The 57,362-nt window shown below is 71.2% G+C and carries 49 protein-coding genes and 1 pseudogene (2 of these 50 running past the window's edge); 16 read left to right on the top strand and 34 right to left on the bottom strand.

The annotated features are described in order from the left end of the window. The 5 genes from AC0VYL_RS11640 to AC0VYL_RS11620 form a co-directional block, all read right to left on the bottom strand. Positions 1–1,089: the 5' portion of a rhodanese-like domain-containing protein gene (locus tag AC0VYL_RS11640; protein ID WP_475483123.1), read on the bottom strand. It extends 306 nt beyond the left edge of the window; the window shows 1,089 of its 1,395 coding nt (coding positions 1–1,089); its start codon is at positions 1,087–1,089; its stop codon lies beyond the left edge, outside the window. Positions 1,090–1,161: 72 nt separating this feature from the next. Continuing rightward, entirely contained in the window at positions 1,162–1,734 is a 573-nt protein-coding gene (locus AC0VYL_RS11635) for a rhodanese-like domain-containing protein (protein WP_475483122.1), read from the bottom strand. A 156-nt stretch (positions 1,735–1,890) separates the two neighbouring features. After that, on the bottom strand, positions 1,891–2,142 hold the full coding sequence (locus tag AC0VYL_RS11630) for a metal-sensitive transcriptional regulator (RefSeq protein ID WP_475463038.1): 252 nt from the start codon (positions 2,140–2,142) through the stop codon (positions 1,891–1,893). 90 nt (positions 2,143–2,232) lie between these two features. Beyond that, a complete protein-coding gene (locus tag AC0VYL_RS11625) occupies positions 2,233–3,009 on the bottom strand; it encodes a hypothetical protein (RefSeq protein WP_475483121.1) in 777 nt (258 codons plus the stop codon). Between the two features lie 168 nt (positions 3,010–3,177). Next, entirely contained in the window at positions 3,178–3,891 is a 714-nt protein-coding gene (locus AC0VYL_RS11620) for an NUDIX hydrolase (RefSeq protein WP_475483120.1), read from the bottom strand. An 86-nt stretch (positions 3,892–3,977) separates the two neighbouring features. On the opposite strand from AC0VYL_RS11620, the gene AC0VYL_RS11615 reads away from it, so the two are divergent. From AC0VYL_RS11615 to AC0VYL_RS11605, 3 genes are read left to right on the top strand one after another with little or no spacing between them, the layout of a single operon-like run. Then, the gene (locus tag AC0VYL_RS11615) at positions 3,978–5,720 is read left to right on the top strand and encodes a hypothetical protein (protein WP_475483119.1); all 1,743 of its coding nucleotides are present in this window, start codon (positions 3,978–3,980) and stop codon (positions 5,718–5,720) included. Beyond that, positions 5,717–6,646 (top strand): 5'-methylthioadenosine/S-adenosylhomocysteine nucleosidase family protein, encoded by a 930-nt coding sequence (locus AC0VYL_RS11610; protein ID WP_475483118.1) that lies wholly within the window; start codon positions 5,717–5,719, stop codon positions 6,644–6,646. Before AC0VYL_RS11615 ends, AC0VYL_RS11610 begins: the two co-directional genes overlap by 4 nt. 48 nt (positions 6,647–6,694) lie before the next feature. Continuing rightward, the gene (locus tag AC0VYL_RS11605; protein ID WP_475483117.1) at positions 6,695–7,357 is read left to right on the top strand and encodes a hypothetical protein; all 663 of its coding nucleotides are present in this window, start codon (positions 6,695–6,697) and stop codon (positions 7,355–7,357) included. Positions 7,358–7,780: 423 nt separating this feature from the next. On the opposite strand, the gene AC0VYL_RS11600 is transcribed toward AC0VYL_RS11605, so the two are convergent. The 7 genes from AC0VYL_RS11600 to AC0VYL_RS11570 form a co-directional block, all read right to left on the bottom strand. Next, a complete protein-coding gene (locus AC0VYL_RS11600; RefSeq protein ID WP_475462738.1) occupies positions 7,781–7,969 on the bottom strand; it encodes a hypothetical protein in 189 nt (62 codons plus the stop codon). 172 nt (positions 7,970–8,141) lie between these two features. Beyond that, on the bottom strand, positions 8,142–8,306 hold the full coding sequence (locus tag AC0VYL_RS11595) for a hypothetical protein (protein ID WP_475462737.1): 165 nt from the start codon (positions 8,304–8,306) through the stop codon (positions 8,142–8,144). 76 nt (positions 8,307–8,382) lie between these two features. Next, on the bottom strand, positions 8,383–9,336 hold the full coding sequence (locus AC0VYL_RS11590) for a bile acid:sodium symporter family protein (RefSeq protein ID WP_475462736.1): 954 nt from the start codon (positions 9,334–9,336) through the stop codon (positions 8,383–8,385). Positions 9,337–9,423: 87 nt separating this feature from the next. After that, positions 9,424–10,683: a TIGR02679 family protein gene (locus AC0VYL_RS11585; protein ID WP_475483116.1), complete on the bottom strand. Its 1,260-nt coding sequence runs from the start codon at positions 10,681–10,683 to the stop codon at positions 9,424–9,426. Further along, a complete protein-coding gene (locus tag AC0VYL_RS11580) occupies positions 10,680–14,858 on the bottom strand; it encodes a TIGR02680 family protein (protein ID WP_475483115.1) in 4,179 nt (1,392 codons plus the stop codon). The genes AC0VYL_RS11585 and AC0VYL_RS11580 overlap by 4 nt, the downstream gene beginning before the upstream one ends. Next, positions 14,855–16,294: a DUF2398 family protein gene (locus AC0VYL_RS11575; protein ID WP_475462733.1), complete on the bottom strand. Its 1,440-nt coding sequence runs from the start codon at positions 16,292–16,294 to the stop codon at positions 14,855–14,857. Before AC0VYL_RS11575 ends, AC0VYL_RS11580 begins: the two co-directional genes overlap by 4 nt. After that, positions 16,291–17,865 (bottom strand): TIGR02677 family protein, encoded by a 1,575-nt coding sequence (locus AC0VYL_RS11570; RefSeq protein ID WP_475462732.1) that lies wholly within the window; start codon positions 17,863–17,865, stop codon positions 16,291–16,293. Before AC0VYL_RS11570 ends, AC0VYL_RS11575 begins: the two co-directional genes overlap by 4 nt. Positions 17,866–18,068: 203 nt before the next feature. Between AC0VYL_RS11570 and AC0VYL_RS11565 the strand changes: the two genes are divergently transcribed. Next, the gene (locus AC0VYL_RS11565; RefSeq protein ID WP_475483501.1) at positions 18,069–18,680 is read left to right on the top strand and encodes a restriction endonuclease; all 612 of its coding nucleotides are present in this window, start codon (positions 18,069–18,071) and stop codon (positions 18,678–18,680) included. Between the two features lie 162 nt (positions 18,681–18,842). Here the strand turns inward: AC0VYL_RS11565 and AC0VYL_RS11560 are convergent, their stop codons facing one another. The 4 genes from AC0VYL_RS11560 to AC0VYL_RS11545 are packed head-to-tail and all read right to left on the bottom strand — an operon-like array spanning position 18,843 to position 23,683. Further along, positions 18,843–19,754: a carbohydrate ABC transporter permease gene (locus AC0VYL_RS11560; protein ID WP_475462731.1), complete on the bottom strand. Its 912-nt coding sequence runs from the start codon at positions 19,752–19,754 to the stop codon at positions 18,843–18,845. Continuing rightward, entirely contained in the window at positions 19,751–21,127 is a 1,377-nt protein-coding gene (locus tag AC0VYL_RS11555; RefSeq protein WP_475462730.1) for an ABC transporter permease, read from the bottom strand. The genes AC0VYL_RS11560 and AC0VYL_RS11555 overlap by 4 nt, the downstream gene beginning before the upstream one ends. A 15-nt stretch (positions 21,128–21,142) precedes the next feature. Next, a complete protein-coding gene (locus tag AC0VYL_RS11550) occupies positions 21,143–22,474 on the bottom strand; it encodes an ABC transporter substrate-binding protein (protein WP_475483114.1) in 1,332 nt (443 codons plus the stop codon). Between the two features lie 12 nt (positions 22,475–22,486). Beyond that, a complete protein-coding gene (locus AC0VYL_RS11545; RefSeq protein WP_475483113.1) occupies positions 22,487–23,683 on the bottom strand; it encodes an ABC transporter ATP-binding protein in 1,197 nt (398 codons plus the stop codon). Positions 23,684–23,940: 257 nt separating this feature from the next. Here AC0VYL_RS11545 and AC0VYL_RS11540 point away from each other — a divergent pair, with 257 nt between their 5' ends. Beyond that, entirely contained in the window at positions 23,941–24,636 is a 696-nt protein-coding gene (locus tag AC0VYL_RS11540) for a response regulator transcription factor (RefSeq protein ID WP_475483112.1), read from the top strand. Next, on the top strand, positions 24,633–25,982 hold the full coding sequence (locus tag AC0VYL_RS11535) for a sensor histidine kinase (protein ID WP_475483111.1): 1,350 nt from the start codon (positions 24,633–24,635) through the stop codon (positions 25,980–25,982). Before AC0VYL_RS11540 ends, AC0VYL_RS11535 begins: the two co-directional genes overlap by 4 nt. A gap of 168 nt (positions 25,983–26,150) precedes the next feature. Here the strand turns inward: AC0VYL_RS11535 and AC0VYL_RS11530 are convergent. Next, positions 26,151–26,941 (bottom strand): annotated as a pseudogene (locus AC0VYL_RS11530) (transposase family protein). A gap of 452 nt (positions 26,942–27,393) precedes the next feature. Here AC0VYL_RS11530 and AC0VYL_RS11525 point away from each other — a divergent pair. Beyond that, entirely contained in the window at positions 27,394–27,918 is a 525-nt protein-coding gene (locus AC0VYL_RS11525) for a hypothetical protein (RefSeq protein ID WP_475483110.1), read from the top strand. 403 nt (positions 27,919–28,321) lie between these two features. Here AC0VYL_RS11525 and AC0VYL_RS11520 read toward each other — a convergent pair whose 3' ends face one another. Together AC0VYL_RS11520 and AC0VYL_RS11515 are read right to left on the bottom strand one after the other, a co-directional pair. Next, positions 28,322–28,951 carry an NYN domain-containing protein gene (locus AC0VYL_RS11520; RefSeq protein ID WP_475483500.1) on the bottom strand — a complete coding sequence of 210 codons (630 nt, stop codon included), beginning with the start codon at positions 28,949–28,951 and terminating at the stop codon, positions 28,322–28,324. Positions 28,952–29,132: 181 nt separating this feature from the next. After that, entirely contained in the window at positions 29,133–30,968 is a 1,836-nt protein-coding gene (locus tag AC0VYL_RS11515; RefSeq protein ID WP_475483109.1) for a glycoside hydrolase family 15 protein, read from the bottom strand. A 261-nt stretch (positions 30,969–31,229) separates the two neighbouring features. Between AC0VYL_RS11515 and AC0VYL_RS11510 the strand changes: the two genes are divergently transcribed. The 5 genes from AC0VYL_RS11510 to AC0VYL_RS11490 all read left to right on the top strand — a co-directional run bounded on the left by AC0VYL_RS11510 (position 31,230) and on the right by AC0VYL_RS11490 (position 37,828). Next, positions 31,230–32,915: an ABC-F family ATP-binding cassette domain-containing protein gene (locus AC0VYL_RS11510; protein ID WP_475483108.1), complete on the top strand. Its 1,686-nt coding sequence runs from the start codon at positions 31,230–31,232 to the stop codon at positions 32,913–32,915. 83 nt (positions 32,916–32,998) lie between these two features. Next, positions 32,999–33,697 (top strand): hypothetical protein, encoded by a 699-nt coding sequence (locus AC0VYL_RS11505; RefSeq protein WP_475483107.1) that lies wholly within the window; start codon positions 32,999–33,001, stop codon positions 33,695–33,697. Further along, positions 33,694–34,917: a hypothetical protein gene (locus AC0VYL_RS11500; RefSeq protein ID WP_475483106.1), complete on the top strand. Its 1,224-nt coding sequence runs from the start codon at positions 33,694–33,696 to the stop codon at positions 34,915–34,917. Before AC0VYL_RS11505 ends, AC0VYL_RS11500 begins: the two co-directional genes overlap by 4 nt. Then, positions 34,914–36,119 carry a hypothetical protein gene (locus tag AC0VYL_RS11495; protein WP_475483105.1) on the top strand — a complete coding sequence of 402 codons (1,206 nt, stop codon included), beginning with the start codon at positions 34,914–34,916 and terminating at the stop codon, positions 36,117–36,119. Before AC0VYL_RS11500 ends, AC0VYL_RS11495 begins: the two co-directional genes overlap by 4 nt. A 332-nt stretch (positions 36,120–36,451) precedes the next feature. After that, positions 36,452–37,828 carry a nucleobase:cation symporter-2 family protein gene (locus AC0VYL_RS11490; protein WP_475483104.1) on the top strand — a complete coding sequence of 459 codons (1,377 nt, stop codon included), beginning with the start codon at positions 36,452–36,454 and terminating at the stop codon, positions 37,826–37,828. A gap of 176 nt (positions 37,829–38,004) precedes the next feature. Here the strand turns inward: AC0VYL_RS11490 and AC0VYL_RS11485 are convergent, their stop codons facing one another. From AC0VYL_RS11485 to AC0VYL_RS11450, 8 genes are all read right to left on the bottom strand, one after another. Next, the gene (locus AC0VYL_RS11485; RefSeq protein WP_475483103.1) at positions 38,005–38,832 is read right to left on the bottom strand and encodes an alpha/beta hydrolase family protein; all 828 of its coding nucleotides are present in this window, start codon (positions 38,830–38,832) and stop codon (positions 38,005–38,007) included. Positions 38,833–39,720: 888 nt separating this feature from the next. Further along, positions 39,721–40,539, bottom strand: a complete 819-nt coding sequence (locus tag AC0VYL_RS11480) for an SAM-dependent methyltransferase (RefSeq protein ID WP_475462624.1) — start codon at positions 40,537–40,539, stop codon at positions 39,721–39,723. Between the two features lie 117 nt (positions 40,540–40,656). After that, positions 40,657–41,907, bottom strand: coding sequence for a cytochrome P450 family protein (locus AC0VYL_RS11475; RefSeq protein WP_475483102.1), 1,251 nt, complete (start codon positions 41,905–41,907; stop codon positions 40,657–40,659). Positions 41,908–41,982: 75 nt separating this feature from the next. After that, positions 41,983–43,200, bottom strand: a complete 1,218-nt coding sequence (locus AC0VYL_RS11470; protein ID WP_475483101.1) for a cytochrome P450 — start codon at positions 43,198–43,200, stop codon at positions 41,983–41,985. Further along, positions 43,200–43,811 carry a GTP-binding protein gene (locus AC0VYL_RS11465; protein WP_475483100.1) on the bottom strand — a complete coding sequence of 204 codons (612 nt, stop codon included), beginning with the start codon at positions 43,809–43,811 and terminating at the stop codon, positions 43,200–43,202. The genes AC0VYL_RS11470 and AC0VYL_RS11465 overlap by 1 nt, the downstream gene beginning before the upstream one ends. Next, a complete protein-coding gene (locus AC0VYL_RS11460; protein ID WP_475483099.1) occupies positions 43,792–44,148 on the bottom strand; it encodes a DUF742 domain-containing protein in 357 nt (118 codons plus the stop codon). The genes AC0VYL_RS11465 and AC0VYL_RS11460 overlap by 20 nt, the downstream gene beginning before the upstream one ends. Continuing rightward, positions 44,145–44,549, bottom strand: a complete 405-nt coding sequence (locus AC0VYL_RS11455; RefSeq protein WP_475462619.1) for a roadblock/LC7 domain-containing protein — start codon at positions 44,547–44,549, stop codon at positions 44,145–44,147. Before AC0VYL_RS11455 ends, AC0VYL_RS11460 begins: the two co-directional genes overlap by 4 nt. After that, on the bottom strand, positions 44,549–45,901 hold the full coding sequence (locus AC0VYL_RS11450; RefSeq protein WP_475483098.1) for an ATP-binding protein: 1,353 nt from the start codon (positions 45,899–45,901) through the stop codon (positions 44,549–44,551). Before AC0VYL_RS11450 ends, AC0VYL_RS11455 begins: the two co-directional genes overlap by 1 nt. A 657-nt stretch (positions 45,902–46,558) precedes the next feature. Here AC0VYL_RS11450 and AC0VYL_RS11445 point away from each other — a divergent pair. Beyond that, positions 46,559–46,942, top strand: coding sequence for an RNA polymerase-binding protein RbpA (locus AC0VYL_RS11445; RefSeq protein ID WP_017535724.1), 384 nt, complete (start codon positions 46,559–46,561; stop codon positions 46,940–46,942). 88 nt (positions 46,943–47,030) lie between these two features. Here the strand turns inward: AC0VYL_RS11445 and AC0VYL_RS11440 are convergent, their stop codons facing one another. The 5 genes from AC0VYL_RS11440 to AC0VYL_RS11420 all read right to left on the bottom strand — a co-directional run bounded on the left by AC0VYL_RS11440 (position 47,031) and on the right by AC0VYL_RS11420 (position 51,066). After that, a complete protein-coding gene (locus AC0VYL_RS11440) occupies positions 47,031–47,834 on the bottom strand; it encodes an HAD-IIA family hydrolase (protein ID WP_475462617.1) in 804 nt (267 codons plus the stop codon). Positions 47,835–47,913: 79 nt separating this feature from the next. After that, a complete protein-coding gene (locus tag AC0VYL_RS11435; RefSeq protein ID WP_475483097.1) occupies positions 47,914–48,708 on the bottom strand; it encodes an SCO1664 family protein in 795 nt (264 codons plus the stop codon). Positions 48,709–48,716: 8 nt separating this feature from the next. Beyond that, the gene (locus AC0VYL_RS11430) at positions 48,717–49,301 is read right to left on the bottom strand and encodes a DUF3090 domain-containing protein (protein ID WP_475462615.1); all 585 of its coding nucleotides are present in this window, start codon (positions 49,299–49,301) and stop codon (positions 48,717–48,719) included. A gap of 48 nt (positions 49,302–49,349) precedes the next feature. Further along, positions 49,350–50,117 (bottom strand): MSMEG_4193 family putative phosphomutase, encoded by a 768-nt coding sequence (locus tag AC0VYL_RS11425; RefSeq protein ID WP_475483096.1) that lies wholly within the window; start codon positions 50,115–50,117, stop codon positions 49,350–49,352. Positions 50,118–50,226: 109 nt separating this feature from the next. Continuing rightward, the gene (locus tag AC0VYL_RS11420; RefSeq protein WP_475462613.1) at positions 50,227–51,066 is read right to left on the bottom strand and encodes an undecaprenyl-diphosphate phosphatase; all 840 of its coding nucleotides are present in this window, start codon (positions 51,064–51,066) and stop codon (positions 50,227–50,229) included. A 181-nt stretch (positions 51,067–51,247) separates the two neighbouring features. Here AC0VYL_RS11420 and AC0VYL_RS11415 point away from each other — a divergent pair, with 181 nt between their 5' ends. Then, a complete protein-coding gene (locus AC0VYL_RS11415; RefSeq protein ID WP_475462612.1) occupies positions 51,248–52,201 on the top strand; it encodes an aldo/keto reductase in 954 nt (317 codons plus the stop codon). Positions 52,202–52,226: 25 nt separating this feature from the next. Here the strand turns inward: AC0VYL_RS11415 and AC0VYL_RS11410 are convergent, their stop codons facing one another. After that, positions 52,227–54,491, bottom strand: a complete 2,265-nt coding sequence (locus AC0VYL_RS11410; protein WP_475483095.1) for an LLM class flavin-dependent oxidoreductase — start codon at positions 54,489–54,491, stop codon at positions 52,227–52,229. Positions 54,492–54,579: 88 nt separating this feature from the next. Here AC0VYL_RS11410 and AC0VYL_RS11405 point away from each other — a divergent pair, with 88 nt between their 5' ends. Both AC0VYL_RS11405 and AC0VYL_RS11400 read left to right on the top strand, forming a co-directional pair. Continuing rightward, on the top strand, positions 54,580–55,086 hold the full coding sequence (locus AC0VYL_RS11405) for a MarR family winged helix-turn-helix transcriptional regulator (RefSeq protein ID WP_475462610.1): 507 nt from the start codon (positions 54,580–54,582) through the stop codon (positions 55,084–55,086). A gap of 82 nt (positions 55,087–55,168) precedes the next feature. Then, a complete protein-coding gene (locus AC0VYL_RS11400) occupies positions 55,169–56,914 on the top strand; it encodes a helix-hairpin-helix domain-containing protein (RefSeq protein ID WP_475483094.1) in 1,746 nt (581 codons plus the stop codon). Between the two features lie 44 nt (positions 56,915–56,958). On the opposite strand, the gene AC0VYL_RS11395 is transcribed toward AC0VYL_RS11400, so the two are convergent. Next, positions 56,959–57,362: the final stretch of a phosphodiester glycosidase family protein gene (locus AC0VYL_RS11395; protein ID WP_475483093.1), read on the bottom strand. 3,022 nt of this gene lie beyond the right edge of the window; the window shows 404 of its 3,426 coding nt (coding positions 3,023–3,426); its start codon lies beyond the right edge, outside the window; its stop codon occupies positions 56,959–56,961.

The raw sequence follows: 57,362 nt of genomic DNA, 5'->3' as shown, positions 1-57,362 counted from the left end.
CAGCCCCTCCCTGGTGGTGGTGTAGCCGTGGACCCCGTCCACGCCCACGCGCAGCAGGTGGTCACGCACCTCTCGGGCGGTGTCCGCGTCGGGAGCGAGGAGGACCAGCGGCCGGGTCTCGGTCTCGGGGTCCAGCGCCCAGGCGCCGAAGGTCGCCGCCTTGGCCGGGCCGGGGATGTTGAGGGCCCCGGTGACGGTGCCCCGGTGCACGTCGGAGTGGGAACGGGTGTCCACGAACACGACCGAGTCCGCCGCCAGGGATCGCGCGATCTCCTCGTTGGGGAGGGCGGGCAGAGGGCTCCGCGCCCCCAGGACCCGCGGCCCCTCCCTGTTCTGGCGCTTCATCCGCGCGAAGTACGCGTGGGCGTCGGGCTGGCCGTCGAGCAGTTCCTCGACGAACCCCGCCATGTCGTCGTCGCGCAGGTACGCGGACCACCAGGCGTTCAGGCGTTCGTAGCCGACGGTGGTCCCCGGGAGCGCGCCGAGGGCCTTGCCGCAGGCGCTGCCCGCGCCGTGTCCGGGCAGGACCTGGACGTGGTCCGGCAGGGTCAGGAAGACGTCCCGCAGGCTGGCGAACAGTTGGCGGGCTCCCTCGAACCGGGTGTCGCTGCCGCCCGCCGCCTCGTCGAGCAGGTCGGGGCGGCCCACGTCTCCGGCGAAGACGAAGTCGCCGGTGATCATGTATCCCGGGTCCCGGCTGAAGGCTCCGTCGGTGATGAGGAACGCCAGGTGTTCGGGGGTGTGCCCCGGGGTGTGGCGGGCCCGGACGGTGATGTTGCCGATGGTGACGGCGTCACCGTCCCGGAGGCGTTCGGCGTCGAAGCCGTACTGCCAGTCCTGGCCGCCCTCGCCGGAGACGTAGACCGTGGCCCCGGTGGCGGCGGCGAGTTCGCGGGTGCCGGAGAGGTAGTCGGCGTGGATGTGGGTCTCGGTGACGGCCACGATCCGCATGCCGTGGTCGCGGGCGAGGTCGAGGTAGTCGTCGATGTCCCGTCGGGCGTCGACGACGATCGCCTCTCCCCTGGCCTGGCAGCCGACGAAGTAGCTGGCCTGGGCGAGGTCGTGGTCGTAGAGGCGTTCCAGCAACATGTTCTGCTCCTTGGGTTGCATACTCCGGGGAGTATCCGTGTTCGAGAGGGCGGCCACGTGGAAGGTCCGGTGTCAGCCGCGAACGGTGATCCGGGCGAGGGAGTCCTCGATGTCGACGTCGTTGCGCGGCTGGTTGTAGGGCAGGCGGGTCAGGGCCATGCCCATGGCACAGGTGTCGGTGACGGCCGCGAACACCAGCCCCGCGCCCACGAGGCCCGCGACCGCCACGGCGGGCGGCCAGACCAGGGAGGCGAGCACGGAGGTCAGGACGATGCCTCCGGCCACCAGTCGGACCTGGCGCTCCAGTGCCCAGCGGCGGGGACCGCGTTCGAGGGGCGCCTCCTGCGCCTCCCAGGCGTTCATGCCGCCGTCCATGACGACCGTGTCCGTGAGCCCCGCGGCGGCCAGCTTGTCCTGGCACCGGGCGGCCCGGCCACCCGACTGACAGATCAGGACGAGGCGTCCCCCGGCGTCGGTGACGATGCGTTCCAGGTGGGCGTCGACCCGACCCAGGGGCAGGTTGACGGACCCGGGGACGTGCGCGCTCTCGTACTCGGCGGGGGTGCGCACGTCGACCAACAGGGTGTGCGGGTCACGCTCGGTCAGGTCGCGTAGGGCGCGTACGTCGATACTGCGGTCGTTCATGTGTCTCCTCCGTGGTGTTCGATACTCCGGGGGGTATTCGTGGAACAGAAGGGCCTCCGGATCCCCGATACTGGGGGGAGTATCCGATTGGCGTGGGTCGGCGCAGGACGGACAACCGAGGCGGGGCGCCGGGTTCACACCAGCGCCCGCGAACCCTCAGGCCAGGGCCAGGAAGAGCTTCTCCAGCTCCTCCTCGGTGAGCTCGGGCTCCTCGCCCTGCTCACGAGCGGTGTTGCAGTGCCGCATCCCGCTCGCGACGATCTTGAACCCCGCCCGGTCCAGGGCGCGGGAGACCGCGGCCAGCTGCTGGAGCACGGCGGCGCAGTCCTCTCCCTCCTCCATCATGGAGATGACCCCGGAGAGCTGCCCCTGGGCGCGCTTCAGACGTGTGATGGCGTCGCCCACCATTTCAGGCTTCATCTGGTCTCCTTTCGACCCACAGGCCCCAACATACCCCCGGGTGTATCCACTTCGCTCGTCAGATACGTCACAACCGTCCTACGGGTGCCGCAGGCTCTGGTGGAGCAGCATCGTGGTCGTGTCCTGGAGGACGCCCCGCCCCAGGGGCAGCAGGCACAGACGCACGACCTCCGGGTGACTCCCCGGATCAGGGCAGACGAAGACCGCCAGGACACGCATGACCACGAGGAGTTCCTCAGGGCGCCTCAGGCCCAGAAGCCCCAGGGCACACTCCCACACCACCTCCAGGGCGGTGTCGACGACCAGTTCCCGCGCTGGCCCCCAGTCCGGTGGAGGTGACTCCTGGATGAGTTCGCGTGCCTGCTGCGGGATCTTCTCCACGGCCCGGTCGAGCCGGTCCGCGGCACCGGCCAACGCGGCCAGCAGGGAGCACCAGAAGTGCCCCGGCAGGGACGCGGCGACACCGCCCAGCGGAGGCCGCGCGGTGTCACGCCCCCGCGCCTCGGCCTCGAGCCGCCGCAGGGCCTCCGTGTGGAGGAGGTTCCCGAGCTGCCCGATCCTGCGTGCTCTGGCCGGTCGCGCCGCGAGGTGGTCGGTGACGTCGACCCTGGCCATCGTGGCCGCCAGACGGAGCATCCGTTCGGTGGGCGCGGACAGACGCCGGTACCTGATCCGGTCGTCGGTCCCCACCTCCGCGCACCAGTCATCGTGCGCGCGGGCCCGGCGGTCCGCCCTCACCTCGGGAGGGTCGTTGGCCTGGCCCAGGAGTCCGGGCCAACCGTGCATGCTCCCGCCGCAGCCGGAGCACGAGCAGCCGGGGTTGCTGGCGTTGGCACAGGCCTGGTTGTGCGCCACGGGGCCTCCATGGGATGGGACGCCCGCCGGAAGGTGACGGACCGTGTCCACGATGACCGCTCCTCCCGGCACGGGGTATCACCCGACAGGTGACTTGCCACCCTCCGTCACGTGAGGTGAATGTGGCCGACCGGTCGAAGCACTCCTCCCCTGCTCCCCCTGCCCGGTTCAGCTGGCGGAGCGGAGAAACGGTGGGCTGAGCAGGCTCGCCTCTCCCTTGCGGTAGAGGGCGGCCGGTCGGCCGGTGACCTGGGGGCGCTGGTCGCCCGTGGCTTCCAGGAACCCCTCGGCTCTGGTGGCCCTGCGTCTGAAGTTGCTGGGGTCCAGGACCCGGCCCCACACGACCTCGTAGACGTTGCGCAGCTCGGGCAGGGTGAACGGCTCACGGCAGAAGGTCGTGGCCACGGTGGTGTACTCCAGCGTTCTCCTCGTGCGCTCCAGTGCGTCGGCGACGATGCGCGCGTGGTCGAAGGCCAGCGCGTCGGGCGCGTCGAGGAGGTCGGGCACCGGCGCCCAGTAGGCATGGGCGGCGTCGGTTCCACCCTCGGGAGTCGGGAGGTTCGGCCCCAGGGCGAGGTAGGCGACCGTGACGACCCTGCCGCGTGGATCCCTGCCAGGGTCGCCGTAGGCGCCGAGCTGTTCCAGGTGGAGCAGTCCGCCGTCGATGGCGGTCTCCTCCAGGAGTTCCCGGTGAGCGCCCTCGTCCAGGGTCTCGTCCGCCCGGACCCTCCCTCCAGGCAGGGCCGCGCGCCCCCGGAAGGGTTCCGTTCCTCGTTCCACGAGCAGCACCATGAGTCGGTCCTCCCTGATGGTGAAGATGGTCAGGTCCACCGTCACCAGCGACAGCTCGACCCCCGTGGAACCCTTCAGCCGGCCATCCACCGCGTCCTCATTAAAAGTCATCTTGACTTTAACTCGCTTCCTACTTAAGGTCACTGTGACCATTATCCCCAGAGGCAGGGATCCGCATGACCGCTGTCCACGCAGAACCCGACAGGGACGTGCCGACACAGGCACCCACCGGAGCCACCCGTCACCTGTGCACCGGTGTCTACGTCGACGAGAAGTTCCGCGATCTCGTCATCAACGAGATCTGCACGACCCCCTACCGTCGCGTGGCCCCCTCGTACGGTTTCGACCACGTCCCCGTCATGCGCCACGCCTGGTGGGCCACCCACCTGCACGCGCTCCTTCGGCTGACCATGCTGGCATCGGTCGTCGCCCCCTTCCTCCTGGGCCACACCGTGGCGTCCGCGCTGACGGCGGGCGGGATCACGCTCCTGATGCTCCTGGACCTGGCGATCGCCCTGTCCACCACGATCGCCCGGACCGAGGACCCGCTGGCGCCCCGCCGCAGGAACAAGAAGCGGAAACCCACCCTGCGGATTCCCCCGGCGCGTGACCTCAGGATCATGCGCGAGGTCCGCACTCTCAAGAGGGCCGGGCTCGCGGCCCTGGCCGTCGGGGGCACCATGACTGCCCTGGCCCTCACTTTCCCCGCGCAGGCCGTGATCGCGGGGTACGCGGGAGCCGCCGTCCTGGGTGTCGCGGTGTTCGTGGGCGTCGTCAGTCAGCTACGCGTCAACCGCGTCCACAGGCCCGGGGTCGGCCTGCGACCGAGGCGTCTCACGAAGCGGGAGACGGTCGTCGCCGAGCAGCAGAAGCATCCCTGCGTCGTCTACCGCCGTCCGGCGCACCAGGGGAAGGAGGAGAAGGAGGACAGCCCCCTCTTCACGCTCTTCGGTGACGAGTCACCCTTCGTCGGCGCGGGCGAGCTCATCCACCAGTGGAACCCACCGATGGGCATCCAGCTCCTGCGCCCGGGAGGTGACAGCCAACCACTCCATGAGCGGGAACACCGCCATCCGCCCTTCCGGACCGACGAACTCGTCGATCACCTGCGCGAGGCGGTCCTCCAGCTCCGCGACGACGAGGAGGACGTCCGACTCCCCGTGGACGTGCGGGACCGGGTCTTCGTCGCGTCGTCGGACGTCTCCACCGACCGCTCCCTGATCGGCAGGGTCGACCCGCTGAAGATGCGGCGCCTCATCAACGAGCAGAGCCCCACCCACCATCACTTCCTCGAAGTGAGCGTCCCGGACGCTGGTTCCGAGCTGGTGGCCACGGTCCTCCTGCATGCCACCCTGCGGGGGCGCACCCTCAATCTCTTCTTCGCCGCCTGCGCCCTGACCCGGACCCCGGACAGTTTCCGGAAGGCCGAGGAGTTCGGCCAGCACGGCAAGCGGGCAGTGGCGTGGGCCGCGTTCAGGGCCCTGCGCGGGCTCCCGCGTGAGACCACCGACCTCTGGCGCGTGGTGCGCTACCCCGCCCTCCTGACCAAGGCCCTCTTCATGTACCGGCGAGAACTCACCCTCTCCCCCATCCGCAACGTCTGTATCGGCAGCCGTCTCAGCATCCGTCAGGAGCGCGCTCAGGAGTGGAGCAAGGTCCAGCTGGACAAGACCCAGGTCCTCAGCCACGTAAAGAACGTCGAGCTGCGACTGCTCAAGGCCACCAGCGACTTCCTCCACTCGCGAGGTGTCGACATCTCCGAGTTCGACGACCGTGCGATGCAGATCATCAACAGCGGCATCGTCAATCTCGGCGGCACCAACGACATCAGCAACAACAACCTCGGTGACGGAACACAGGTCAACAACCACGGACCCCAGCAGGGGCCGGGCACTTCGCAGAACGGAGACCAGGCGTGAGCAACCTCCCGAACAACAGCGGTATCGTCAACTTCGGTGGCACCAACGACATCAGCGGTAACAACCTGGGTGGCGGAACACAGGTCAACAACCACGGGGTGTCGCCCGCCTCTCTCCTCTCCACCGTGGGCGCCGAGTCCGTTGAGGAGAATCAGCAGAGCTGTGACGTCGGGGTCGTCACCTTTCTGGCCAAGGAGATGCGGGCGGTCACCGAGCAGCTCGACCTGAGGACCAGGAAGAAGATCGACGGGCTGTTCTTCTCCACCGGGGAGGTCGCCACCGACGGCGGCACCGTCTCCGTGGTCGCCACGATGACCCACAGCCCCGGCCAGCGATCCGTGATGTCCGCCCTGGACCACCTGCGGCGACACTTCTCCCCTCGCCTGTGGATTCTCGTCGGTATCGGAGGCGGGCTGCACCCCGAGTACGCCCGCATCGGCAACGTGATCGTCTCCACCCGGATCGTCTACTACGACTCACGCAAGATCAGGGCCGGGGGCGATGTCCAGCCGAGGGGCGAGGAACGCCAGGCTCCGGCGCGGATCGGGCACGCGGTGAACGTCTACTTCACGGACCGGGGCGAACCGGCGATGATCCGCGGCCAGGCGGACGGCCACAGGAAGCGGACCTTCGAGGTGCACCCGGGACTCATCGGTTCCGGAGAGGCGGTCATCGCGAACGGTGACAGCGACATCCACCGCTTCCTGGAGGGCTACAACGACAAGATCCTGGCGGTGGACATGGAGTCCGGCGGGCTCAGCCAGTACTGGCAGGAGAACTCCGTGGGCGAGGCACCCAACCCCGACTGGGTGGTGGTCCGGGGCATCTCGGACAACGCCGACCAGGAGAAGAACGACGACGCCCATGACCTGGCCGCCCGCAACGCGGCGCACGTGGTGAAGGAGCTGCTCCCCTACCTGTGCTGAACCGCGCGGCCCAGCCCACCGGCCCGCCCCGCGACGAAGGGATTCCCTATGACCGCCTTCCTTCTCGGAGTGCTCAGTTCACTGCTGGCCACCGCGCTCGTGTTCGTCGCGGGGTGGTTCCGCACGGGTCGTCCCCGCTGGTGGCTGGTGGGGGTGCTCTCGCGGCTCACCGGAACCGGCATCACCCGGCTGTACCGCCAGCAGAGGTCCTCCGAGGTGGATCTGGCCCGGGACCTGGCCCGGGCCAGATGGGTGAAGGTCATGGTGGGGCGGGGGAACGTGCTCACCCGGGACGCCTTCGCCCCTCTGTGGTCGGGAGCCCCCAGGCCCGTTCAGGTGCTGCTGCCCGACCCGGATTCGGAATCGGCCACCTGGTTGTCCCGTCGGGGTACGGACCTGGCCCGCACCGACCCCGGTTTCGGTCCGGAACTGTTACAGGCACAGGTCAGAGCCAACACCGACTACATGGAGCGGGTGAGGGACCGGAGTCCCGCCGTCGATCTGCGTCGGTTCGATCTGCCCAACACGTTCCGGATCATCGCCACGGACGCGGGGGCCTACCTCACCTTCTACGGTCGGCACGAACACGGTCGCCACTCCCCCTGCTTCCGTCTGGCCGCTTCGGGAGCGCTGTACCACGCGGCCCTCGGACTGTTCGAGTTCGCCTGGGCCAACAGCTCGATCCAGCGTGGCCGGAGGGGCAGCGGGTGAGATGACGTTGGGCCCGCGCCGCAGAACCCTGAGCGGTGGGGACGGCTGGTCAGGGTCGTTTCCAGGGGTTGAAACCCTGGAAACGACCCTTTTCTAATGGATTGCGTCCGAGTTCGTTGTTCTGTGATCTTGGTTCAGCAGGGTTCGGAAATGGTTCTGGAAATTTTCAGGATCATGGTCCGAAACCCTTGGGGTACTCCAACCACGGGAGTCCTTGCGATTCTCGGGGAAGTCCCAGCCTCCCACTCGCTTCTCGCGACACGGGGGTTGGAACGCACGGGGCGCCTGTTGGCTCGGGTTCCCCGTGGGGTCCCGATCCAGGCGGGACCCGTCCGGTCCTTGAGCCCCGAGTTTCTCCCGCAGATTCCCGAGTTGGTACCCCCGTCGCCCCGCGACGGGGGTCAGCGGTTTTCAGGGGCCTGTTCACTTGTAGCCGCAGCGCGGAGGCGTGCGCGGGCGCGGCACCCTCAGGCGGCCCGAGCACTTGAAGGGCACACCGACGCTCGGTGGGTTCGGAGGTGGCGAGGAGGCGACGAGGCGTTCGGTGAACTGGTCGGGGGTCGAGAGCAGGGCGAGCACGAGCAGGCCGGAACAGGGGGCGAAGTGTCGCATGGGACCAGCTTCACAGCCGAGACGTGCTCGCGCGACTACTTCCCGTGACCACGGGTGGCCGGATCAGGTCAGGAACCACAGGTGTGGAATCGGATATCCGTGGAACCAACCATCGCTCTGACGTGCGATTTTACGAATGATCCGGCTGCTATCGGGAGGAAACGCCGCCGCTCTAGCCGAGCAGCTCCAGCACCAGGACGACCAGGCCGATGGCCAGCATCGCGATCAGCATGAAGTAACAGCCCACGTTTCCCGTGGGGCCGGGGTCGCGCGTGGGCCCCCGGCGGATGTCGTTCCTGCCGCGTCCGGGCCTGCGCTTCTTCTTTCGGGCGGCCACGTGTTCCGTCCTCGGTCTGGGGGATACCGGAGGCAGAGCCTGTCACGCGGACCCGGGACGGGGCAAGCCTCGCCGGTCAGGCCGGTTCGCGTTCCTCGGCGTCCTTGGGAGCCCGCCGGGCCCAGAAGGTGGCCACCGCGGCTCCGGACAGGTTGTGCCAGACCGAGAAGAGGGCGCCGGGCAGCGCGGCGAGGGGTTCGAAGTGCGTGGTGGCCAGGCTGGCGGCCAGGCCCGAGTTCTGCATGCCGACCTCCACGCTGACCGCGCGGCGGGCGGAGTCCGGCAGACGTCCGAAGTACCCGACGAGATAGCCGAGGAGCAGGCCCAGGGTGTTGTGCAGGATGACGGCCAGCGCCAGGAGCAGGCCGGTGGTCAGCACCGCGTCGGAGTTGGCCCCGACCACACCCGAGACGACCAGGACGATGCCGGTCACCGACACCAACGGCATCAGCGGCAGGAGCGGGACCACGAAGCGGTCGGCGAACAGGCGCAGCAGCAGACCGCCGACGACGGGGAGCAGCACGACCTGGAGGATGGACAGGAAGAGGTCGCCGGCGGAGATCGGCAGGGTCGAACCGGCCAGCCCCAGGACGATCAGGGGCGTGATGAACGGCGCCAACATCGTGGAGATCGACGTCATCGCGACGGACAGTGCCACGTCGCCCCGGGCGAGGTAGACGATCACGTTCGACGCGGTGCCGCCGGGCGAGGCCCCGACCAGGATCATGCCGACCACGAGCAGCGGCGGCAGCCCGAACGCGTGGGCGATACCCCAGCCCAGCAGTGGCATGACGGTGTACTGGGCGGCGACGCCGAGGAGGACCGCCTTGGGGTGCCTGGCGACGACGGCGAAGTCCTGGGGTCTCATGGTGAGGCCCATGCAGAACATGATCACACCGAGCAGCAGGGACACGTGCGGGGTGATGAGGGTGGTCTGCTCCGGGACGAGCAACCCCACGACGGCCCCGGCGAGCACCAGGACCGCGAACCACCTGCCGACGAAGTCAGCGACCTTCTTGACGACCGTCATCGTGTACTTCTCCCCCACGTTCGCCCACGTCGCGGGCGCGATGACGGAACACTACTCCCCCGTGCCGCCCGTTTTGTCCACCGGGGGTCACCGCACCCTCAGGTCCCCCAGCAGGGCGGAGTCCACCGACTCCTCGAAGACCACCCGGCCGCGCTCGCACATGGCCACGGCGAGGGCGGGGTCCCAGGGGGTGGCGCGTTCCCTCCCCCTGAGCTCGGGGGACTCGGTACGGACGTGGCCGAGGTAGTCGGCGGCGGACATGCGCCAGGGCTCCGCGTGGTAGCGCTCGATCACGCGTTGGGCGATGTGCGTCCCGTCCCAGTCGAAGTCCCCGTGGTAGCGCAGGCGGGCTCCGGCCGCGACCGCGGCGGCGGCCAACCGGTGGAAGGCGGCCGAGGGCCACCCCTCCGTGCAGATCAGCGGCGCCGACGCCGCCCCCAGCGCTTCGGCGGCCTTCCGGAGCACCGCCGGGTTCTCGCACACGTGGATCACCGGCGAGGTGGGGACCGGCGGGAAACGGGCGAGCTGGTGCAGTGTCACCTGGAAGGGGACCCCGTGGTCGGCCGCCTCGGTCAGCCACGGCCCGAGGACGGGCCCTTCGGCGGGGAGGTTGAGGACCAGCACGCGGCTGGCGAGGTCGTCCTGGACGACGTCGTTCTCCTCCCACAGGGCCCGGCACTCCTCCGCGTCTCCCTCGTCGGGGCGGGTGACCCCGCAACGCGCGGCGAGGGCGGGGAGCACGAGCCTGGACAGCGGGGTCCTGTTGTTGAGCGCCTTGGTGTCTCCGGTGACCTTCACGGCCAGGTGCTGGAGCAGCAGCGGCGAGGCGCCCGAACCGGCGGTCAGTGAGCCGTGTTCCTCCACCGCCTCCAGGACCTGGACGGCGTGCTCGAAGCTCTTGGTTTCCCCCGTACGGACTCGCCGGGAGACGGCGGACCGGGTGGTCGGGTGTTCGAGCCAGGAGCGGAACCACTGCTGATCGTGGAGCGGGCTGGCCAGGGCGGGGACGAGGATGAGTTCACGAAGATCCGCCTCGTCCTCCCGCTCCTGGTTCCGGAAGGACACCGGTTTCCCGAGCGCGTCGAAGAGCTCCAGGAGGCCGAGCCCGTAGCCCCGGCGGACGATGTCGTCAAGGTGCGCCAGGTGGACCTTCACCTGATCGGGCCGGCTCCCGGGTTCCGAACCGAGAAAGCTCCGGATGTTCTGGGCGTCATGGGCGTCCAGGTCCCTGAGCGTGAACCTCCCGGAGAGCGCGCCGTCGCGTTTGGCCAGCTCCTTGTGAGACCTCGTCAGCAACGTCCTCAACCGGGAGCTTCGGAAGACCGCCAGGTCCTCGTGCGTGCTCACGCCGGTTCCTCCAGGAGGGTGCCCTCGGTGGGTTGGGGGACGTAGCGGGTCGGGGTGATACCGAGGAGTTCGGCGGCGAGTTCCTCGTTCCCGGCGAAGCCCGCGTCCGCGTCCAGGGTCTGTTCCCCGTCCCAGAGCATGAGCAGGGCCGAGACGGTGTGGCTGGCCTTGTCGTGGTGCATGTCGTAGTGCGCGGCCATGGGGACGGTGTCGTAGTGCACCCACAGGTCGTGGCCGGTCATGAACATGTCCAGGTCGAAGGTGACCGTCAGGCCCATGAGTTCGGGCTTGTAGCGGTCGTCGATGCCCGCGAAGGCCTCGTCCAGCGCGACCACCCGGGGGCAGGTCGGCGCCGCCGAGGAGTACAGGGCGTTGGCCGCCGCGAACAGGGGCAGGTGGATGGCGGCGGACTTCTCGCCGCCGGACATCTGCTCGTGCTTGTTCTTGGTGAGGGTGACCTCGTCCTTGCCGGGCTCGGCCAGGCGCAGCTCGAACCGGTACCAGTCGCGGTAGTCCAGGACCGCCGCCAGGACCTGCTTGTGGCTGGCCCGGGGGTGGGTGGCGTGGTAGTCGCGGATCATGCGCCGCAGCACGGCGCGGAGTTCGCCCAGCCCTCGGGGGCCGAGTCCGGCGCCGTCACGCCGCACGAGTTCGGTGGCCAGCCGCTGCGGCTCGGAGAGGCCGTCCGACCGCGACCACCGGATACCCACCCGGGTTCCGGAGGACATGGGCCGGGCGCGGGTGTCGCGGTCCATGGCGCGGACCAGCTGCTTGGCGGCGCGGACGCGGTCGTGGACCTGCTGGGCGATCCCGCCGAGGAGTTCGTCCTCCAGGACCCCCTGTTCCTCCTCGCGCAGGAGCGCGCCCTGTTCCTCGACGCGTTCGGCCACGGAGCGGGCGAAGGAGGAGACCGGGTTGCGGCCGTTCTCGTCGTTGACGTGCACGGTCACCAGACCGCTGGGGCCCACCTCGTGGTCCACCCGGTAGCCCTCGGCGTCTCCCCCGAGCGCCTCCTGGAAGGTGCGCAGGGCCTGGGACATGCGGTTGCCGACGGTGCGCAGCTCGGTGTCCCCCACGTCCCTGCCGCCGACCGCCTCGGTGAAGGCGTCGAGCAGGGCGGCGGCCGCGCCGGGCAGGACCTCGCGGACGCTGGAGGCCTCGCCGGTGAGGAGGCGGCGGGCGGCCTCCTCGGGGTGAGGCCACTGGTCGGGGAGGGGCCAGGTGCCGGTCGTTCGGACTCCGACGATCTCGCGCACGGTGGGCTGGGTGAGTCCGGAGAAGGCGGCGGCGTGCTCGAAGAGGGTGGTCAGCTCCCGGGCGAGGGAGTCCCGACCGCTGTCACGGAGAGTTTCGGAGCGCACGGCGTTGTCGTGTTCCTGAGAGGCCTCCTCGGTGGCCTCGGCCCCGCGCGCCCGGACCTCGCGGAGCTCCTCCTGGGCCCGCTCCAACTGGGCGAGGAGTTCTCGTGCCGGGGCGTCGACGGACGCCTCCAGGGTGGCCAGTTCCTCGGCCTCGCGCTGGTGGTCGCCGCGGCTCCGTTCGAGCTCGGCGCGGTCGCCCTCCAGCGCCTCGGTCAGCCGGGCGACGGTGTCCTGGCGCCCGGTGAGGTCGTGTTCGTACTCGGTGATGTCGGCGCGGGTGGCGTGCAGCTTCCGCGCGGTGTCCTGGAACGTCTCCGCCGCGAGGGCGACTGCCTCGACGTCCTCCCTCCGCGTGGGCATGGCGCGTTCGGCGGCCACGGCGCGGACCTGTCGGCGTTCGGCGTCGACCTGGGCGACGGCGGCGTCGAGGTCGCGTCTGGCCTCAGCCCGGGCGGAGCGGGCCGAGGTCAGGAGGGTGGAGTGGCGTTCGAGGGCGCGCAGGGCCCGGACCACCCCGGCGGCGTCGGGCAGGTCCGCGCGGGCGCGGTCGAAGTCCTTGAGGAGTTCGTGGGCTCGGGCGAGCCGTTCACCGAGCTCGGTGTGGCGCGAGGAGAGCTCAGCGATGCGGGCGTCGTGGGCGGCCAGGCGTTCGCGGCGGCGCTGGGCGCGGTTGGTCGCGCCGATGAACTCGGCGGCGGACTTGGGGTGGGCACCGGTGAGCGGCCCCAGCCGGAAGCGGGCTCCGGTGTCCACCCCGGTGTCGACGGGCAGGTCCCCGTCTCCGAACGGGACCGACGCCAGGAGTCGGGCGATGGTGTCCGTCGGAACGTGGTCCTGGGTCTCGGGGACGAGGACATCGGCCAGGGTCGTTCCGGTGGTCCCGGCGCCGGGGAGCAGGTAGGCGTCGGCCTCGCCCCGCTCCAGGGCCTGGCGGGTGAGGTCGGGGTCGGGGTGGATCCAGGCGGTGAGCAGCCCGGCGGCGTGCAGGGCGCCCTCGACGGCGGCGCCGTGGTCGTCGGAGAGGTGGTCGGCGAAGCGGACCAGCTGCCAGAGCGGTGCGCCGGGGCGCTCGTCGCGGGAGGCGGGGCGCAGGGGTTCGGCGGGTGGCGCGTCGTCGCGTTCGGCGGCGATGTGGTCGCGTTCGCGACGGACGGAGGCCAGCTCCTCGCCCAGGGCGTTCCGCTCGGACTCCAGGGTGTTGGCCCGGGTGGCGGCCTGGAGCTGCTGGTCGTGGACGTGTTCGTTGAACACCTGCGCGAGGGTGGGGGTGTCCGCCTCCCCGTAGCGCGCCACGGTGTCCCGCAGGGCCGTCAGGGTGTCCGGACCGACGGTCTCCCAGCGCGCGGACCACGCGTCCAGGGCCTCGGTGGCGGTGCGGCGGAGACCGGCGAGCTCCTCCTCGGCTTCGGCGCACGCCTCCTCCTGCCGGACGAGGGCGTCCTCGGCCCTGGCGGCGGTGGACTCGGCGCGTCCGCGCCCGTCCTCGGCGCGGTCCTGGGCGGCGAGCCGTTCGCGGACGGCCCGCACGTCGTCGAGCCGGGCGCTGGCCCGGGCGCGGGCGGTCTCGGGCAGGTCGTCGCCGGTGTCGGCGTCGCCCTCGGCGTCGTGGACGATGCCGGACCGCTCGGCGGCGGCCACGAGTTCGGTACGCAGCTCCTCGGCGCGGGCGCGCTCGTGCCCGACCCGTTCCGCGACCCGGGCGGCCTCACCGGTGAGGTGGGAGATCTCCTCCTCCTGGGCCCGCACGCGTGCCTGGCCGGTGTCGATCTGACGGGCGAGCTTGTCGTTGCCCTCCCTCCGGACCTGGAGGGCCTGCTGGTCGCGCAGGGTCTCGTGCTGACGCAGAGCCGTGCACTGGGCGTCCAGTCGCGCGGCCTCCCCGGAGAGCCCGGCGGCTCGCTCGCGGGCCCGGTCCCGCGCGTCGGTGGCGCGGTCGAGCTCGACGGCGGCCTCGGCCACGGTCCGCGCGTGGGTGTCGGCCTGCTCGGTGGCGGTCGCGACCCTGGACAGGCGGTGGCGGGCGTTGGCGGTCAGGTAGTCGGCGTAGACGCCGGTGAAGGTCCGGGCGGCCTCGTGGGCGGCGGTGGCGCTGGCGAAGCGGCGCTGGACGGCGGCGAGGTTGGCGAAGTCCCGGGCGGCCTGGTCGACGAGGGCGTCGTCCAGGGGGCTGAGCCCGCCGGTGAGGGTGTGCGAGACCTTCTCCGGGTCCAGGTCCTTGGCCAGCAGGGGGCGGCGCAGGGCGAGCAGGAGGTCCAGGAGCTGGACGTACCGCTCCCCCAGCCCGAACAGGCGCGCGTCGACGGCCCGGCGGTAGTCGGCGGCGGTGGGGTGGTGGGCGTCCTCGCCCAGGGCCGCCTTGAGCTGGCGTTCGGTGAGCGGGCGGTTGTCCGCGGAGAGCAGCCCGAAGTCCACGCCGAGGCGCTGGTCGGTGACGAAGAAGGAGGGGTTGACGCCGTCCCGGTGGCGGTGCGCGCGCATGCCGATGACGAGGGTGACGGTCTCGGTGCCCGCGTCGTCGTCGGCGGCGCGGGCGAACTCCATCCACACGTACCCGTGCGCGGACTCGTCCCCCCGGTAGAGGAGGTTGGACTTCATGGTGCGGTTCTGGCCGCTGAACGGGTCGAGCCTGCGGGCGTCGGTGTAGCCGTCCAGGACGAAGGGGAACAGCACCTCCAGCGCCTTGGTCTTGCCCGAACCGTTGTGGCCGCGCAGGACGAGGCGGCCGTCCGCGAAGGCGAACTCCTCGTCGACGTAGTCCCAGACGTTGACGACTCCGGCCCGGCTGGGCCGGAAGCGGTCGCTCCTGCGGGTCATGGCGCGGCTTCCTCGGTTCCTTCGGTCTCGGGCGGGGCGGGGGGCGTGTCGTCGGGGTCGGTCGGGGGCGGTTCGTCGGCCGGTTCGAGGGGCCCGAACGGCAGCAGGCCGGTGTCGGGGCGTTCGGGCAGGGCGCCCCGGATGTTGCGGTACCGCAGGGCGGCGGGGGTGACCAGGACACCGCCCGGGAGCGGTCTGACCAGGTCGAGGTCGGTGAGCAGGGCCAGGGCGGCGTCGAGCAGGCCGTGCGGGTCCTGTTGCCACGTGGCGGTGAAGGACGCGGCGCCGAACTCCTCGAAGAGGTCCGCGACCATGTCCTCCAGGCGTTCGCGCTCCACCAGGGGCAGCGAGGCGGGCTCCCCCACCGTGGGGGTCTGGTCCGTCTCTGCCCAGGCCAGCTCGGTGACCACACCCTCCCGGGGGACCCCCGCGTCGATCCGGGCGACCAGGTCGGGGTGCTCGTGGACCGGGCCGGGCGCGGACAGGTGGGCCAGGGCCGCCCAGGACTCCTCGAAGTGGGTGGCGACCTGGGCCAGCAGCAATCCGGCGGTGCGGGTGACCGCTCCGCCCCGTCCCGGGAAGGCGCGGTCGGTGAAGGCGCCGGAGGCGTCGGCCAGCAGGACCCCCTCGGCGCGGCGTTCCAGCTTGGTCCCGGTGAGGCGGGCCACCTCCTCGGCGGGTCCCTTGCCGCGCAGGGCGGCCGCCACCTCGGGTTCCACGTCCGCGTAGTACACCACCGGGTACTCCAGCAGCAGGCGGCGGGCGCGCTGGGCGGCCCGCTCTCGCGGGGCGTCCGGGCCGAGGGGATCGCTGAGCAGCCCGGAGGCGCTGTTCAGGTGCTGGATGGGGCGCGTGGGCCGGAAGAGGACCTCGCAGGTCTCGTGGTCGATGTCGAAGAGGGCGTCGCCCTGGTCGCCGCCGCGCGCCCACGCCTCGACGGAGCCGTCGGACAGGTGGAGTGCGCCCCGGTCCAGGAGCCAGTGGGCGACGTCGACCAGCGCCGCCTTGTGGGTGGAGTCGGTGGGGTCGTAGCCCAGGCCCTCGATCTCGTTGGCCGAGGGGGTGAACCCCCGGACCAGGTCACCGAGGCTGATCTCCACCTGGGAGCGCTGGAAGGCGGCCAGGAGCAGGCAGAGGTAGGCCAGGCGGCGGCGGTCGAAGGGCCTGCCCTTGCGGGCGAACGCCTGGCGCTGGGTGGGGTCGAGCAGGTCGAGTTCGCGCACCAGGCGGACGTGGTCGGTGGTGGCCACCAGGGTGTATCCGAACAGGGCGCGCAGGTCCTCGGACATCTGGTCGGCCCAGTGGAGGACCTGGTCGAGGACGCCGGGGCGCGGCCGCGACGCGGTGATGACGTCGCAGGTGAGGACCTTGCGCACGGCCTGCTGGTAGGAGCCCAGGTCCACGGTCTCGACGCGGGGCCGGGCGTGCCGGGTCATCGGTTCCCCTTCCGGGCGGTCGTCCGGGCGGCGCGGGGGGCCAGTTCCACCCGGAAGCCGGGGAGGTGGATCCGGCCTTGGGAGGTGCGCACGGTACTGCCCCGTTCGTCGGGGAGGAGCCTGATCAGGGTGCCCGCGTCGTCGGCGGTGGCGGACTTCAGCAGTCCGACGAGGGCCGGTGACGTGTCCCGTTTCGTGTACGACACCAACCGCGACTCCAGGGCCTTGGTGACCAGCCGCAGCAGGACCTTGGTGTCGCTGTCGTCGAGGACGCGCTGGTGGGCGCCCTCCCGGATCAGCCGCGCGGCGGAGGCGCGTTCGGCCTCGCGGTCCTCGGTCTGGCGGCGGCGCAGTTCGGAGCGGGCACCGGTGTCCCGGCGGACCGGTTTGGGGACCCCGTGGTTGGGTGAGCGGTCACTGCGGAACAGGGTCACCGACACCTCCACCCCGGCGGCGTCGTGCCAGGAGTCGGTGGGCGCGAACTCGTCGCCGTCCTCGTGGGCCACCCCGAGGTGCCGGGCGGAGCGGCTGTTGAACGCGGCCCCCATGAGGGCGTGCGCGGCGCCGTCGTCGGGGGTGTCGAACACCCACGCGGCCAGGTGGCGCAGCTGGGTGGAGCGGTTGACGCCGCCGCGCTGGGCCTCGGTGATCTGCCGTAGGAGGGCGACCACCCCGGACACCGCGGAACGGGTGGCCTGGCCGAGCTCGGCGGCGCGTGTGGGCGCCCCGCTCTCGGAGGCGAACCAGGCGCGCACGGCCCACCAGCGGCGGGACCAGTCCTCCAGGCGTTCGGTGCGGTGCATGAAGAGGCGTTCGTCGGCCTCGGCGGCGCGGGAGAGCAGGGTGGACAGGCCGGTGGCCTCGACCTCGTGGACGGCCCGGTCCAGGCGGGGCAGGTAGCGGTCCAGCTCCGCCATGAAGTCGGACATGTGGACGAGCAGGGCGTTCTTGTGGCGCAGGAACACCTCGGAGGAGGCCTCGGTGGAGCGCAGGATCTCCCCGAGGGTCACGTGGAACTGTGCGGAGCGCCGTCCCATGTCCTCCATCACCGCGTCCAGGCGGGACAGGCGGCGGTAGACGTCCTCGACCCGGCCGGTGCGGTTGGCCTCCGCGAGCGCGCCGAGGTCCTCCAGGACGTCGGAGAAGACCAGGCGGGAGAGGTTGACGTCCTCCACCCGGGCGCCCAGGAGGTTCTCGACGGCGTGGTAGGCGCGGTAGCCGAGTTCGCTGAACTGGTAGACGGACTGCCGGTTGCGGTAGCTGGCCAGGGTGCCCGCACGGGAGGCGTCGTCGAAGCGGTGCAGCACGCCGTCCGCCGCGAGTTCGTCGAGCCGGTGGCGCAGCCCCTGGGCGGGGACCTCGGGGGCCTCGGCGTGGTGCGCGGTGAGCTCGCGCAGGGTGGACTCGACCTCGTCCGCGCCGACCTGGACCTGGTGGACCTCGCGCAGGCGGTCCACGGAGCGCAGGACCCAGAGGTAGGTGACGTGGTCGTCGCGGCGGGTGAAGTTGAACAGCCGGAAGCGGTCACTGACCGCGAGCGCGTCCAGATCCAGAGCCCTGCGCTCGGCCACCGCCGCACCCCCGTGTTCTCGTGGCCGGTCCCGCACCCCCGTGTGCGAAACCACGACTGGGCCATTGTCGCAGCGACCGGAGACGGTCCGGTCCCGGGTCGTCGGCGCCCAGCGGCCGGGTGAGGTCACCGCGTGGAGGAGGGCCGTCACCGCGTGCAATGATGTGCCCCGGTATGTCCCCACCCCCTGGGAGAAGCGTGAGTGTGCGACAGCGTCGGCGCGGGCGGCGATGGGTGCGGCGGCTGCGGGGCTCACTCCCGTTGGCGGTGGTGGCGCTCCTGCTGGGCCTGGGGTGGGTGTTCGACAACGCCGACAGTCCGGGCCTGTGGCTCGCCGGGGGCCTGACGACGGCGGCCGCGGTGGCCGCGCTGGGCTGGTGGGTGTGGTCGAGGGCCCGGCTGGCCCGGGAGCGGTGGCTCGTCGCGCGAACGGGGATCGCGGGGATCGACACCATGACGGGGACCGAGTTCGAGCACCACGTGGCGCTGCTCCTGCGCACCCACGGCTACACCCGGGTGGCGGTGGTCGGTGGCGCCTCGGACGGGGGCGTGGACCTGCGGGCGCAGACGCCGGACGGCAGACCGCTGGCCGTGCAGTGCAAGCGCTGGCGCAGACCGGTGCCGCCCAACGAGGTACGGGCCTTCCTCGGGGCGCTCGCTGGAGGACACCAGGGCTACCTGGGGATGTTCGTGGCCTCGAACGGGTTCACTCGGGAGGCCGAGCGGGAGGCCGGTACCGGGATGGTCCTGGTGGACCGGCACACCCTGGGGCTGTGGATGGCCGGGGAACGCTCCCCGGAGCTGCCGCCCCGCTGAACCCGCCCGGCTGAGCCGCCGCTCTGAGCCGCCCGGCCGCGCACGGAAGCGACCCGTTCCGGCCCCCGCGAACACGAAGGGGCCCCGCGGTGGGAGTGAGGGAGTGTTCCGCGGGGCCCGGCGCCACGGGAGGGCGCCATCGTGGGTGGATCGTGGTGCGGGCTACTTGCCGGAGCCCGCGAACACCCCCTGGATGAAGTGGCGCTGGAAGGCGAAGAAGACCAGCAGCGGCACCAGCATGGACAGGAAGGCCCCCGAGGCCAGCACGTCGATGTTGGTGCCGAACTGGCGCAGCTGCGAGCGCAGCGCCACGGTCAGCGGGGCCGAGTCCGGGCTGGTGAACACCAGGGCCACGAGCATGTCGTTCCACACCCACAGGAACTGGAAGACCGCGAGTGAGGCCAGCGCGGGGCGGGCCACCGGCAGCACCACCTTGCGGAAGATCCGCCACTCGCTGGCGCCGTCCATCCGCGCCGCCTCCAGCAGGTCACGCGGGATGTTCACGAAGAAGTTGCGCAGCAGGAACACCGCGAACGGCAGCCCGAAGGCCACGTGGAACAGGATCGCGCCGACGATGGACCCGAAGATGCCCAGGGCGCCGTACAGCTGCGAGATGGGGATCAGGGCCGCCTGGATGGGCAGCACGAGCAGCCCGACCACGGCCACCATGATCCAGTCGCGGCCGGGGAAGTCCATCCACACCAGCGCGTACGCGGCCAGCGCCCCGATGCCCACGACCAGCAGGGTCGAGGGGACCGAGATGTAGACGGTGTTGAAGAACGACTGCACGAGGACGTCGTTGTCGACCAACGACCGGTAGTTGTCCAGCGTGAGCTCGGTGGGCTTGAGCAGCGCCGTCCACCAACCGCTGTTGGTGTTGTCGGCCTCCGACCGCAGCGACACCAGCAGCAGGCCGATGACCGGCACCATCCAGAACAGGGCGACCAGGGTCAGCGCCACCTGGAGGGTGCCCGAGCCCAGCTTGGAGACGATCCGGGACGCCAGGCCCCGGCGCGGGGCGCCGGACACCGACACCTCGACGACGGAGGGCGACTTCTGGGGCGTGGCGGTCACGAGCGCTCCCGTCGGAAACGGCGGATGTTGAAGTACATGATCGGCAGGACCAGGACCAGCAGGAGGACCACGAGGGCGCTGCCCAGTCCCTGGTTGCCGCCCGCGCCGAAGGACACCTGCCACATCTGGAGGGCGATCACGCTGGCGTCGGCCTGGACCGATCCCGGGGCAATCACGAACACGAGGTCGAAGATCTTCAGGACGTTGATCATCAGGGTCACGAACACCACGAGCAGCAGCGGGCCCAGGAGCGGGATGGTGATCTTGCGGAACACCTGCCACTCGGTGGCGCCGTCCACCCGGGCGGCCTCCAGGGCGTCCCTGGGGATGGCGGACAGCCCGGCGGCGATGAACGTGATCGCGAAGCCGGTCATGATCCACACCCACGAGGAGATGATCACGGGGGTGACCAGGGCCGGGCCCAGCCAGGTCAGGCCGCGGAAGGACTCGGTGAAGTTGTCCGCAGCGAGGTGGATCTCGTACTCCCCCGGCTCCAGGCCGGTGAGGGTGAAGCGGCCGTCGTCACCGGCGGTGGCGCTGGCCACCACCTGCCCGTCCCGGAGGGCGTCGACCATCATGCGGGGCAGGCCGTTCTCACCGTCGTCGATGGTCCCGGCGTCGCCGCCGAGGGCCACGTCCAGCCACACCACGCCCTCGATGGTGTCCCCTGAGGGCTCGGGAGCGGTGGCCGGGGCCGCCTGTTCGGGAACCTCCCCGGGGCGGATGCCGACCAGGGGCAGCGCCACGGTGTCACCCGGCGCGTACGCCTGGGTGGTGGTGAACCCGCCCAGCGAGGGGTCCGCGTCGAGTTCCTCACCGCGCGGGCGTGCCCCGGGGTACTCCGAGGGCGAGGCGAACGCGTCGTGCACGGTCACCACGGCGGCGTTGACCACGCCCCGGTCGGGGTTCTCGTCGTAGACCAGCCGGAAGATGATGCCGGAGGCGAAGAGGGAGATCGCCATGGGCATGAACAGCAGGATCCGGAAGGCCGTGGCCCAGCGGACGCGCTCGGTGAGCACCGCGAAGACCAGGCCCAGGCCGGTGACCAGGGCGGGGGCGACCAGGACCCAGATACCGGTGTTCCGGATCGCGGTGAGGGTGCGGTCGTCGGTGAACATCCGGGCGTAGTTGTCGAGACCGACGAACTGTGATCCGGAGGCGTCGAAGAAACTGCGCACCACGGAGTACACGGCCGGGTAGGCCAGGAAGACGCCGAGGAAGAGCAGGGCGGGCAGCAGGAACAGGGTGGCGGGGCCGAACAGGCGCCGCCATCCCGGGCGGCTGCCGTCGGGCGGCCCGCTGGACGGCTTCCCCGCCGGGGTCCCGTCCGCGCGGGCCGCGCCGTCGGCGGCCCTGGTGTCGTTGGAGGTCATGTTCGCGGGCTCCGTCTAGTTCCCGTAGGCGCGGGCGGCCTCGGCCTCGAGGCGCTCCATGGTGCCCTCGACGTCGGAGGGGTCGCCCAGGAAGTCCTGGAGGGTCTGCCACATGCCGTCTCCGACGGTGGCGCCGAACGCGGCGGGCTGGAGGTCGGAGAGGTCGAAGCGAACGCTGTCACCGGCGTCGACGACCTGTTCCGCGACCTGGCCCAGGACCGGGTCGGCGTAGTCGTCGGCGGTCAGGTTCTGGTTCGGGGAGATGAACCCGCCGATGGACGCCCACTCGGCCGCGGCCTCCTCGGAGGCGAGGAAGCGCAGGAGCTCCATGGTGGCCTCGCTGTCGCTCATGGCGACGGCGGCGTCACCGGCCACGACCACGGCGTCGCCCTCACCGGCGATGCTGGGGAAGGGGAAGATCTGGGCGGTCTCGCCCACGGTGGAGTTGGTGCTGGCGGAGACGACCCCGCCGATGAAGTCGGCGCCCACCACCATGGCGGCGTCGGGGTCGTCGCTGTAGACGTTGACGACGGAGGTGGGGAAGTCGGTCTGGAGGCTGCCGCTGCCGCCGCCCAGCATGAGCTGCTCCTGGCCCCAGATCTCGGCCAGCGTCTCCAGGGCGACCTCGACGGTCGGGTCCGTCCACGGGATCTCGTGTGAGGCGAGCTGGTCGTACTTCTCCGGTCCCGCCGTCTGCAGGTAGACGTTCTCGAACCAGTCGGTGAGGACCCAGCCGTCGGCACCGGCGACGGACAAGGGGCTGATGCCGACGTCGGAGAGGTTCTCGGAGAGTTCGACGAACTCCTCCCAGTTCTCCGGCGGGACGGCGCCGGTCTCGGCGAACAGCTCGTCGTTGTACCAGACCAGGGACTTGTTGGCGACCTTGAGGTAGACGCCGTAGGGGGTGTCGTCGACCGAGCCGATGTCCGCCCAGGCGCCGGCCATGTTCTCGTCGAGGGTCTGGACGACGTCGTCGGAGAGCGGGACCAGGACGTCGTCGGCGGCGAAGTGCTCGATGAGCCCGGCCTGCGGGATGAGCGCGACGTCGGGCTCGTCCCCGCCCTGGATGCGGGTCTGGAGCACGGTCTGGAGGTCGTCACCGGCACCGCTGTAGGAGACCGTGGCGCCGGTCTGCTCCTCGAAGATCGCGAGGACCTGCTCGAAGGCGACCTGCTCGTCACCGGCCCAGGGGCCGACGATCTCCAGGGTCTGGCCGTCGAGGTCGGCGCCGGAGGCCGAGGTGGAGCCCCCGCCGCAGGCGGTGGCGGCCAGGGTGAGGCCGAGCGCGGCGGCGGCCCCGCCGAGGACTCTGGTCCGGTGGGTGCGGTGGGACGTGGGCGCTGTCATGGGGGACGCTCCTCAGGAGTCGTGAATGGCGGTACCGGTGGCGGGGTCGAAGAACTGGAGGCGTTCGGTGTCGACGGCCACGGTGATGGTCTGGCCCTCGTACACGTGGGTGCGGGGGCTGAAGCGGCCGACGAGGACGACGCCGTCGTCGGTCGCGGGGAGGGTCTCGTCGGTCCCGGCGTCGCGGGCGAGTTCGCGGGTGTCCTCGGTGACGACGGGTGCGGCGTCGAGGGGGAAGTGGACGAGGACGTCCGAGCCCATGGCCTCGACCAGGTCCGCGACCGAGGTGAGCGTGGCCCCCTCGGTGCCGCCGACGATCCCGGCGTCCTCCATGTCCTCGGGGCGGATGCCCACGACGACCTTGGCCCCGGCGTAGCCGCGCAGGGCGGGACGGCGGTGCAGGAGGCTGTCGGGCAGGTCGAGGTGCTGGTCACCGATCCGGACGCGGAACCCGCTGTCGCCCTCGTGGAGTTCCACGCAGATGAGGTTCATGCCGGGCGAACCGACGAACCCGGCGACGAAGAGGTTGCGGGGGTGGTCGTACAGCTCCTGGGGCGGGCCGACCTGTTGGAGGACGCCGCGCTTCATGACGGCCACCCGGTCGCCCAGGGTCATCGCCTCGGTCTGGTCGTGGGTGACGTAGACCGTGGTGACGCCGAGGTCGCGCTGGATGCGGGCGATCTGGGCGCGCATCTGCACGCGGAGCTTGGCGTCCAGGTTGGACAGGGGTTCGTCCATCAGGAACGCCCGGGGTTCGCGGACGATGGCCCGGCCCATCGCCACCCGCTGGCGCTGGCCGCCGGAGAGGTTGCCCGGCTTGCGGGTGAGGTGCTCCTCCAGTTCGAGGACGCGGGCGACCTCGCGGACGCGCCGGTCGATCTCGGCCTTGGGCACCTTGCGCAGGCGCAGCCCGAACGCGATGTTCTCGAAGATGTTCAGGTGTGGGTAGAGGGCATAGGACTGGAACACCATCGCGACGTCCCGGTCACGCGCGGGAACATCGTTGACCACCTGGTCACCGATGCGCACGGTGCCCTCGCTGATGGCCTCCAACCCCGCGACCATCCGCAGCGCGGTGGTCTTGCCGCAGCCGGAGGGTCCGACCAGCACCAGGAACTCGCCGTCCTGGATGTCGAGGGAGAGGTCGTTGACCGCGCGGGTTCCGTCCGCGTAGACCTTGCCCAGGCCGTCGATCACGATTTCCGCCACGACACCTCCGTGGAACGGGCACACTGGTGCCCGGTAGCCGGTCGGGCCGGTGGTCGCGGGCCGCGCCGCTGTGACGCGCACCACCACCGGCGATGTGTGACGACAGTAGTGTCGCGCTCCCTAAGGAAGCCTTAACGCAGCGTCTCGTTCGACTTAAACCGCACCGGTCCCGCACCCTCCCGTCACAGCGGTGTTCCGCCTGATCACGGGACGCAGCCGGACTCGTGTGAAGGTGCAACATTCGTTAACGTGTGCGCATGGCAACGGTCTTGCTGGTCGAGGACGACCAGATGGTGCGGGGCGCCCTGGTGCGGGCGCTGAGTGGTCTGGGGCACGTGGTGCTGCCCGTGGGCACCGCCCTGGACGCCCTGCGCGAGGCCGCCCGGCACGAACCCGACCTGGTCATCCTGGATCTGGGGCTCCCCGACCTGGACGGCGCTGCCGCTCTGCGGATGCTGCGCGGTCACAGCGACGTGCCGGTGATCGTGGCGACGGCGCGCGGTGACGAACAGTCGATAGTGCGCCTGCTCAACGACGGTGCCGACGACTACGTCGTCAAACCCTTCTCCAGCACCCAGCTGGCCGCGCGGATGAACGCGCTGCTGCGCAGGTCCGGCCGGGCCTCGGCGGGCGCGGCCCACCCCGGCGAGCTGACCGTGGGCGAGTTGTCGATCAGTCTGACACGGCGGCAGGCGTCGCTGGCGGGCATCCCCCTGGAGTTGTCGCGCCGGGAGTTCGACCTGCTGGCGTACCTGGCAGAGCACACGGGCCGGGTGGTGAGCCGCCGCGAGCTCGTGGAGGCGGTGTGGCACCAGCACCCGTTCGTGGGCCACGACCAGACCATCGACGTGCACATGTCGTGGCTGCGCCGCAAGCTCGGTGAGAGCGCGAGCCAGCCCCGCTACCTGCACACGGTGCGGGGCGTGGGGCTGAAGCTGGTGGAACCGGTGTGAGGAGGCTGCTGGCCCGCGCCGTCACCCTCGCGACGGTGATGGTCGCCGTGGTGATGATCGGTGTGACCGGCGCGTGGGCCTGGTGGGAGGCGCGCGAACGCGCCCAGGAACAGGTCTGGTCGCAGGCCGGGGCGGTGGCCTCGGTGGCCGAGGTGGACCCCGATCCCGCACTGCTGCGGCGCGTGGTGGCCTCGACCTCGGCGGGGGCCCGGGGGCACCTGGCGGTGCACCTGCCCGACGGGACGACCGTCGGCGCCAGCAGGGCCGGGGACGCGGACGTGGCGGAGCTGCGGCGCACCGGGGCGGGGACCGGGGCCCGTGCTGAGGTCCCCGTCGAGGAGGGAACCGCGTACCTCCAGGTGGCCGGGGCGGAGTCGGGCGACGACGTGGCCGTGGTGGAGGTGTACCAGCCCCGCGGGGAGGCGGTTCGCGGCCTGGGACCGGTCCTGGGCGGCCTGGTGGTGATCGCGGTGCTCGTGGTGCTGGGCGCGGTGCTGATCACGGACCGGCTGAGCAGACCGGCCCGGCGTGCGCTGCGCGCCCTCGCGGACACCGCCGTGGAGATCGGCGAGGGGCGGCTGAACGCCCGGATACGCGTACACGGCCCCCGTGACCTGGTGGTGCTCGGTGAGTCCATCAACGCCATCGGTGAGCGCGTGCAGGGGTTGCTGACGAAGGAACGGGAGATGGCCGCCGATGTGTCTCATCGCTTGCGCACCCCGCTGACGGCGCTGCGGTTGGACGCCGAACCGCTTCCCGGCCCGGAGGGCGAGCGGATCAGGGGCGCGATCGGTGCGTTGGAGCGGGACGTGGACGCCATCATCCGCGACGTGCGCCCGCACGAGACGGGTCCGGAGGTCGAACGCGCCTGCGACCTGTCCGAGGCGGTGGTCGACCGCATGGGGTTCTGGTCGATGCTCGCCAACGACCAGGGCCGGGAGGTCACCCTGGAGCTGCCGGACACCCAGTGCCGGGTGGCGCTCTCCGCGCAGGAGTGCGCGGCGGTCCTGGACTCGCTGGTGGGCAACGTCTTCCGCTACACCCCGGCGGACCGCCCGTTCGCGGTGGCGGTGGTGGCGCACGCGGGGTGGGTGACGCTGCTCGTGGAGGACGCGGGGCCGGGGTTCGCGGATCCCACCGCTGCCCTGCGGCGGGGAACGAGCGGCGGCGGGTCGACCGGGCTGGGGCTGGACATCGTCCGGCACGCGGTGGAGGCCACCGGCGGGACGGTCCACCTGGAGCGCGGCAGGCTGGGCGGGGCACGGGTACGGGCGAGGTTCGCCCTGCTGGACGTACCGCACGCGGAGGAGCAGCCCCGAGCCTGGCGCCTTCGGCGATCGGGTTGAGGGCGAGACCTCGGAGGGGATCTCGACGAGTGCGGGGGCGACGGTCAGGCGGTGGAGGGCCGCAGGCGAGCGTAGACCAAGGCCAGATCTCCCTTGCCCCTTGCCTGACGTTTCACTTCGAACTCCTTCGTGGCGGCGAAGAGATCACTCAGGTTTTCCCAGCGAAAGTCATTTCCATGCTTGGTTGAGTGCGAGGGCGGCTTGGGTGATGGCTCCGATGCGGGTGGGGCTGAGGGTGACGTGTTGGAGGGCTCGCCAGCGCTGTTTGAGGTAGGCAGCAGCGCGTTCGCCCAGGGCACGCAGTCCGCGGAGGACTCGGTCGTGGGTGCGGTTGTCCGGGCAGGAGGTTTTGGGGCGGTCGGGGTGGACGGGGGTGGGGTGTGGATGCCGGCGCCCTGGTAGCCCAGTCGGCGAGGGTGGGAATGCCGTCGGTGGCTGCCTTGTACAGGGCGTGGATGCGGGCGGCGGTGATGTCAGGTGTCGAGCCGGGTTCGACCTCGGATATCCACAGCGGGGTGCCGTCAGGAGCGGCGAAGAACTGGATGTTTCCGGCGAAGCGGCGGGCCTTGCCCGAGTACCACAGGTCATTGCCGATCTCCCGGATGCCGGCGAAGCGGTCGCACGAGATCAGGGTGCCGTCCAAGACCACGTGGCTGGGTCCTTCAGCCCGACAGCGGGCAAGGACGTGGTGCAGGCCAGGTGCGCGGGGGCGGCCAAGACGTCGATGCCCTCGTTGAGGTAGCGGTAGCCGGTGGCCTGGAGACGTCGGCGTCCCGGGCCAGGCAGTGCACGCACCCAGCCTCGCGGAACCAGCGCAGCACCATCACCGCCTGGCGGAACAGGCCCAGCACCCGGCTGCCACGCGGTGTGCGGATGCGTCGGCGGTGGGCACCCAGCAGCCGGGCCAGGTATTCCGCCACCGGGCGTGAGACATCGAGAGTGGCAAGATGGGGGACCAACGTGAAGCCTCTGGTTGTGTGGACGAGATCTTGGCAGACCCGTTCTTACCAGGGGCTTCACGTCTGCCCGCCACTCAGGGCAGAGTCGCCCAACTCGTCCCCATACCAGTGATTCACCCGACTCTGCGCGGCCCATTTCGCTGAGAAACCCTGACTGGCCCTGGACCGACGTGATCACCGAAGCCGTGCAACGGCTCGCGTCCATGCCGAACCCCGGCTGACCAGCAGGTCTCTGTCCCTACGAGCAGCACCACCCCCGACCGGAACTGTGGAACCCGACGCGAAAGCCGGTCCGCAGACCTGCACGTGATCAACCCGGACGACCGAAACGGACCGCCAGAGAATCCGACGGACTGCCACGAAAGATCGAGGCTGGAGATAGAGTGCAACATCGGCACGTCGATGGGGCGTGTGCGGATTTGGCCAGACAGCCCTAGCCGCAGGAGTCGCGCATGGGGAACGATTCGAACTTTGGGAAGCGTGCTGCGGCAGCGATCGGAGTCATAGCCTCGGTGTTGGGCATCCTCACCTTCTTCGGGATTCCTGACTGGAACGCGCTCACATCGAAGATTTTCGGCTTTGAGTTCGCAGCTAAGCCTAGTGGCACCGAACTGTTTCCGGTGTCGTTTACTCATCAGGGTTGGACGTTGACAGCCACTTCCCGCCCGGACACTTGGGGCGAGTGCAAGGAAGACTGGGGCTGCATCGCAAATATCAAAGCGGAATACACCGCCGAAGATCCTGGATTAATTGTGATGGTGTCAGTCACTGCCTATGACGATAACGAAGCAGCCACACGACACGTTGACAATCAACGACAATGGGAACAGTCGAATGATGTAGACGGATACGGCTACTCGGCAGTGAGCGGCAGCTACTCCGTCACTGCGGGCGCATTGGATTTCCAGGCAAACGATCCATACACTGCGAGTTCTACAATAGGCAGCCAAGTCCTCTCTAGGCTCCCGCCGGAATAGAGCCCGATTGACATATTCTCAGCAGGATCGGGGGCGCTGTATGATCAGAACGTCGATGCCTTCGTGGAGATAGCGGTAGCCGGTGGCCTGCGATATTCCCCTGTTGCGGGCCAGGCAGTGCACGCACCCAGCTTCGCGGAACCAGCGCAGAACGAACACGGCTTGACGGAATGGGCCCAGCTTCCGCGAACCACGCGACGTGCCAATGAGGCGGCGGTATGCGGCCCGGAGGCAGGCGAGGTAGTCCACCATCGGGCGTGGGACATCGAGCATGGCAGCATAAGTGACCAAACGGACGACCTTGTGGTGAGACCCGTCCTGCCAGGGCTTCACGCCCTTCCATGGTCAAGGCACCGATGTCCCACTCGGGCTGACGCACTCAGATCAACCCACTTCACGAAGATCATTTCGCTGAGAAAACCTGACTGCGCTTGGCAAAGCCGTATTTTCGTGCCGTGAAGTCGACCTTCTGCTCCCTGATGAAGCTGCCAACCGCACCCAAGTCAGCCCATCCCTTTCTTCCTCGACACGCCTCCACCGCGCGGCGGAGCAGGCCAATCGGAGGAGTGGCATCCCTCAACTTGCCCTTGATTTGCCGCACAACCCCCTTCTCCCCGGCCTGACTGGAGGCCGCCAGAAGTTCCTCCAAGAAGAAGTAATCAGAGCACTCCACAACAAAGGACTGAGAGGCCTTGCGCTCTCCGAAGCCGTAGACCAATCGGTTTGACGCGCGCAGGTGAATCGCCAGAATCGTGAAGTCGCCATCACTGGAGACAAGGCAGAACCCGTCGCAGAGACCCTGGTCCAGTAGCATCATCGCTCCGATGACCATTTCGAAATCGGCCGCGTTCTTGCCCCTACCACAGGTCTGTTCCCGTTGGATTCGGTGGGCGCCGAGCTTGCCCTTCCAGCCTTTCAGCTGGTTGCCATTCCAGTTCCCGTAAGCGCGCCTGACACGCACCACCCCGAGTTTCTCGGCTTCTGCGATCAGACACTCTGCATAAGCGGGACTCGTGTTCTCCGCGTCGATCAGGAGCGCCAGGCGCTTGTTTGGTGCCTTCGTGGCTCACGCTCCGTTCAGGGCTGGGAACGGCGGGCCAGACCCGTTTCCGGGCGACCCGGACGACCAAAGTGGCACAGGAATGGCTGCCGAAGAACGTCCCACGCCGTGAACGGGCAGGGGCGCTCCACCGGGAACGCCCCCTGCTCTCGGGTCAGTGTTGGTCGAGGAGTTGGGCGCAGCGGATCAGGCCCAGGTGCGAGTAGGCCTGGGGGTGGTTGCCCAGAGCACGCTCGGTGACCGGGTCGACCTCCTCGGGGATCAGACCGGTGGGTCCGGCGCTGTCCACCAGGTGCTTGAACAGCTCCTCGGCCTCGGCCCGCCTGCCGGTGAGCAGGTAGGCCTCGATCAGCCAGGTCGTGCACAGGTGGAAGCCGCCCTCGCCGCCGGGCAGGCCGTCGTCGCGGTGGTACCGGTACACGGTGGGCCCGGAGCGCAGCTCGGCCTCCACGGCGGTGACGGTGGCCTGGAAACGCTCGTCGGCGGGGTCGATCAGCCCGGACAGGCCGATGTGCAGGGACGCGGCGTCCAGGTCGGTGCCGTCGTAGGCGGTGGTGTAGGCCTGGGCCTGCTCGTTCCAGCCCTTCTCCAGTACCTCCTGGGCGATGTCGGTGCGCAGGTCGGGCCAGGTGGGGTCCACCGTGCGCCCGTACCGCTCGGCCAGGGTGATGGCGCGGTCCAGGGTGAGCCAGCACATGACCTTGGAGTAGACGCGCTGGCGGGGTTCGTCGCGTTCCTCCCAGATGCCGTGGTCGGCCTCGTGCCAGCGGCGGGCCACGGCCTGGGCCATGGAGCGGACCAGGTCCCAGTCGCGGTCGGTGAGTTCCCCGCGGGCGCGGCACAGGTGGGTGATGAGTTCGACGACGGGGCCGAACACGTCGAGTTGGACCTGGTGGTCGGCGAGGTTGCCGATGCGCACGGGGCGGGATCCGGCGTAGCCGGACAGGGACTCGATGACCTCTTCGGGGCCCAGGTCGGTGCCGCGCAGCGAGTAGAGGGGGCGCAGGAGTTCGGGCGAGGGCAGGGAGTCCACGACGCGGTGGACCCAGTCCAGGAACGCCTCGGCCTCGGTGGTCGAGCCCAGCGAGACCAGGGCCTGCACGGTCAGGGCGCCATCACGCAGCCAGCAGTACCGGTAGTCCCAGTTCCGTACCCCGCCGATCTCCTCGGGCAGGGACGTGGTCGCCGCCGCCATCACCCCACCGGTCGGGGTGCACAACCCACGCAACGTCAACGCCGAACGCGCCACCAGCTCTCGCTGGGTCTGGGGCAGCTGGACACCGGAGAGCCAGTCGTTCCACCCTCCCTCGGTCCGGGAGCGGCGGTCGGTCTCGGGGACGGGGTGCGCGGTCAGGGAGTCGGAGCCGCAGCGCAGCTCCAGCACCACCGGTTCACCCTGGACCGGTTCGAGGGTGGCCCGGGCGGTGTCCCGGCCGTCCTCGGACTCGATGTGCCAGCGCACGCCCGGGGAGCGCAGGACCAGGGGGAAGTCCGCCCCGTGGACGCGCAGTCCGTCGTCCTCCGCGACCATCCGCACCGGGGCGCGGCCGAAGTCGGGACGTGGGGCGAACTCGACGTTCACCGGTGTCGAACCCTCGACGACCCGGACGAGGTCGGTGCGGCCGGGCTCGGAATCGTGGTCGTGGGCGAGGTAGTCGGTCACGGACAGGCGGGACCAGCGGGTGCGCACGGTCATGGTGCCCGGCAGGTAGCGCTGGCCGAGCGGCATCCGTCCGTGGGCGGGCGTGACCGCGAAGACCCCCGCCTGACGGCCGCCCAGGACCTCCGCGAACAGGGCGTTGGAGTCCGGCTCGGGGTGGCAGAACCAGAGCAGGCGCGCGTCCGGCCCCAGCAGCGCCACGGACGCCTGGTTGGAGAGCATCGACATGCGCTCGATCGGGACCGGGCGCTCGCGAGGATCGGCGCAGCAGACCCGATGAGTCGGCTCCGTCGCCTCGTGTGTGCCCGTCGCTCCCTGTGTGAGAGTCACCCCGCCGCCTTTCTCCGCCGCCTTCTGGCCCGGGGACCACGTCGTCCACGGACACCCGGTCACTGACCGGCGCAAAGAACGCTAGAACAGGGGTGAACGGGCACACATCGGGTTTCACCGGACCTTAGGTGTCAGCTAAGGGACTCTTAAGGTCCCGGGCTCGACGGAAAACCGATTGCCCGGCCGTGCCCCCCGTGGAACGCTGACCTTTCGCGCCGCCCGAGCGTGCGCGGGAGTCGTGAGCAGTGGAGAAGAGCGGTCGTGGGCTACGTCGACGTCAACCAGGTGACACACACCCTGCCCGACGGGAGGGTGCTGCTGGACGGGGTGTCCTTCCGGGTCGGCGAGGGGTCCAAGACCGCGCTCGTGGGCGCCAACGGCGCGGGCAAGAGCACCCTGTTGCGCCTGGTGCGCGGCGAGTTCCCGCCCCAGTCGGGCGCGCTCACCGTCGACGGCGAGCTGGGCGTGATGCCGCAGTTCGTGGGGCACGTGCGGGACGCCACCACCGTGCACGAGCTCCTGGTGTCGGTCTCCCCCACGACCGTGCGCCGTGCCCACGCGGATCTGGAGGCGGCCGAGACGGCCATGATGCTCTCCGAGGACGAGGCCACGCAGATGCGCTACGCGGAGGCGATCGCCCGGTACGGCGACGCCGGGGGCTACGAGGCCGAGGTGGTGTGGGACCAGTGCTGCGTGGCCGCCCTGGGGGTCGCCTACGAACGCTGCCGGTGGCGCGAGGTGCGCACACTCTCCGGCGGTGAGCAGAAGCGGTTGGTCATCGAGGCCCTGCTGCGCGGCCCCGCGCCGGTGCTGTTGTTGGACGAGCCGGACAACTACCTGGACGTTCCGGGTAAGCGCTGGTTGGAGGAGGCCCTGCGCGCCACCCCCAAGTCGGTCCTGTTCGTCTCCCACGACCGCGAACTGCTCAGCCGGGTCCCGGACCGGATCGTCACGGTGGAGCTGGGCGCGGCGGGCAACGACGTGTGGGTGCACGGCGGTGCCTTCGACACCTACCACGAGGCCCGGCGTGAGCGGTTCGCCCGCCTGGACGAGCTGCGCAAACGCTGGGACGAGGAGCACGCCAAGCTCAGGGCCCTGGTGTCCATGTACAAGCAGAAGGCGTCCTACAACTCGGACATGGCCACCCGGTACCAGTCCGCGCGGACCCGGCTGAACAGGTTCGAGCAGGCGGGTCCGCCCCAGCAGCAGCCCCGGGACCAGAACCTGCGGATGCGGCTGCGCGGCGGGCGTACCGGCAAGCGCGCCCTGGTGTGCGAGAACCTGGAGCTCACCGGACTGATGCGCCCCTTCGACCTGGAGGTCTGGTACGACGAGCGGGTCGCGGTGCTGGGCTCCAACGGTTCGGGCAAGTCGCACTTCCTGCGGCTGCTCGCCGGTGGCGGCGACGACCCCGAGTCCTCGCTGGTCCCCGAGGAGGAGCGGGCCCGGATCGAACCGGTGCCGCACACCGGTCGGGCCCGGTTGGGCGCCCGGGTGCTGCCAGGCTGGTTCGCGCAGACCCACGAGCACCCGGAGTTCGTCGGGCGGACACTGCTCGACATCCTGCACAGCGGGCAGGGCAACCGCCGCGGGCTGCCCCGGGACGAGGCGGGCCGGGCCCTGGACCGCTACGAGCTGGCCCTCAGCGCCGAGCAGCCCTTCGACACCCTGTCCGGTGGTCAGCAGGCCCGGTTCCAGGTGCTGCTGCTGGAGCTCTCGGGCACCACGATGCTGCTGCTCGACGAACCCACGGACAACCTGGACGTGGTCTCGGCGGAGGCGCTGGAGGCGGCCCTGGACGCCTACCAGGGGACGGTTCTGGCGGTCACCCACGACCGTTGGTTCGCTCGGGGCTTCGACCGTTTCGTGGTGTTCGGTGCCGACGGCCGGGTGTACGAGTCGGACGAGCCGGTGTGGGACGAGAGCCGGGTCCGACGCGCCAGGTAGGCGGTCGGGGCCGGGTCTGGCCGAACGAGGGAGGCGACATAAGGTGGCACAAAACAACAGAACATGAGAAGAGAAGGCTTCCCATGCCGTGTCCCCCAGGCCGTCGGAGTCACCTGCCCCTGCTGTTCTCCCTCGTCGCGGTGCTGCTCGCCGGATTCGCCGCCCCGGCCCACGCCGATCCGACCGAGAACTCCCCCGGCTTCTACGCGGACATGCTGGACCGCCATGGCGGCGTGTTCGTCAGTGAGGAGCTCGCCGGTCGCCTGGACCGGCGGGAGCTCGCCGACGACCTGGGTGCCCGTGTCCGCGAGGAGGGCGTGCCTCTGGACGTCCTGGTGGTCGCCCACCCGACCCACACCGATCTCGGCCGGTTGGCCGACGCGGTGCGCTACGAGAGCGATCGCCCGCTCGTGGTGTTCTCGCCCCACACGAACCACGTGGGCGCCTCACTTCTGAGCGGGGCGGGACTCCCCTCGAAGTCCGCCGCCTACACGTCCTACACCGGGGCCTACCCGGAGGATCCGCGCGACCAGCTGGACCGGCTGCTGCGCGCGGCCACCTTCCCGAACCTGGACGAACGGACCGCCCGCGCCGAGACCGAGTACGTCCGGAGCCTCGGAGCCGAGCCGGGTCCGGACTCCGCCGCCGCGGGGTGGCCGACCCAGCGCTGGCTCACCGTCACCTGGCCCGGCACGGCCGTCTTCGCGGTGAGCGCACTGGGCACCGCCCTGGTGGTGGGCGGCGCGACGACGTTCCGCCGGTCTCGGAGGGGCACGGTATGAGGCCCCTCCGCCTCCTGGCGCTCGCGCTGACCGCGCTGTTCGCGTCGATGCTTCTTCCCGGACCCGCGGCCCTGGCGGAGAGTTCCGTCGAGGGCCCGCGCGACGTGGCGGAGATCGACGACCTGACCCGGGTCGTACGCGTGGCCGAGGAACTCGCGCGGGACCCGGTCCACGTGAGCCACCTGTTTCCCGGACAACCCGACGAGAAGGCCCGGCGCGCGATGGCGGCCGAGGTCTCCGAGGCGTTCGACGGCGACGTGCCCCTGTACGTGGTCATGTACGCCGCTCCGCCCACGGACGAGACCGGCGGCCAGCCCACCCTGTTCCTGCACGCCCTGCACGAGGTGAGTGGCGCCGACGGCGTCTACGTGGCGGTGACCACGGACGGCCGGTTGGCCACGGCGGCCTTCGACAGCCCCGTCACCCCCGTACTCGACGGGTCGGACCTCCCGCACGACCTCCGACCCGCGGACTCCGTCTCCAGGATCGTCGCGGTGCTGGACGAGTCACCGAGGACCCACGTGGAGGCCACCCCGCTCACCCGTGACGCCGACCCCGACGTGGAGCAGCGGACCGACCACATCATGTCGCGCGGCGAGCTGGCATGGCTGATGGCGATCCCCGGGGTCGTGGTCGGGGTCCTCGTCGCCATCCTGTACCTGAGGTGGTCCGTTCGGTACCTCTCCCCCGCGTCCGACCAGGAGACGGGGGCCTGGTTCACAGTTGCCAGCCGTGGCTCCCGCGGCCGGATCCGGAGCAGGTTGGCCCGTGAACTGCGGGCGCTGCGCCGCGAGTTCGAGGCGACCCCTCCAGGCCACGAGGGGCTGCCGCGTGCACGGGAGGCCTACGACGCGGCGGGGCTCATCGCCTCCTCCTCAGGTCCCCCGGTCACGGCACTGGTCTGCGGGCTGGTCCTGGCGCGGCACGGACGGAGGGCGCTCGTCCATCCGCACGCGGGCGAGGCCGCCCCCTGCCGGAACAACCCCCTGCACGTCCCGGCCACGGAACGGCGGGACTTCCACCTGGACGGCACCCGCCGCCGGTGGAGGGTGTGCGCGGCCTGCGCGTCCACGAGGTCGGTCCGCGGAATGGGCATGTACCTCCGGCATGAGGGGCGCCGTGTGCACGTGTCCGACGTGGACGACCCCTGGGCCGAGGCCGCGCTGAGCGGTAGCGAGCCCTTCGCACAGGTCCGAACACTGCTGGGAGTCCCCTCATGATCCGCGCCCTCACCGCCCTGCTCCTCTGCCTGCCGGTCCTGTGGTCCGCCCCCGCCGCAGCCGCGGCCGCTCCGGCGGATTCCGGCCCGGACCGGATCCTCAGTCCGGTGGTCGTCGCCGAACACCTGGCCGAGGACCCCGTCTACGTCCACCCCGACCGGCACTTCGACGGCGACCGGTCGACGATCCTGTCCCAGGTCCGGGCCGTGGAGCTCAGCGAACGCGTCGCTCGGGAGCTGCCGCACGTGTACGTCGCCGTCACTCCCTGGCAGAACGCGCCCCGGTCGATGGCCACCGCGTTGGCCAACCGGGCCGAGGCGGAGGGCACCTATCTGGTGGTGGGCACCGGTCACACCGTGGTCGCCGTGCGCTCCGACGGGGACCGGACACCCGGTCCCTCCTCGGACACGGTGCGGATGGCCCTGGCCGTGGTCAACGAACGCCCCGACATGGCCCGCGCCGACCTGGACGAACGGCTCGACCTCGCCCTGGACCTGCTGGGTGACGAACGGGCGGCGGCCCGCGAGTACGAGCGGTTGGCGTCCGGCTCCGAGCAGGGCCGCCGCACCGTGTCCCTGGTGGTCGTGCTGGTCGCCTCGCTCCCTCTGGTGGGCCTGGGCCTGTGGGCCCTGCGCCGACGCGCGCTCCGGCCGGTCCGGGTCGTCCCTCTCTCGGAGGCCGTGGTCGACACGGTGGACGCCGCCGCCCAGGAGGAACTGCGCCGGGAACTCACCCGGGACCTGCCCTCCTACGGTCGCAGGGTGGCCCACTTCAAGGGGCCGCGCTCCCGCGCGTCGAAGGCCCTGGCCACCTACGAGGCCGCCGCGCGGGTGCTGGACACCGCCGGTGACATGTCCGACCTGGTCGGGGTACGCGTGCTGCTGGACCACTGCGAGGCGGCGCTGACGGCGGGTCCCTCACCACGCCACTGCTTCTTCGACCCCCGGCACCAGGGTGTGACGGCCCCGGTCAGCCTGCGGGTACCGGCGAGCCCCCGTGCGACGACGGTTCCGGCCTGTCCCGACTGCCGACGCGACGTGCGCTCCCACGTGCCCCCGAGGGCCGTTCTGGACACCTCCCGGGACCGGCCGTCGCCGTACTACGCGGTGCCCGCGGAGCACAGTGTGTGGGCGGCGACCGGGTACGGCACCACCGCCCCGGACCTGGTCGAGCGGATCCTGGGCGGTGGTGCGCGGGGCTGAGTCCGGAGCGTCCGTCGCGCGTGTGCGCGGCGGACGCCCGGAGGGCGTTCTTCGTCACGTCGGGGCCCGGTCGTGGAGGTGTCCGCGACCGGGCCCCGACGCGTCTCCCGGAACCCCGATCCGCCCTGGAAGGCCGTCGGGCAGGGCGGTGCGGGGCCCGGACGGGTATCCCGTCCGGCAACGCCCGCTCCAGCCCTCATGACGCGTGGTGATCACGCCCGCGCCGTCCGCTTTTGTGTCTTCCTCCAGTCGAACCCCCCGAATTTGCATGTCAATTCGGATCATCCGATGATTTGGTGCGCGATCGATCCACACCGGAAGGCCCCACCACGATGAAGTTCCCCAAGGGCGGCTCGGACACGGTGTCCGAAGACCGGACCCCCGCCGCCACCGAGCGGCCCGAGGACGAGCGTCCGCCCCTGCGGTTCCTGGTCACCTACGGCGTCCAGCACATCCTCGCCCTGTACGCCGGGGTCGTGACCCCGCCGCTCATCATGGCCGCCGCCGTGGGCCTGGACCCGGTGGAGACCGGCCTGATCATCAGCGCGGCCCTGTTGGTCGCCGGTCTGATGACGCTGGTCCAGACACTGGGCGTGTGGCGGTTCGGCATGCGCATGCCGCTGGTGATCGGCGCCTCGTTCATCCCGATCACCGCGATGACCGCGATCGGTGAGTCCAGTGGCCTGCCCGCCGTCTTCGGCGCCTCGATCGTCGCCGGGCTCTTCGGCATCCTCATCGCTCCGGTGATGGCCAGTCTGATCCGCTTCTTCCCCCCGGTGGTCACCGGCAGCGTGATCACCGTCGTCGGCCTCTCCCTGGTTCCCGTCGCGATCGGCTGGATCACCGACAACAGCGAGACCGGAACGCCCTCCGACACGAACCTGCTGTTGGGCGGGGGAACCCTGCTCATCATCCTGGTGCTGTCCCGGGTCCTGCGCGGCGTGTGGGGCCGGGCCTCCATCCTCCTCGGCATGGTGCTGGGCACCCTGTTCGCCGCCGTCCTGGGCGAGGTCGACTTCGGCGCGGTGGGCCAGGGGCCGGTGTTCTCCCTGCCCACGCCGTTCCACTTCGGCGCCCCCGAGTTCCAGGTCGCGGCGATCATCACGATGTGCGTCATGATGATCGTGATCCTGTCCGAGGGCATGGCCGACATCCTCGCGGTCAGCGCGGTCGTGGGCAGCAAGGTGGACGGACGCCGCCTGGCCGACGGCCTGCGCGCCGACGCCGCGACGGCGGTCGTCGGACCGCTGTTCAACTCCTTCCCTGGGAGCACGTTCAGCCAGAACATCGGCCTGATCGCCCTCAACAAGGTGCGTAGCCGCTACGTGGTGGCCGCCGGCGCCGTCCTGCTGCTCGTGATGGGCCTCTTCCCGATCCTGGGCCGGGTCGTCGCGATGATCCCCTCGCCCGTCCTGGGCGGCGCCGGTCTGGTGCTGTTCGGCTCGGTGGCGGCCGCCGGGATCCAGACCCTCGGCAAGGTGGACTACGAGGACAACCAGAACCTGGTCATCGTGGCCGTGTCGCTGGGCTTCGGCATCCTGTCGATCGTCGCGCCCGACTTCTTCGCGACCTTCCCGACGTGGGCCACGATGATCCTGCACTCGGGCATCGTCACCGCCACCGCATCCGCGCTGGTGCTCAACGTGGTCTTCAACGTCCTGGGCGGCAGGGACCGTCCGGAGCGGGCCGATTCCGCTCCCGTGGACTGAGCCGCTTCCCAATACGGGCCCCGGGTCCGGATGGAACCGCGTCGACCCGACGGGGCACCGGCACACGGCGGCGACAGCTGTCGTCCAAGCCTGCCCGCGCTTCGCGCGGGCAGGCTTCCGGTCGCGCGGCACCAACATGCCTCACCACGGCCCTGGGAACGCCTACCGACCGCTGCTCACCGCGTCGCGAACCGCCGGACGAACCACCGGGTGAGAACCCCATCGACCGCCACCGCCTCGGGCGACTGGGGAACCGGTGCGAGCCCAGGCTCCTCGGCCAGCGGGTGGGCCAGGCCCGGCACCGTCGTCAGCTCGACCTCCTCCGGACGCGCGTACCGTCCACGAAGTTCCCTGACCAGGGAAGAAGCGTCCTCACGCAACGTCGGGTGGTCGTGCTCGCCGCTGACCAGCAACAGTGGTGGCTCCCCGCTCAGCTCTCCGGCGCGGGCGACGAAGTCCAGACCCTCGGCCGCCCTACGGGAATCGGCGGTCCAACCGTAGGGCTGGCCGAGCCCGGCGGCGAGGAGTTCGACGCCAGTACTCACCCGCACGGCCGGATTGACGAGCGCGACCGCCCCGATCGGAGTCGGCGGGGCCGTGAGGACCTGAAGCGCCACCGCCCCGCCGAGCGAAGCGCCGAGGACACCGATGGGCTGGTCGTCCACCGGTAGCTGACGGCGCAGCTCGGCCAGCGCGGCCGGGAACTCCTCCACGGCCTGGCGGATGATCGGGCCGAAGTACGCCAACAGGATGTCCTCGCGAGCGAGTTCGACGTGTCTGTCGAGACTGCCCCCGAGCATCCGCGGACCGCACAGCGGCATACCCAGGTGGACCCGCCAGGAAGGGACACCGGCCATGGGCAGTGCCGCCGCGAAGGCCGCGTCGGTGCGGGGCGCGTCCAGCATGTGCCAGGTCACGATCAACCGCGCGGGGCCGTCGCCCGTCCCGGACGGCGGGAGGGCCGTGAAGGGCACACCTGCGGCTGTACCGGTGATCGCGTCCATACGCACTCCTACGGCTTCTCGGGGTTGGATCGCCTCACCGTAGGGGAGGTCGGCCGGGCGCGGACGCCCTTTCTGCTGCGGGCAGAGGGCCAGGGCCTCGGCGTCCTCACCGCCCTGTCACGCCTCGTTCGGATTCGCGCCGGTCCCACCGCTCTTGTGAAACGCGACCTTCCTCTGGGGTGATACGACTTCCATCAGCCTCGTGTCGCGAGCATTCTGTTCATTGCCACAAGTGACCGCGTCCTACCGAACGCGATGCATCATCCTGGTCGTGACAGCTCGCGATCTGGGCCTCCAAAGGGATCGATGACCGTTTTTGGCCCATCACACGCGTCAGGGCCGGAGCGACCACCGATCCCCAGGGATTGCACCACTCCCGGTTCCACGCCTTGCGCGGACACGCCCTGCGGTGCCTCCCACTCCCAAGCGACCTCGCTGACACCGCTGGGTACCGGGGCGGGTGTGGTCGGGAAAGCATCGGCGACCGTGTTCCGTCGGCTGGAACACGGCCGACAACCACCAGAGGCCGCCGTCGGGAGTCGTCAACCTCTCTTCCATGAGGGGGAACCGCACCACGTCGATGGCCGCGAGCAGGATTCCGCCGCAGACCAGCCCCAGACCAACCCAGCTCACCGCCTCCGGCCGGACCCGGCTGGCGACCCGCGACTCGTTCTCCACCTACGGTCCTCGTTCCTCACCGCGTTCGTGACCGGCCTCCAGCGGACAGCATGGACCATCCCTTGAGGTACGGATACCGATCTCTTCACCGTGTGACGGAGGACGACCCCCGGCCCCCGAGAACCTCGCGAGGTGCCATCGGACGCCGCCACGGCCACACGACCGGGGTCTCGACACGTGTCGGGACCCCGGTTCCCGTTTCAAGCGTGGTCAGGGCTTACGGGCCACCCCGCAGAAGTCGTCCACCTCGACGACCTGGCCCACCTCGACCTCGTTGGGGCGCCAGCGGGTCACCGACACCACACCCGGCTCCAGCAGGTCCAGCCCCTCGAAGAACCGCGCGATCCTCTCCGGGGTGCGGTTCACGCGCGGGTTCTGGCCGCTCTCGTTCCAGTGCCGCACCATCGCGTCCATCGTCTCGGTGTGGATCACGTTGGTGTCGTCGTACAGCACGAGGTAACTGCCGGAGGGCAGCGCCTCCACGAGTCGGCGGACGAGCGCGTACGCCTCGTCGTCGTCGGTGATGTGGCCGACGATCCCCATGAGCATCAGGGCGACGGGCTGGTCGAAGTCGAGGGTCCTGCGGGCCTCCCGCAGGATGTGCTCCGGTTCGCGCAGGTCGGCGTCGACGTAGTCGGTGGCGCCCTCGGGGGTGCCCACGAGCAGGGCGCGGGCGTGGGCCAGCACGAGCGGGTCGTGGTCGGTGTAGACGATGCGTGACTCGGGCGCGATCGCCTGGGCCACCTCGTGGGTGTTGTTCGCGGTGGGCAGGCCGGTACCGACGTCAAGGAACTGGCGGACCCCGACGTCGCGGGTGAGGTGGGTGACCGCGCGGACCAGGAACGCGCGGGCGGCGACGGCGATCTCCACGATGTGGGGGTTGGTACGGCGGATCTCGTCCCCGACGGCCCGGTCGGGCGGGTAGTTGTCCTTCCCTCCCAACCAGTAGTTCCAGACGCGGGCCGACTGGGGGACGGTGGTGTCCAGTCGGAGTCGCGAGGGGGTGGCACGCGTGTGGTCGTTGGCCATGGGGATCCCGTCGGTGTGGGGGGCGGACGGGTCTCAGGCTAGCCAGTGTGTCCGGTGCCCCGGCCGCCGTGACCGACCCGGGGCCGCTCCGTTCCGGAGCGCCCCGGGAGACTCCGCCTAGTCCCTCGGACGCAGCAGGACCGGCAGCTCCTTGAGGCTGTTGACCACGATGGAGGGGTGGTTCTCCAGCTTCTCGTCCGGGACGGCGAGCCGCAGGTCGGGGAAGCGCTCGAACAGCAGCGGGAGGGCGATCTGCCCCTCCATGCGGGCCAGGTGGGAGCCCGGGCACACGTGCGGCCCGTACCCGAAGGACATGTGGCGCCCCTTCTCCCGGGTCAGGTCGAAGGTGTCCGGGTGCGGCTCCTCGCCGTGCTCGTCGCGGTCGCGGCTGATCGCGCCGTAGGAGGTCATCAGGGCCTCGCCCTTGCGGATGGTCCGACCGCCGAGCTCCACGTCCTCGGTGGCGAACCGGAAGACCATGTTGGAGGTGGGCGGGTCGAAGCGCAGGGTCTCCTCCACGACCGCGTCCCAGCCGACCCTGCCCTCCTTGACCAGGTCGAACTGCTCGGGGTGGGCCAGCAGGGCGCGCACGGCGTTGCACAGCAGGTTGACGGTGGTCTCGTGCCCGGCCGCCACGACCACCTGGAGGGTTCCGCGCACCTCCAGGTCGGTGAGCGCGTCGCCGTCCTCCCCGGTGTTGAGGAGTTCGGTGGTCAGGTCGTCGCCCGGGTTGGCGCGCTTGGCCGCGATCATGCCCTCGTAGTAGCGCTCCAGGGTCGCGTAGGTCTCCAGGAACTCCTCGGGGCCGGTGACCGCGCTGAAGAACTTCACGTACATGTCGCGCAGGTAGCCGTGCTCGGCCGCGTCCACGCCGTAGAGCTCACCGATCACGCTCATCGGCAGTTTGAAGGCGAACTCGTCCTTGAGGTCCAGCGGCTCGTGCGCCCCGGCCTCCAGAGCGTCCAGGAGCTGGACCGTCAGGTCGTGGACACGGGGACGCAGGCGCTCCACCCGCCGGGCCGAGAACGCCTTGGCGGTGAGCAGGCGCAGGCGCTTGTGCTCGGCGCCGTCGGTGCCCAGGAGGTTGGTCGGGGTGGGCGGGATGGTGCTCATCAGCGGCCACGTCGCGGGGATCCGGCCCTGCTGGTAGTCGTCCCAGTGAGCGATGTCCTTCACCAGGCGCGGGTCGGTGAGCGCCGCGCGGGCGGCCTCGTGGCGGGTGACGGCCCAGGCGGTCACCCCGTCGGGCAGCTCCACGCGGGTGACCGGACCGGCGGCGTGGAGAATCTCGCGTTCGGCGCGCAGGTTCGTGACGTAGGGGTCCAGGGTGACGGTTGCGTCGGTTCCATGCTGAACGGGACAGGGCATCGGTGCACTCCTCGGGTCGGTTCGGGGGATGGTGGGGAGGACGCGGGGATCGGGGCACACGAGGGCCGGGAGCCGTCAGTGGCCCCCGTAGGGATCGGTCGGGGTGAAGGTCACGGGCAGGGAGGCGACCCCCCGCACCCACGGCGAGGGGCGCCAGCGCAGCTCCTCGGCGGGGACGGCCAGTTCGATGTCGGGGAGCCGGTCCACCAGCACCTCGACGCCGGTGACGGCGATGATCTCCGCGATCTCCCGCGCCGGGTAGGGGCACTGGTGTGGTCCGTGCGAGAACGACAGGTGGGCCTGGCTGCCGCGGTCACCGATCCGGCCCGCGGTGGAGCGCACGAGGGGGTCCCGGTTGGCGCCCGAGATCCCGAGAAGCACCATGTCCCCCTGGCGGATGACCTGGCCTCCCAGCTCCACGTCGTGCGCGGCGAAGCGTCCCGCGTGGATCTGGGTGGGGGTGTCCTCCCACAGGACCTCGTTGAGGGCCTCCTGCACGCTGTTGCGCGCACCGGCGATGGACGCGCCGAAGCGGTCGTCGGTGAACATCAGCCGCAGCGCGTTGCCCAGCCACTCGGCCGTCGGCTGGTTGCCGCCGCCCAGCAGGACGATGAGCTCGGGGATCGCCTCCTCGTCGCTGTACGCGGCGGGGTGGCCGAGCAGCCGGGAGACGACGTCCGGCCCGGGCCTGGCGCGGCGCTCCGCCACGAGCTCCCCCATGGCGGCCATCAGCGCCTGCTGGGCGACCATGGCGTCGGGGCCCCCGTCGATCATGGTGTTCATGTCGTCGGCGAGGCGGTCGCCGCGCGGGTCGTCCAGCCCGTACATCCAGCTGAGCACGAGGGCGGGCAGCCGCGCCGTGTAGGAGGTGCGCAGTTCCGTGCCGTCGGTGGAACAGAAGGCGTCGATGAGCCGGTCGGCCATCCGCGCGGTGGTGGTGCGCAGCTCGTGCAGGTCGGTACCGGACAGGGCGTCGCTGAGCGCGCCGGTGCGGCGGCGGTGCTCGGCGCCCTCGGAGTAGAGCACCGACGGCAACTCGATCACCATGGGCAGCATCGGCCAGTCGGCGGGGACCAGGTGCCAGGAGTTCCAGCGGCTGGAGCTGCGCGCGAACGTCGTCGTGTCGTTCATGACCTGGTGCAGTTCCCGGTAGCCGACGACCAGCCACGCGGGGACGTCGCCCTCCATGCGTACGGGGACGACCGGCCCGTGTTCGGCCCGCATCCTCTCGTAGAGGCCGCCCGGGTCGGACTGGAACTCGGGGCCGTACAGCTGGACGGGGCAGCCGGTCATCAGGCACCTTCCGTGATCAGGGAACGCACGTGTTCCACCAGGGCGATGAGCACCTTCTTGGCCGAGTCGCGCTCGCGGGCGTCGCAGCGGAGCAGGGGGATGCGCGGGTCCAGATCCAGGGCGGTGCGCACGTCCTCCAGGGAGTGCTCGGACGCACCGAAGTCGTTGTGCGCCACCACGAAGGGCGTGCCCTGGTCCTCCAGGCGGTCGATCGCGTAGAAGCAGTCCTCCAGGCGCCGGGTGTCGACCAGGACGACCGCGCCCAGTGCGCCGGTGAACAGCCGGTCCCACAGGAACCAGAAGCGCTCCTGGCCGGGCGCTCCGAACAGGTAGAGGACCGAGGTGGCGTCGAGGGTGATGCGGCCGAAGTCGAAGGCCACGGTGGTGGTGCGCTTGCCCTCGACCCCTTCCAGGTCGTCGATGCCCGCCCCGGCGCGCGTCATGGTCTCCTCGGTGGTCAGCGGGCGGATCTCGCTGACGGAGCTGACCATGGTGGTCTTGCCGACCCCGAAGCCGCCGACCACGGCGATCTTCAGGGCCTGTTCGGTGCTGTCGGCCAGCGGGGTGACCGGCTGGTCGGTGCGAGCGGGTTCAGAGGTTGTGGAGTGCAACGAGCACCTTCTCCAACACGTCCGGGGAGGCGAGGGGGTGCGCCGGTGAGGGCGCCGGGGCCGGGTGGCGGGCGGTGACCCGGCCGGTGTCAAGGAGGTCGGTGAGCAGGATCCGCGTGACCGCCACGGGCAGGCGCAGGTGGGCCGCGACCTCCACCACCGCCATGGGGCTCACGCACAGGCGCAGGATGGCGGCGTGTTCGGACTGCATGCCGGGGACCGGCGCGCTCTCCGCGACGATGAGGGCGACGGCGTCCAGGGAGTCGTCGGCGCCACGGCTGCGGCCCGAGGTGATGATGTAGAGCCGGTCGGGGCTCTCCCGTCGGTACGGGCTCACTCCGCTTCGGCTCCGACTCGGGACGGCGTGGTGAGGTGCTCGCCCATCTGCTCGACCAGTTCGTTCATGTTGTGGCCGACCAGCCCGGGCTCGGCCTCACCGTTGGTGATGACCGCCAGGTGGGTGCCGTGCCCCGCCTCGACGATGAAGAGGAGGCCGCCGTAGAACTCGGCCATCGCCTGCCGGACCCCGCCGCGGCCGTCACCGAACTCCACCGAGGCGCTGTGCGCCAGGCTCTGCACCCCGGCCGCGATCGCGGCCAGGTGGTCGGCGCTGTCGTTGCCCAACCCGGCGGTGTGGCACAGCTTGAGGCCGTCCCGGGAGAGCACGAGAGCGTGTCGGGTGCCGGGGGTGCGCTCCAGCAGGCCTTCGAGCAGCCAGGTCAGCGTCTTGAGGTCCATCATGTTTCCTTCGGTGAGTCGGTCGTCTCCTGGCCGCGCACGGCGGAGCGGAACGCGCCGAACCCCTGGGACGGGGTGCGGGGGCCGGCCTCCTTGGGGGCGGGCCGGTTGCGTTCCGCCGCCGCGAGGGACCGGCCCCGGCGGCGCATGGGCAGTCCGCTGTCCGCCCTGGGGGCGGGGGCCGTGTCGGCGGAAGGGGCCGCCGTCTCGCGGGAGGAGGGCTCGGGAACGGTGATCGGCTGTGCGGGGACGCTGGCGGGCAGCGGTTTGACGATGCGCTGCGGCAGGAGCAGGACCACGGCGGTGCCGCCCCTGGAGGAGGAGCGGAAGGAGACTTCGAGACCGTAGCGCTGGGCGATGCGGCCCACGACCGACAGTCCCAGGCGGGTCCCGGAGATGGTGGTGATGTCGAGGCCGTCGCTCACCGCGGCGCGGGCCCGGCGCAGTGCCTCCTCACCCATGACGAGGCCGCCGTCCTCGACCATGACGGCGATCCCGGCCTGGACCTCCTCCACGTGGACGTGGACCTCGGCGGTGGGCGGGGAGAACTTGGCCGCGTTGTCGAGGATCTCGGCCAGGGCGTGGATGACGCCCTCGGCGGCGAACCCGGCGACCGCCAGGTTGGTGACGCTGTGGGTGCGCACGCGCTGGTAGGCGCCGATGCGGCCCATGGCGCCGCGCAGGACGCTCTCCATGGGGATGGCCCGGCCCCAGCGGCGGCCCGACCGCGCGCCGGTGAGGATCGCGATGCTGTCGGCGACCCGCCCGGTCTGCGCGGTGGTGTGGTCCAGCTGCATGAGGTCACCGAGGACGTCGGCCCCGGCGTCGCCGTCGCCGTGGCGCTCCTGCATGCGGCGCAGGTCGGCGAGCATGGTGGTGGACAGCGCCTGGACACGTCCGGCGGCCGTCGCGCACGCGGCCATGGCGGCGGAGCGGCGGCGCTCGGAGGCGGAGATCTCGGTGGCCACGCTCCGAAGGGCGGCGGAGATCGCGGGGTCCGCCACCTCGGGCATCCGGTGCAGGACGGTGTCGGCGGAGTCACCGGCGCGCAGCCGCTCGACCATCCGGGGCAGGAGCCGGGTGGAGAGCGCCGCGGTCTCGGCGTGGGCCCGTTCGACGCGGGCCCGCAGCTCGGCGGCCTCGCGGTCGCGGCGTCCCAGGAGGAGCGCCAGGACGAGGATCAGCAGGAGCGCGATCCCTCCGGCGGTCAGGACCGGGGCCCACCCGTCGGGCCGGGCCGCCCAGAGCGCCCACCCCCAGGCGGGCAGGGCCGGTACCAGGACGAGCAGCCAGCGCGGGGTGGTCGACCCCTGGGGCGGCGCTCCGTCGGGACGGGGGGTCTGGTCAGTCATGGTGCTCCATGTCCGGACACGTCCTCACTCTTTGTACACGCCGAAGGGCACGCCGAACGGGCATCCTCGGCCCACGTGCACTGTTGTGTTACATAGGCGGTCGCAAGGCCCTCAACCTGCCCTTTGTTCACACAGCGAGCAAAGATACCACTTGACTCAACTGTCTCCCATGTCAGAACAATGACAATTACCGGAGTTATCAGACAAAGCCAGCGATACCGCACGGGGGGCGATACATCACCGGACCGGAGTGCGAAGCGACCGCCCGGAGAATCCCGGGGGAACGCCGACCGAATCCCCGGGCGCCTTTCCTCTAACCGCGCCGACGTGCGAATACGGACCCGCCCGAATATCCGCGTCCCCGACCTCGGGAACCTCGGACCACACCGGACCGGGTACCGCACGGAGGGGTCGCGGGCCACGGGCCCGGAGGCGGGGGTCGGGTGTGTCGGGGTGGGTGCGCGGACTTCGACACCCGGACCCCTAGAGTGGTGCAGGTCACAACCACCGGAGGGGCTCGGTGAGGCGGGCCCTCGTGGCGCGGGCGGGCTCCCGCGTCCGCCCGGGAGGTTCGACCTCAGGTCAGTGGGGAATCTTGACGTGGACCGACGCGTTACACCCCGCGAGACCGCACAAGCGCCTGGAGGCACCCACACGATGGCCGAGCGAGCACTTCGCGGCACACGGCTCGGGGCGACGAGCTACGAGAACGACCGCAACACCGACCTGGCTCCCCGGCAGGAAGTCACCTACGACTGTACCCGGGGTCACCGCTTCTCGGTCACCTTCGCGACCGAGGCCGAAATCCCCGCCGAATGGGAATGCCGTTTCTGCGGCGACCGCGCACTGCGCCGTGACGGCGGCGGCGAGGAACCCAAGAACACCAAACCGGTCCGCACCCACTGGGACATGCTGCTGGAACGCCGCAGCATGGAGGATCTGGAGGAGGTTCTCGCCGAGCGGCTGGAACTGCTCCGCGCCCGTCGCCGCGAAGAGGCGGCGAAGGTCGAGGAGATCGCCAAGCAGCGGCAGAGCGCCTGACCCCTGGGACGGCCCGACGGCCTGCCCCACGACGGATACGGGGGCGGTGGACATGGTCCACCGCCCCCGTCGTCGTGTCCGGGTCCGGTCAGGCCTCGGTGCCGAAGGGGTCCTGGGTGTGGCCCACGAGCTCCTTGACCGACCCGAGCACCCGGGTGGGCCGGTAGGGGAACTGGTCGGCGGTGTCGCGGCCGGAGATGCCCGTGAGCACCAGGACGGTCTGGAGGCCGGCCTCCAGGCCGCTGAGGACGTCGGTGTCCATGCGGTCACCGACCATGAGGGTGTTCTCCGAGTGCGCGCCGATCCGGCGCAGCGCCGAACGCATCATGAGGGGGTTCGGCTTGCCCACGAAGTAGGGGCGGCGGCCGGTGGCCTTCTCGATCAGCGCGGCGACCGCGCCGGTCGCGGGCAGCGGGCCCTCGGCGCTGGGCCCGGTCTCGTCGGGGTTGGTGGCGATGAACCGGGCGCCGTTGCGCACCAGTCGGATCGCCCGCGTGATGGCCTCGAAGCTGTAGGTGCGGGTCTCCCCCAGCACCACGTAGTCCGGGTCGCGCTCCGTCATCACGTAGCCCACGTTGTGCAGGGCGGTGGTCAGACCCGACTCACCGACCACGTAGGCCGAGCCGCCGGGGCGCTGGGTCTGGAGGAACTGGGCCGTGGCCAGCGCGGAGGTCCAGATGGACTCCTCGGGGATGTCCAGCCCGGTGTTGAGCAGTCGCGCCCTCAGGTCGCGGGGGGTGTAGATGGAGTTGTTCGTCAACACCATGAACGGGGTCCCCTGCTCGCGCAGCTCCGCGATGAGCGTGTCCGCTCCCGGGATCAGGTGCTCCTCGCGTACGAGCACGCCGTCCATGTCGAAAAGGTAGTTCCACTCGTTGCTCACGTGCCCCATTGTGCAGGTACGGACCACTAAGGCGCCATTCCTACCGACCGGTATCCGCGTGTTGGGCAGTTGAGACTGCTCACACCGGTCACACGGGCGGCCAGGGGACGGAGGGCCAGTCGGGGGCCGGGTAGGGGTGGATGCCGTGGTGGATGAGCAGGTCCACGCGTTCGCGCACCGCGTAGGCCTCGGGTCCGGTCAGGTGGGAGGCCAGAGTGGCGCTGAGCGGGTCGTCCGGGGCGCGCAGCCGGGTGCGCAGGGAGGCCAGGGAGATCAGTGCCTCGTCGGTGAGGGGCTGCCCCTGCCACTGCCACAGGACCGTGCGCAGTTTGTAGTCCTCCGCGAAGGACACCCCGTGGTCGCAGCCGTACAGGTGCCCCTCGGGCGTGGGCAGCAGGTGGCCGATCTTGCGGTCGGAGTTGTTGATCACCGCGTCCAGGACGGCCATCCGGCGCAGCCCCGGGTGCTCGGTCTCCCGGGAGAGCGCGACGAGGTCGACGGTGGTGTCGCCGTGCACCCACAGCTGGACCATGCCCTCGCCGTAGGGGCCGTCGCGGTGGACGGTGGGCGGCACCACGGACCAGCCGAGCGCCTCGGAGACCGCGTAGGCCGACACCTCACGACCGGCGAGCGTGCCGTCGGGGAAGTCCCACAGGGGCCGCTCCCCCGCCACCGGCTTGTACACGCACACGGCCGAACGGGCACCGTCGGAGACCGTGCAGTACAGGGTGGCGTTGGAGGCCGCCGTCAGGCGCCCCTCCACGGTGATCTCCCCCCGGCGCAGGAGGTCCAGCCCCCCGTCCGGGGTGAGCCCGCCGAAGGCCGCCGTGGTCACCGTCGGCGGTGGTTCGGCGGTCGGGGAGCCGCAGGTGTCGTCGTCCACGAGGTGCCTCAGACGAGACGGTCCGGGCGGTAGCCGTTCTGGCGCGCGCAGATGTGGCCGTTGGGGTCGAGCGGACGTCCGCAGAGCGGGCAGTCGGGGCGCCCGGCGGAGACGACCTTCAGGGCGCGTCCGGCGAAGGCGCGCGCCTCGCCGGGGCTGAGGTAGACGCGCAGGACGTCGCGGTGGGCGGGTGCCTCCTCCGCGAAGACCTCCAGCTCCTCCTCTTCGTCGTCCTCGACCAGCTCCTCGGTGGCGGTCTCGTCGATCTCCTGGGCCTCGATGATGACCCGGGCCACTTCGGCGTCCCAGGCCAGTGCGAGGGTGCCCACGCGGAAGTCCTGCTCGATGGGCTGTTCCAGCGGGCCGTCGTCCTCGGGCGGGGCGACGTCGTCCGGCGGCGCTCCGAAGCGGCGGTGCACCTCTTCCAGCAACTCCTCGATACGGGTGGCCAGGGCCTCCACCTGGGACTTCTCCAGCGCGACGCTGGTGATGCGACCCTCACCGACGGCCTGGAGGAAGAAGGTGCGGTCCCCAGGCTGGCCGACGGTCCCGGCGACGAACCGTTCCGGCGGATTGAACTGAAAGACGGGCATGGGTAGCACCCTAAGGGATGACGGTGACACGGTGCGATACGCCCACGGTCAGGGGCGGGGCGTCCCGTCCTCGGTCCCGGCCGTCTGTCCCGCTCCGCCGCCGACGGCCGCGTCGCCCCGGGTCTCCGCCGCCGTGGGCAGGGCCCCGGCCAGGGGCTCCCCGGTGTCGTTGAGCTTGTTCAGGAAGGGCCGGGTCCGCGTGTAGGTGATGGAGGTGACCGAGCACGGGTCCACGCGCAGGCGCTGGAAGAGGTCGAGGTGCATGCCCAGGGCGTCGGCGACGATCGCCTTGATCACGTCGCCGTGGCCGCACACGACGTACACGGGAGGGGCGGAGCCGGGCGGGGCCTGTTCGAGCAGTCGGCCGTTCCAGTCCCGGACCGCCTCCACGGCGCGGGCGGAGGTCGTGGCCAGGGCCTCCCCGCCGGGGAAGCGGGCCGCGCTGGGGTGGTCCTGGACCACCCGCCACAGGGGTTCGGCGGCCAGTTCGGTGAGGGAGCGGCCGGTCCAGCTCCCGTAGTCGCACTCGACGAACCTGTCGTCCGTGGTGACGGAGGTGCCCAGGCGCTCCGCGATGGCCTCGGACGTCTCCTGGCAGCGTTCGAGCGGGCTGGACACGAGCGCGGCGGGGGCCAGCCCCGCCAGTCGATCGGCCAGGCGGGAGGCCTGGTCGCGGCCCACGTCGTTGAGGTGGACGCCGGACGCGCGGCCGGCCAGTCGCGGCCCGGTGGCGTCGGTCATGCCGTGCCGGACGAGCAGGAGGGTGATCGCCTCGGGCGCGGGGGCGTCGGCTGGGGTGTCTGCGGGTGTGGCCATGGCACCAGGGTAGGTCGCCCCGACCCTCGGGGCGGGCCACCGTGGCCGGTGGCCCGCCCCGGGGTGCGGAACGTCCTGGGACGCCCGGAACGCGGGCGGACGGGAGCGGCTATCCGACCCCGGCTCCGCCCTGCGGGGAGAGGGCCCCGGTGGTGACCAGCACGATGATGAGCACGCCCAGGGCGATGCGGTAGTACACGAACGGCATGAAGCTGTGCGTGGTGATGAACTTCATCAGCCAGGCGATGACCACGTAGCCGATCACGAAGGCGACCAGGGTGCCGACGATCGTGGCGCCCCAGCCCGCGTACTCGTTGCCGCCGATGTCGAGCATCTTGTACAGGCCCGAGGCGAACACGGCGGGCATGGCGAGCAGGAACGCGAACTCGGCCGCGGCCGGTCGGGAGAAGCCGAGCAGGCGGCCGCCGGTGATGGTGGCGCCCGAACGGGAGACACCGGGGATCAGCGCGAGGGTCTGGAACAGACCGAAGGTCACGCCCCGGCCGAGGGTGAGGTCCTCCAGCTCGTTCTGCTTGCGGGCGAAGTGGTCGACGGCGCCCAGGAGGAGGCCGAAGAGGATCAGGGTGAGGGCGATGAGGCGCAGGTCGCGGAAGACACCGTCGATCTGGTCCTCGAAGAGCAGGCCCAGGACACCGATGGGGATGGTCGCGAGGATGATGTACCAGCCCATGCGGGCGTTGACGTCGCCGCGCAGGTCCCGGTCGACCAGGGATCTGCACCACACGGAGATGATCGCCCACACCCGTTTGCGGAAGTACACGACCACCGCGAGTTCGGTGCCGATCTGGCTGACGGCGGTGAAGGCCGCACCCGGGTCGGACCAGCCGAAGAAGGCCGCGAAGACGCGCAGGTGGGCGCTTGAGGATACGGGCAGGAACTCGGTGAGTCCTTGGATGAGGCCGAGAACGACCGCCTCGAAGATGGACACTCGGTACGGACTTTCGTGACGGGTCCGAGCCTCGGGGGCACGGACACGAACCAGATGGGGTGACGGCCCGGACGGCCCGCGTGACGAGAGGACGCGTCGGCGCTGGTCCGGCCCTCACCGACAGTACGCAGCGAAGATGTACCCAGGGCCTACTTCCGATGAACACGGTAATCTCCGCCGCATGGAACAGCGACAGGTGGGCAGATCAGGGCTCTGGGTGTCTCGTACCGCCCTCGGCACGATGAGCTGGGGAAACGACACCTCTGAGGAGGAGGCCGGGCAGCAGCTCACCGCCTTCGTGAACGCGGGTGGCACGCTCGTGGACACGGCGGACATCTACACGGGCGGCCAGAGCGAGCGGATCCTCGGGCGGCTCCTGCGCGGGACGGTGCGCCGCGAGGACGTGGTGGTGGCCACCAAGAGCGGGCACACGCCGGAGGCGTACCGGCCGGTGGACGGTTCCCGGCGCCACCTCCTGGCGTCGCTGGACGCCTCGCTGCGGCGCCTCCAGACGGACTACGTGGACCTGTGGCAGCTGCACGTGTTCGACCCGCGTACGCCTCCCGAGGAGACGCTGTCCGCGATGGAGACGGCGGTCACCTCGGGCAAGGCCCGCTACGTGGGCACGGGCGACCTCAAGGCCTGGCAGTTCGCCACGTTGGCGACCTGGCAGCGCGCCCAGCCCGGACGGGTGCCGCTGGTGAGCGCGGGTACGGAGTACTCACTGCTCAACCGGGGCGCCGACCACGCGCTGCGCCCGGCCGCGGCGGCCAGCGAGGCGCACGTGATCGCCTGGTCCCCGCTGGGTCGGGGCGTGCTCAGCGCGAAGTACCGCAACGGGGTCCCGGCGGACTCGCGCGCCGCCTTCCCGCACATGGCGCCCTATGTGGAGCCCTACCTCGACGACCGCAGCCGCAGGGTGGTGGAGTCGGTGTGCACGGCCGCCGAGGGGTTGGGGGTGTCGCCGCTCGCGGTGGCGCTGAGCTGGGCCCGCGACCAGGACGGGGTGGCCTCCGCCGTGGTGGGTCCGCGTACGCTCTCCCAGCTGGAGGAGATCCTGTCCGTGGAGAGCGTGCGCCTTCCGCCGAAGATCCGCGACGCCCTGGACGACGCCACCGCCGGACCCGAGCGCTGAGGGCCCGGGCCCGCCGCGCCCGGGCTCAGGAACCGGGCGGGATCGGGAAGTTCTGGTCGAAGACGTGGTCCGGGTCGTACACGGCCTTGAGCGCCCGCAGGCGTCCCAGCGCCGGTTCGGGGAACGCCTGGGCCAGGACCTCGGGGCCGGTGCGCGTGTCGAAGCTCAGGTAGAGCCCCCGCGCCGCCTCACCCAGCTCCGCCCAGCGGCGGTCGAGGGGTTCGGCACGGCGCCCCATGGCGGCCAGGGAGAACTGGGCCGAGCGGTGCGGGTAGGCGGTGGCGTCGGCCGCGACGTCGTTGACCGCCCCGCCGACCTGGCGCAGCTGCATGAAGTAGGCGTCGCCCGTGGCGAGCGCCCGGGCCATGGCCTCGGCGGACTCGTCGGTGACGTGCTCCAGCAGCGCCGATCGGGCGACCGGTGTCCCGCCGCCCTCGTGGGGACCGGCGTGCCCGACCAGGACCGCCGGATAGGGGGCGACCTGCGCGCGCTGGTCCAGGACCGGGCCGACCTTGAGGAAGGGTTCCAGGGCCTGGACGGCCGCGTCGGTGTCGTCCCCGGCGAACACGACCATGGCCTGTGCCACGGGTCCCTGGCCGCCCCGGGCCTGTCCCAGGGTGAGGAAGGCGGTGACCTCGCGCGGCGCGGACTCGGCCACCTCGCCCCAGGTGCGGAGGAAGGCCGCCGTGTCCGAGGCGTCGTAGGCGAACTGGCCGAGGACGACGTCCCGGACCGGTGCCGCGACCGCCTCCACGGAGGTGACCGCGCCGAAGTTGGCCCCGGCGCCGCGCACCGCCCAGAAGAGGTCGGGGTGGTGCTCGGCGTCCACCCTCAGCAGGTCGCCGCCTGCGGTGACCAGCTCGACCGCGGTGAGGCGGTCGATGGTCAGCCCGTGGGCGCGGGACATGTACCCGAGGCCCCCGGTGGTGGCGAGCCCGCCGACCCCCACTCCCCCGTGGTCGCCGGAGCTGATCGCCAGGCCGTGCTGGTGCAGGACCGAGCCGACCTCGCCCCAGCGGGCGCCCGCGCCGAGCCGGACGAGGCCGGAACCGGCGTCCAGGACCTCCACCTCGTTCATCCGGCCGAGGTCGACGACCACGCCGCCGTCGTTGGTGGAGCGGCCGCTGATGCCGTGTCCGCCGCTGCGTACGTTGAGCGGCGCGTCCTGTTCGAGGGCGTAGGCCAGGGCCTCGGCCACCTGGTCGGGCTCGGTGGGGCGGAGCACGAGCCCGGGGCGGCCCCGCTGCATGTACCCGTGCCGGACCTTCGCGTACCCCTTGTCGCCGGGTTCGACCGCCGTGTCGCGCAGGGCGTGCGGGACGGCGTCGTAGTCGATGCCGGTGCGGCGGGCGGTGAGGGCGGCGGCGGGGCGGACCGGTCCGGTGGGGGTCCCGGCGGTGGCGCGTGCGCGTTCGACCGCCTCGCGCAGGGCGGGGGCCACCTCCTGTCCGAAGGTGTCGATGGTGCGCGGATCGTCGGTGGGCAGCACGAACGTGGCGAACCCGTGTTCCAGGGCCAGGGGCAGCAGCTGTTCGACCCACTGTTCGGGCGGCCCCTGGAGGAAGCCGCCGCCGACCGGGGAGAACGCGGCGCCCGTCAGGTTGATCAGACGGCGGATCTGCCGCGGGTCGCGGCCGTGTTCGCGCGCGGAGTCGTCGATGGTCGCGTTGAGCCCGGGCAGGTCCTCGGGCTGGACGTAGCCGAGGCTGGGCAGCCAGCCGTCGGCCTTGGCGCCGACCAGGCGGAGTATGCGGGGCTTGTAGGCGCCCAGCCAGATCCCGATGTCGTGGGCGGGCTCGGGGCCGCGCTTCATGCCGTGGACGGAGTAGTGCTCACCCTGGAGGCGCACCCCGCCGCGGGCGTCGGTGTCCCACACCGCGCGGATGAGGTCGATCGCCTCGGAGAGGGCGTCCACGGACTGGCCGGGGGTGCGGCGTCCGCCGCCCATGGCGTGGATGGCGTCCCAGAAGCCCCCGGCGCCGAGGCCCAGCTCGAAGCGGCCCTGGGAGAGGCGGTCGAGGCTGGCGGCGGCGCGGGCCAGGACGGCGGGCGGACGCAGGGGCAGGTTGACCACGTTTCCGGAGACACGGAGGCGTTCGGTGCGGGCGGCGACCCAGCTCAGCAGGGTCCAGGTGTCGAGGAAGTCCGGGTTGTAGGGGTGGTCCTGGAAGGTGGCCAGGTCCAGCCCGGCGGCTTCGGTGAGCTCCGCGAGCCCGACCACGCGGTCGGGGTCCTGGGCGGTCGGCGTGAGGAAGGTGCCGAACTCCAGGGGGTGTCCGTAGTCGGGCATGGCCTGGTCTCCCGGGGATCGTTTGTGCGGCAAATGATGTTCAGACCAACTTATCTGGCTCAACACCTATTCCTGGTAATCTCGGGCCATGACACCCACCACGCCGGAGCCCGACACCGGCACCGGGGACCACAACCTGGGCTGGTCCCTGGCCGTGCTGCTGCGCCGCTGGCACGAGCACGTGGAGGCGGCCCTCGACGACCTCCCGCACGGCAGCCGCGGCTACCACGTGCTGGCCGCCGCCTCCAGGGGAGACGCCCCCACCCAGGCGGCTCTGGCCGAACGCCTGCTCATCGACCGCAGCGTGATGACGTACCTCATCGACGACCTGGAGGCCGCCGACCTGGTCCGGCGCCGGGCCGACCCGGCCGACCGCCGGGTGCGCAGGGTGTGCTCCACCGACCACGGCGCCGAGGTCCTGGCCAGGGCCGACCAACTGGTCGAGCACGTGGAGGAACGGCTGCTGGGCGGACTGGACGCCGACACCCGGGCGCTCTTCCGTGCCGCCGCGGGGCGGGCCGCCACCGCCGTGCAGGAGGCCTCCCCCGACACCGACCCCTGCGCCGCCGTCCTCCAGGTGACCCGGGACACGTGAGCCTGTGGACGGCGAACACCGCGTGTCGCCGCGAGTCGGTAGGCTCCCTCCGAGTCCACGAACCACCTGACGAGGGGAACCGGTGTCCGAGGCTGTCGAGAAGGTCCTAGCCGTCCTTGACCGGATGGGCGCGCCGCACGCCCTGGCACCGCGCCTGGTGTCCGCGCTGGGCCCCCAACCCGCCGCCGAGCTGGACGCCAACCCCTGGCTGCTGCTGCGTCTGCCCGAGGTGACCGTCGAGCAGGCCGACTACTGCGCCCGCAAACACCTGGGCGGGGCCGCGCGCCCCGACGACCCCCGCCGCCTGGGCGCCCTGGTCGGCCACACACTGCGCACCGCCGCCCGCCGGGGCCACACCGCGATCGAGGAGAAGCGGCTGACCACGGTGGTCGGCCAGCTCGGGATCGCCGACCCCCGCTCCGCGCTGGAGGCCGCGGTCGCCGCCGAGGAGATCGCGCTGTTCGAGGGCGGCGACGAGGCCGACGACGACTTCGACTTCGAGGAGGGCGGTGTCCCGGAGGTACCGGACCTGCCCGACCCCGAGCGCCACTACGCCCCGCACGACGTCGGCCACGCCGAACAGCGGCTCGGTGAGCAGCTCCTCCGGCTGATCGGCGGCAGCGAGCCGATCATGGACCCGATGACCGCCGCGGAGACCCTGGCCGCCGCCACCGCGGAGCACGGTCTCGCGATCTCCGAGACCACCCGGGAGGCGCTGCTCACCGCCACGATGCGCCCGGTGACGGTGGTGCACCACGGCCCCGGCGACCAGGCCGAGACCGCCCGGGCCCTGCTCTGTCTGGCGGCGATCGCCCGGGAGAGCCAGGTGGGGATCGCGGTGGTGACCCCCACCGCGCCCACCGCGGCCGCCGTCAACGCGGACCTGGACCGGCTGCTGGGCGAGGGCGAGCCGCCCGTGCGCGCTTGGTCCCTGGCCTCCCTGCTGTCCGGGGACTCCTCCCCGGCGGGGATCGTGGTGCTCTGCGAGTCGATGTCCCTGGGTGTGGCCCGGATGGCCGACCTGGTGTCGACCTGCGTGGACGACGCCCACCTGGTGCTGCTGGCCGACCCCGACCAGGCCCCCTCCGCCACCCCCGGCCGCGTGGTGGTGGACGTGGCCGCCTCACGCACCGCGCACGTGGCGGTCGTGGCCGACGACGCCGAGCCCTCCCCCGTGGCCGTGCTCGCCCGCGCGGTCGCCGAGGGCGACTGGCCCGAGGTGGAGGCGCCCGACCGCGAGGTCGTACGGGTCCCGGCCGCCTCCGGTGAGGAGGCCGCCCACCGCGTCACGCAGCTGGTGACCGACTCCATCCCCCGGGCGCTGGGGATCGGCTCCGACGAGGTCCAGGTGGTCACGTGCCGCGAGGACGGCCCGGCCGGTGCCCGCGCGCTCAACGCCGCCTGCAAGGAACGCCTCAACCCCGGCCCGGGGGCGCACGGCGGCTTCGACGTGGGCGACCGCGTGGTGCTCACCGCGCAGGGCCCCGGCTACGGCCCGGGCGACACCGGTCACCTGCGTGAGGTGTCCGAGGGGGCCGTGATCGAGCTGACCGACGGCACCCGGGTCACCGTCACCGACCCGGCCGCCCTGCGCCCGGGCTGGGCCGTGAGCGTGGCCGTGGCCCACGGCAGCCGCTGGCCCGCCGTCGTGGCGGTCTTCCCGCCCCAGGTCCCGGTGTCCCGCCCGCAGGCGTACACGGCGCTGACCAGGGCCACCCGGCACGTGTCCGTGGTCGACGCCACCGAGGGAGCCCTGGAGACCGGCGTGCGCGAGACCCTCGCCCCGGACCGCACCACCCGTCTGGCCCTCATCCTCCGCGCCGGCTGACCGAGGGCGCGGACCGGATCCGCCGGGCCGCGCCATGCCACCGGTCAGGGCGTGAGTTCGACGGTGGCCTGTTCGGTGACGCCGTTCACGGTGACACCGAGCTCCACGGTCCCCTCCCCCAGGGCGGTGAACCGTCCGATCGACGGGTCGAACACGGCGACGTGGTCGTCCCCGGCGTCGTCGGCCGATCCGATGTGCACGTCGTCGGAGCCGAACCAGTCGGCGCTGACCGGTGGGGCGACCGGCACCGGGGCGCCGTCGTTGTCCACCGTCGCGGTGACCTCGGCCTGCTCCCCCACGGCGACCGAGGCGGGCGCGTCCAGCTCCAGCCCGTCCACGTGGGGCCGCAGCTCGGTCACCACCCAGTCCTCCTCTCCATCGGTGTTGACGCCCCACAGCGACCAGCCGGTGAAGCCGCCGTCGGCGGGACCGGCCGAGGGGTTCTTGC

It is taken from the genome of Nocardiopsis sp. iso_238 (genome assembly GCF_056173325.1).
Note: the sequence above shows the minus strand (reverse complement) of the source record. Positions and strands in the feature narration are given on the sequence as shown.

Coding starts and splice junctions, on each gene's coding strand:
- AC0VYL_RS11635 (WP_475483122.1), bottom strand. CDS start 1,734: ATGAACGACCGCAGTATCGACGTACGCGCCCTACGCGACCTGACCGAG.
- AC0VYL_RS11630 (WP_475463038.1), bottom strand. CDS start 2,142: ATGGTGGGCGACGCCATCACACGTCTGAAGCGCGCCCAGGGGCAGCTC.
- AC0VYL_RS11615 (WP_475483119.1), top strand. CDS start 3,978: ATGACCGCTGTCCACGCAGAACCCGACAGGGACGTGCCGACACAGGCA.
- AC0VYL_RS11605 (WP_475483117.1), top strand. CDS start 6,695: ATGACCGCCTTCCTTCTCGGAGTGCTCAGTTCACTGCTGGCCACCGCG.
- AC0VYL_RS11600 (WP_475462738.1), bottom strand. CDS start 7,969: ATGCGACACTTCGCCCCCTGTTCCGGCCTGCTCGTGCTCGCCCTGCTC.
- AC0VYL_RS11590 (WP_475462736.1), bottom strand. CDS start 9,336: ATGACGGTCGTCAAGAAGGTCGCTGACTTCGTCGGCAGGTGGTTCGCG.
- AC0VYL_RS11580 (WP_475483115.1), bottom strand. CDS start 14,858: ATGACCCGCAGGAGCGACCGCTTCCGGCCCAGCCGGGCCGGAGTCGTC.
- AC0VYL_RS11575 (WP_475462733.1), bottom strand. CDS start 16,294: ATGACCCGGCACGCCCGGCCCCGCGTCGAGACCGTGGACCTGGGCTCC.
- AC0VYL_RS11555 (WP_475462730.1), bottom strand. CDS start 21,127: ATGACCTCCAACGACACCAGGGCCGCCGACGGCGCGGCCCGCGCGGAC.
- AC0VYL_RS11550 (WP_475483114.1), bottom strand. CDS start 22,474: ATGACAGCGCCCACGTCCCACCGCACCCACCGGACCAGAGTCCTCGGC.
- AC0VYL_RS11540 (WP_475483112.1), top strand. CDS start 23,941: ATGGCAACGGTCTTGCTGGTCGAGGACGACCAGATGGTGCGGGGCGCC.
- AC0VYL_RS11525 (WP_475483110.1), top strand. CDS start 27,394: ATGGGGAACGATTCGAACTTTGGGAAGCGTGCTGCGGCAGCGATCGGA.
- AC0VYL_RS11505 (WP_475483107.1), top strand. CDS start 32,999: ATGCCGTGTCCCCCAGGCCGTCGGAGTCACCTGCCCCTGCTGTTCTCC.
- AC0VYL_RS11500 (WP_475483106.1), top strand. CDS start 33,694: ATGAGGCCCCTCCGCCTCCTGGCGCTCGCGCTGACCGCGCTGTTCGCG.
- AC0VYL_RS11495 (WP_475483105.1), top strand. CDS start 34,914: ATGATCCGCGCCCTCACCGCCCTGCTCCTCTGCCTGCCGGTCCTGTGG.
- AC0VYL_RS11490 (WP_475483104.1), top strand. CDS start 36,452: ATGAAGTTCCCCAAGGGCGGCTCGGACACGGTGTCCGAAGACCGGACC.
- AC0VYL_RS11485 (WP_475483103.1), bottom strand. CDS start 38,832: ATGGACGCGATCACCGGTACAGCCGCAGGTGTGCCCTTCACGGCCCTC.
- AC0VYL_RS11480 (WP_475462624.1), bottom strand. CDS start 40,539: ATGGCCAACGACCACACGCGTGCCACCCCCTCGCGACTCCGACTGGAC.
- AC0VYL_RS11475 (WP_475483102.1), bottom strand. CDS start 41,907: ATGCCCTGTCCCGTTCAGCATGGAACCGACGCAACCGTCACCCTGGAC.
- AC0VYL_RS11470 (WP_475483101.1), bottom strand. CDS start 43,200: ATGACCGGCTGCCCCGTCCAGCTGTACGGCCCCGAGTTCCAGTCCGAC.
- AC0VYL_RS11455 (WP_475462619.1), bottom strand. CDS start 44,549: ATGGACCTCAAGACGCTGACCTGGCTGCTCGAAGGCCTGCTGGAGCGC.
- AC0VYL_RS11450 (WP_475483098.1), bottom strand. CDS start 45,901: ATGACTGACCAGACCCCCCGTCCCGACGGAGCGCCGCCCCAGGGGTCG.
- AC0VYL_RS11445 (WP_017535724.1), top strand. CDS start 46,559: ATGGCCGAGCGAGCACTTCGCGGCACACGGCTCGGGGCGACGAGCTAC.
- AC0VYL_RS11440 (WP_475462617.1), bottom strand. CDS start 47,834: ATGGGGCACGTGAGCAACGAGTGGAACTACCTTTTCGACATGGACGGC.
- AC0VYL_RS11430 (WP_475462615.1), bottom strand. CDS start 49,301: ATGCCCGTCTTTCAGTTCAATCCGCCGGAACGGTTCGTCGCCGGGACC.
- AC0VYL_RS11425 (WP_475483096.1), bottom strand. CDS start 50,117: ATGGCCACACCCGCAGACACCCCAGCCGACGCCCCCGCGCCCGAGGCG.
- AC0VYL_RS11415 (WP_475462612.1), top strand. CDS start 51,248: ATGGAACAGCGACAGGTGGGCAGATCAGGGCTCTGGGTGTCTCGTACC.
- AC0VYL_RS11410 (WP_475483095.1), bottom strand. CDS start 54,491: ATGCCCGACTACGGACACCCCCTGGAGTTCGGCACCTTCCTCACGCCG.
- AC0VYL_RS11405 (WP_475462610.1), top strand. CDS start 54,580: ATGACACCCACCACGCCGGAGCCCGACACCGGCACCGGGGACCACAAC.